The 57,317-nt window shown below is 61.6% G+C and carries 52 protein-coding genes (2 of these 52 only partly in view); 34 read left to right on the plus strand and 18 right to left on the minus strand.

Annotated elements, in window-relative coordinates; all coding sequences use genetic code 11:
* The 4 genes from dtd to galE form a co-directional block, all read left to right on the plus strand.
* Positions 1-182, plus strand: the end of a protein-coding gene (gene dtd, locus CGLAU_RS07190) for a D-aminoacyl-tRNA deacylase (RefSeq protein ID WP_095660096.1). The gene continues 253 nt to the left of window position 1, outside the view; the window shows 182 of its 435 coding nt (coding positions 254-435); the start codon falls outside the window, past its left edge; it ends in the stop codon at positions 180-182.
* Between the two features lie 168 nt (positions 183-350).
* Entirely contained in the window at positions 351-1,343 is a 993-nt protein-coding gene (locus CGLAU_RS07195) for a sigma-70 family RNA polymerase sigma factor (RefSeq protein WP_095660097.1), read from the plus strand.
* A gap of 109 nt (positions 1,344-1,452) precedes the next feature.
* Complete coding sequence (locus CGLAU_RS07200; protein ID WP_095660098.1) at positions 1,453-2,142, plus strand: metal-dependent transcriptional regulator; 690 nt, start codon at positions 1,453-1,455, stop codon at positions 2,140-2,142.
* Positions 2,143-2,148: 6 nt separating this feature from the next.
* Positions 2,149-3,129, plus strand: coding sequence for a UDP-glucose 4-epimerase GalE (gene galE / locus CGLAU_RS07205; protein ID WP_095660099.1), 981 nt, complete (start codon positions 2,149-2,151; stop codon positions 3,127-3,129).
* Here galE and CGLAU_RS07210 read toward each other — a convergent pair.
* Entirely contained in the window at positions 3,126-4,262 is a 1,137-nt protein-coding gene (locus CGLAU_RS07210; protein ID WP_157731285.1) for a DUF4192 domain-containing protein, read from the minus strand. The two genes, galE and CGLAU_RS07210, sit on opposite strands and share 4 nt — an antisense overlap.
* A 262-nt stretch (positions 4,263-4,524) precedes the next feature.
* On the opposite strand from CGLAU_RS07210, the gene CGLAU_RS07215 reads away from it, so the two are divergent.
* The 6 genes from CGLAU_RS07215 to CGLAU_RS07240 all read left to right on the plus strand — a co-directional run bounded on the left by CGLAU_RS07215 (position 4,525) and on the right by CGLAU_RS07240 (position 15,705).
* Positions 4,525-5,610 carry a PAC2 family protein gene (locus CGLAU_RS07215; RefSeq protein WP_095660101.1) on the plus strand — a complete coding sequence of 362 codons (1,086 nt, stop codon included), beginning with the start codon at positions 4,525-4,527 and terminating at the stop codon, positions 5,608-5,610.
* An 18-nt stretch (positions 5,611-5,628) separates the two neighbouring features.
* On the plus strand, positions 5,629-8,172 hold the full coding sequence (locus CGLAU_RS07220) for a DEAD/DEAH box helicase (RefSeq protein WP_095660102.1): 2,544 nt from the start codon (positions 5,629-5,631) through the stop codon (positions 8,170-8,172).
* A 53-nt stretch (positions 8,173-8,225) separates the two neighbouring features.
* Positions 8,226-9,494 carry an NAD(P)/FAD-dependent oxidoreductase gene (locus CGLAU_RS07225; protein WP_095660103.1) on the plus strand — a complete coding sequence of 423 codons (1,269 nt, stop codon included), beginning with the start codon at positions 8,226-8,228 and terminating at the stop codon, positions 9,492-9,494.
* A 148-nt stretch (positions 9,495-9,642) separates the two neighbouring features.
* Positions 9,643-13,074, plus strand: coding sequence for a bifunctional proline dehydrogenase/L-glutamate gamma-semialdehyde dehydrogenase (locus CGLAU_RS07230; protein ID WP_095660104.1), 3,432 nt, complete (start codon positions 9,643-9,645; stop codon positions 13,072-13,074).
* Between the two features lie 35 nt (positions 13,075-13,109).
* Entirely contained in the window at positions 13,110-14,624 is a 1,515-nt protein-coding gene (locus CGLAU_RS07235; protein ID WP_095660105.1) for an amino acid permease, read from the plus strand.
* 52 nt (positions 14,625-14,676) lie between these two features.
* Positions 14,677-15,705 carry an ornithine cyclodeaminase gene (locus tag CGLAU_RS07240; protein WP_095660106.1) on the plus strand — a complete coding sequence of 343 codons (1,029 nt, stop codon included), beginning with the start codon at positions 14,677-14,679 and terminating at the stop codon, positions 15,703-15,705.
* 87 nt (positions 15,706-15,792) lie between these two features.
* Here CGLAU_RS07240 and CGLAU_RS07245 read toward each other — a convergent pair whose 3' ends face one another.
* Both CGLAU_RS07245 and CGLAU_RS07250 read right to left on the minus strand, forming a co-directional pair.
* Complete coding sequence (locus CGLAU_RS07245; protein ID WP_095660107.1) at positions 15,793-16,317, minus strand: carboxymuconolactone decarboxylase family protein; 525 nt, start codon at positions 16,315-16,317, stop codon at positions 15,793-15,795.
* A 90-nt stretch (positions 16,318-16,407) separates the two neighbouring features.
* The gene (locus CGLAU_RS07250; RefSeq protein WP_095660108.1) at positions 16,408-17,004 is read right to left on the minus strand and encodes a peroxiredoxin; all 597 of its coding nucleotides are present in this window, start codon (positions 17,002-17,004) and stop codon (positions 16,408-16,410) included.
* A gap of 134 nt (positions 17,005-17,138) precedes the next feature.
* On the opposite strand from CGLAU_RS07250, the gene CGLAU_RS07255 reads away from it, so the two are divergent.
* A complete protein-coding gene (locus CGLAU_RS07255) occupies positions 17,139-18,119 on the plus strand; it encodes a hydrogen peroxide-inducible genes activator (RefSeq protein ID WP_095660109.1) in 981 nt (326 codons plus the stop codon).
* Positions 18,120-18,135: 16 nt separating this feature from the next.
* Positions 18,136-22,050, plus strand: a complete 3,915-nt coding sequence (hrpA, locus tag CGLAU_RS07260; protein ID WP_095660110.1) for an ATP-dependent RNA helicase HrpA — start codon at positions 18,136-18,138, stop codon at positions 22,048-22,050.
* On the opposite strand, the gene nrdR is transcribed toward hrpA, so the two are convergent.
* Both nrdR and CGLAU_RS07270 read right to left on the minus strand, forming a co-directional pair.
* Positions 22,047-22,505, minus strand: coding sequence for a transcriptional regulator NrdR (nrdR, locus tag CGLAU_RS07265; protein ID WP_095660111.1), 459 nt, complete (start codon positions 22,503-22,505; stop codon positions 22,047-22,049). The two genes, hrpA and nrdR, sit on opposite strands and share 4 nt — an antisense overlap.
* A 91-nt stretch (positions 22,506-22,596) precedes the next feature.
* On the minus strand, positions 22,597-22,962 hold the full coding sequence (locus CGLAU_RS07270) for a hypothetical protein (protein WP_095660112.1): 366 nt from the start codon (positions 22,960-22,962) through the stop codon (positions 22,597-22,599).
* A 206-nt stretch (positions 22,963-23,168) separates the two neighbouring features.
* Between CGLAU_RS07270 and lexA the strand changes: the two genes are divergently transcribed.
* The 5 genes from lexA to CGLAU_RS07295 all read left to right on the plus strand — a co-directional run bounded on the left by lexA (position 23,169) and on the right by CGLAU_RS07295 (position 28,390).
* Positions 23,169-23,861 carry a transcriptional repressor LexA gene (lexA, locus tag CGLAU_RS07275; protein ID WP_095660113.1) on the plus strand — a complete coding sequence of 231 codons (693 nt, stop codon included), beginning with the start codon at positions 23,169-23,171 and terminating at the stop codon, positions 23,859-23,861.
* 145 nt (positions 23,862-24,006) lie between these two features.
* Entirely contained in the window at positions 24,007-24,798 is a 792-nt protein-coding gene (locus CGLAU_RS07280) for a DeoR/GlpR family DNA-binding transcription regulator (protein WP_095660114.1), read from the plus strand.
* Between the two features lie 140 nt (positions 24,799-24,938).
* Positions 24,939-25,913, plus strand: coding sequence for a 1-phosphofructokinase family hexose kinase (locus CGLAU_RS07285; RefSeq protein ID WP_332461809.1), 975 nt, complete (start codon positions 24,939-24,941; stop codon positions 25,911-25,913).
* 31 nt (positions 25,914-25,944) lie between these two features.
* The gene (locus CGLAU_RS07290) at positions 25,945-28,065 is read left to right on the plus strand and encodes a PTS fructose transporter subunit IIABC (protein ID WP_095660115.1); all 2,121 of its coding nucleotides are present in this window, start codon (positions 25,945-25,947) and stop codon (positions 28,063-28,065) included.
* A gap of 55 nt (positions 28,066-28,120) precedes the next feature.
* On the plus strand, positions 28,121-28,390 hold the full coding sequence (locus tag CGLAU_RS07295) for an HPr family phosphocarrier protein (RefSeq protein WP_095660116.1): 270 nt from the start codon (positions 28,121-28,123) through the stop codon (positions 28,388-28,390).
* Positions 28,391-28,494: 104 nt separating this feature from the next.
* On the opposite strand, the gene CGLAU_RS07300 is transcribed toward CGLAU_RS07295, so the two are convergent.
* Entirely contained in the window at positions 28,495-29,814 is a 1,320-nt protein-coding gene (locus CGLAU_RS07300; protein ID WP_232507073.1) for a uracil-xanthine permease family protein, read from the minus strand.
* A gap of 62 nt (positions 29,815-29,876) precedes the next feature.
* Here CGLAU_RS07300 and nagB point away from each other — a divergent pair, with 62 nt between their 5' ends.
* The gene (gene nagB / locus CGLAU_RS07305) at positions 29,877-30,617 is read left to right on the plus strand and encodes a glucosamine-6-phosphate deaminase (protein ID WP_095660117.1); all 741 of its coding nucleotides are present in this window, start codon (positions 29,877-29,879) and stop codon (positions 30,615-30,617) included.
* Positions 30,618-30,621: 4 nt separating this feature from the next.
* Here nagB and hflX read toward each other — a convergent pair whose 3' ends face one another.
* Positions 30,622-32,127, minus strand: coding sequence for a GTPase HflX (gene hflX / locus CGLAU_RS07310; RefSeq protein ID WP_095660118.1), 1,506 nt, complete (start codon positions 32,125-32,127; stop codon positions 30,622-30,624).
* A 129-nt stretch (positions 32,128-32,256) separates the two neighbouring features.
* Here hflX and CGLAU_RS07315 point away from each other — a divergent pair, with 129 nt between their 5' ends.
* Together CGLAU_RS07315 and CGLAU_RS07320 are read left to right on the plus strand one after the other, a co-directional pair.
* A complete protein-coding gene (locus CGLAU_RS07315; RefSeq protein ID WP_095661109.1) occupies positions 32,257-32,997 on the plus strand; it encodes a hypothetical protein in 741 nt (246 codons plus the stop codon).
* 55 nt (positions 32,998-33,052) lie between these two features.
* Entirely contained in the window at positions 33,053-33,568 is a 516-nt protein-coding gene (locus CGLAU_RS07320) for a hypothetical protein (RefSeq protein ID WP_095660119.1), read from the plus strand.
* On the opposite strand, the gene CGLAU_RS07325 is transcribed toward CGLAU_RS07320, so the two are convergent.
* From CGLAU_RS07325 to CGLAU_RS07345, 5 genes are read right to left on the minus strand one after another with little or no spacing between them, the layout of a single operon-like run.
* Positions 33,565-34,329 carry a DUF6882 domain-containing protein gene (locus CGLAU_RS07325; protein WP_095660120.1) on the minus strand — a complete coding sequence of 255 codons (765 nt, stop codon included), beginning with the start codon at positions 34,327-34,329 and terminating at the stop codon, positions 33,565-33,567. The genes CGLAU_RS07320 and CGLAU_RS07325 overlap by 4 nt on opposite strands.
* 10 nt (positions 34,330-34,339) lie before the next feature.
* A complete protein-coding gene (locus tag CGLAU_RS07330; protein WP_095660121.1) occupies positions 34,340-35,107 on the minus strand; it encodes a DUF6882 domain-containing protein in 768 nt (255 codons plus the stop codon).
* 21 nt (positions 35,108-35,128) lie between these two features.
* Positions 35,129-35,965, minus strand: coding sequence for a diaminopimelate epimerase (dapF, locus tag CGLAU_RS07335; protein ID WP_095661110.1), 837 nt, complete (start codon positions 35,963-35,965; stop codon positions 35,129-35,131).
* A gap of 2 nt (positions 35,966-35,967) precedes the next feature.
* Positions 35,968-36,879: a tRNA (adenosine(37)-N6)-dimethylallyltransferase MiaA gene (gene miaA / locus CGLAU_RS07340; protein WP_095661111.1), complete on the minus strand. Its 912-nt coding sequence runs from the start codon at positions 36,877-36,879 to the stop codon at positions 35,968-35,970.
* A complete protein-coding gene (locus tag CGLAU_RS07345) occupies positions 36,873-37,469 on the minus strand; it encodes a hypothetical protein (protein ID WP_095660122.1) in 597 nt (198 codons plus the stop codon). Before CGLAU_RS07345 ends, miaA begins: the two co-directional genes overlap by 7 nt.
* A 140-nt stretch (positions 37,470-37,609) precedes the next feature.
* Between CGLAU_RS07345 and CGLAU_RS07350 the strand changes: the two genes are divergently transcribed.
* Both CGLAU_RS07350 and CGLAU_RS07355 read left to right on the plus strand, forming a co-directional pair.
* The gene (locus tag CGLAU_RS07350) at positions 37,610-38,983 is read left to right on the plus strand and encodes a DUF349 domain-containing protein (RefSeq protein WP_095660123.1); all 1,374 of its coding nucleotides are present in this window, start codon (positions 37,610-37,612) and stop codon (positions 38,981-38,983) included.
* Between the two features lie 27 nt (positions 38,984-39,010).
* On the plus strand, positions 39,011-40,123 hold the full coding sequence (locus CGLAU_RS07355; RefSeq protein ID WP_095660124.1) for a GNAT family N-acetyltransferase: 1,113 nt from the start codon (positions 39,011-39,013) through the stop codon (positions 40,121-40,123).
* Here the strand turns inward: CGLAU_RS07355 and CGLAU_RS07360 are convergent.
* From CGLAU_RS07360 to CGLAU_RS07375, 4 genes are all read right to left on the minus strand, one after another.
* Positions 40,120-40,497, minus strand: coding sequence for a hypothetical protein (locus CGLAU_RS07360; RefSeq protein ID WP_095660125.1), 378 nt, complete (start codon positions 40,495-40,497; stop codon positions 40,120-40,122). The genes CGLAU_RS07355 and CGLAU_RS07360 overlap by 4 nt on opposite strands.
* Positions 40,498-40,732: 235 nt before the next feature.
* On the minus strand, positions 40,733-42,304 hold the full coding sequence (locus CGLAU_RS07365) for a tripartite tricarboxylate transporter permease (protein ID WP_095660126.1): 1,572 nt from the start codon (positions 42,302-42,304) through the stop codon (positions 40,733-40,735).
* A complete protein-coding gene (locus CGLAU_RS07370; protein ID WP_095660127.1) occupies positions 42,304-42,903 on the minus strand; it encodes a tripartite tricarboxylate transporter TctB family protein in 600 nt (199 codons plus the stop codon). Before CGLAU_RS07370 ends, CGLAU_RS07365 begins: the two co-directional genes overlap by 1 nt.
* Positions 42,904-42,905: 2 nt before the next feature.
* Positions 42,906-43,892 carry a Bug family tripartite tricarboxylate transporter substrate binding protein gene (locus tag CGLAU_RS07375; protein WP_095660128.1) on the minus strand — a complete coding sequence of 329 codons (987 nt, stop codon included), beginning with the start codon at positions 43,890-43,892 and terminating at the stop codon, positions 42,906-42,908.
* A gap of 553 nt (positions 43,893-44,445) precedes the next feature.
* Here CGLAU_RS07375 and CGLAU_RS07380 point away from each other — a divergent pair.
* The 8 genes from CGLAU_RS07380 to CGLAU_RS07415 are packed head-to-tail and all read left to right on the plus strand — an operon-like array spanning position 44,446 to position 52,122.
* The gene (locus CGLAU_RS07380; protein ID WP_095660129.1) at positions 44,446-45,969 is read left to right on the plus strand and encodes an ABC transporter substrate-binding protein; all 1,524 of its coding nucleotides are present in this window, start codon (positions 44,446-44,448) and stop codon (positions 45,967-45,969) included.
* A 3-nt stretch (positions 45,970-45,972) separates the two neighbouring features.
* Complete coding sequence (locus tag CGLAU_RS07385) at positions 45,973-46,992, plus strand: ABC transporter permease (protein WP_157731286.1); 1,020 nt, start codon at positions 45,973-45,975, stop codon at positions 46,990-46,992.
* Positions 46,992-47,840 (plus strand): ABC transporter permease, encoded by an 849-nt coding sequence (locus CGLAU_RS07390; RefSeq protein WP_095660131.1) that lies wholly within the window; start codon positions 46,992-46,994, stop codon positions 47,838-47,840. Before CGLAU_RS07385 ends, CGLAU_RS07390 begins: the two co-directional genes overlap by 1 nt.
* Complete coding sequence (locus tag CGLAU_RS07395) at positions 47,837-48,634, plus strand: ABC transporter ATP-binding protein (RefSeq protein WP_095660132.1); 798 nt, start codon at positions 47,837-47,839, stop codon at positions 48,632-48,634. The genes CGLAU_RS07390 and CGLAU_RS07395 overlap by 4 nt, the downstream gene beginning before the upstream one ends.
* Complete coding sequence (locus tag CGLAU_RS07400) at positions 48,631-49,395, plus strand: ABC transporter ATP-binding protein (protein ID WP_095660133.1); 765 nt, start codon at positions 48,631-48,633, stop codon at positions 49,393-49,395. Before CGLAU_RS07395 ends, CGLAU_RS07400 begins: the two co-directional genes overlap by 4 nt.
* The gene (locus tag CGLAU_RS07405) at positions 49,395-50,090 is read left to right on the plus strand and encodes a tyrosine-protein phosphatase (protein WP_095660134.1); all 696 of its coding nucleotides are present in this window, start codon (positions 49,395-49,397) and stop codon (positions 50,088-50,090) included. Before CGLAU_RS07400 ends, CGLAU_RS07405 begins: the two co-directional genes overlap by 1 nt.
* Positions 50,087-50,959 carry a metallophosphoesterase gene (locus tag CGLAU_RS07410; RefSeq protein ID WP_095660135.1) on the plus strand — a complete coding sequence of 291 codons (873 nt, stop codon included), beginning with the start codon at positions 50,087-50,089 and terminating at the stop codon, positions 50,957-50,959. Before CGLAU_RS07405 ends, CGLAU_RS07410 begins: the two co-directional genes overlap by 4 nt.
* A 2-nt stretch (positions 50,960-50,961) precedes the next feature.
* A complete protein-coding gene (locus CGLAU_RS07415) occupies positions 50,962-52,122 on the plus strand; it encodes a MalY/PatB family protein (protein WP_095660136.1) in 1,161 nt (386 codons plus the stop codon).
* A 27-nt stretch (positions 52,123-52,149) separates the two neighbouring features.
* Here CGLAU_RS07415 and CGLAU_RS07420 read toward each other — a convergent pair whose 3' ends face one another.
* Both CGLAU_RS07420 and miaB read right to left on the minus strand, forming a co-directional pair.
* Positions 52,150-52,785, minus strand: coding sequence for an Rv2732c family membrane protein (locus CGLAU_RS07420; protein ID WP_232507074.1), 636 nt, complete (start codon positions 52,783-52,785; stop codon positions 52,150-52,152).
* A gap of 22 nt (positions 52,786-52,807) precedes the next feature.
* Positions 52,808-54,349, minus strand: coding sequence for a tRNA (N6-isopentenyl adenosine(37)-C2)-methylthiotransferase MiaB (gene miaB, locus CGLAU_RS07425; protein WP_095660137.1), 1,542 nt, complete (start codon positions 54,347-54,349; stop codon positions 52,808-52,810).
* Between the two features lie 153 nt (positions 54,350-54,502).
* Here miaB and gluA point away from each other — a divergent pair, with 153 nt between their 5' ends.
* The 4 genes in view from gluA to CGLAU_RS07445 are tightly spaced (at most 57 nt apart) and all read left to right on the plus strand, a layout consistent with a single transcriptional unit that may run on beyond the window.
* Complete coding sequence (gene gluA / locus CGLAU_RS07430; protein ID WP_095661113.1) at positions 54,503-55,252, plus strand: glutamate ABC transporter ATP-binding protein GluA; 750 nt, start codon at positions 54,503-54,505, stop codon at positions 55,250-55,252.
* A 57-nt stretch (positions 55,253-55,309) separates the two neighbouring features.
* Positions 55,310-56,203 (plus strand): glutamate ABC transporter substrate-binding protein, encoded by an 894-nt coding sequence (locus CGLAU_RS07435; protein ID WP_095661114.1) that lies wholly within the window; start codon positions 55,310-55,312, stop codon positions 56,201-56,203.
* Between the two features lie 55 nt (positions 56,204-56,258).
* Positions 56,259-56,945, plus strand: a complete 687-nt coding sequence (locus CGLAU_RS07440; RefSeq protein WP_095660138.1) for an amino acid ABC transporter permease — start codon at positions 56,259-56,261, stop codon at positions 56,943-56,945.
* Positions 56,946-57,317: the 5' portion of an amino acid ABC transporter permease gene (locus CGLAU_RS07445; RefSeq protein WP_095660139.1), read on the plus strand. The gene runs 585 nt beyond the window's last position; 372 of the gene's 957 nt are visible here — the first part of the coding sequence; its start codon is at positions 56,946-56,948; its stop codon lies off the right edge, out of view.

The following is a 57,317-nucleotide window of genomic DNA, read 5'->3' on the forward strand; positions in this document are numbered from 1 at the left end:
CGAAGGGCCGGCGACCATCGTGGGCAGATGCCGCAGCCGGCGAGGTAGCCGAACCCGTGATAGCAAAGATCGCAGAGGAGCTCCGCTCTCGTGGTATCCATATCGAGGAAGGGCGGTTTGGAGCCAAGATGAAGGTGGAAAGCGTGAATGAGGGTCCCTTTACCGTCGTCGTTGAATCGTGATTAAGCTCACATTTCGCCTCTAGCAGGACTTATATCAGAACGGGTGCGAATCTGAACGCACAACTCACCCGGGGATGTAACACCGGGAACAAATTCGGGACGCAGGGCGTTTATTGGGTGGATTCAAAAACTCAGTGATCAATTCAGTGATCGAGGAGGCAACGCCACATGACTCAACCGGATCATGCCAACGCCACGGAGACCGAAGAGGTCGACCGCGGCAGTCGCCGAAATCAGACGAACGACAACCCATCTGCGGATCTGGTTCGTGTCTATCTGAACGGTATTGGCAAAACTGCGCTTCTCGATGCTGAGGAAGAGGTTGAGCTCGCCCAGCAGATCGAGGTCGGCCTGTACGCCCAGCACTTATTGGATGATCCGGACGTGGAGCTCACCCGCGCCATGAAGCGCGATTTGAAGATCCTGGCGAAGGAAGGACGCAAAGCTCGCGCTCACCTCCTCGAAGCCAACCTCCGTCTCGTTGTCTCTCTTGCGAAGCGCTACACCGGCCGTGGGATGCCGCTGCTGGATCTCATCCAAGAAGGCAACTTGGGCTTGATCCGCGCCATGGAGAAGTTCGACTATTCGAAGGGCTTCAAGTTTTCCACCTACGCCACGTGGTGGATCCGCCAGGCGATTACCCGTGGCATGGCTGACCAGTCCCGCACGATCCGTCTCCCAGTCCACCTTGTGGAGCAGGTCAATAAACTCTCCCGCATCCGTCGCGAGATGTACCAGTCCCTGGGCCGCGAGCCGACGAACGAGGAACTCGCAGAGGAGTCTGGCATCCCCGAGTCCAAGATCGAGATGCTGCTCCGCCAATCCCGCGACCCGGTGAGCTTGGACATGCCGGTTGGTGCGGACGAGGAAGCACCCCTCGGCGACTTTATCGAGGATGCCGAGGCAACTGACGCTGAAGACGCTGTGGTCTCCACCCTGCGCCACGACGATATCGAGGACATCATCAACGGGCTCGAACAGCGCGAGCAGGATGTGATCCGTTTGCGGTACGGACTGACCGATGGCGTGCCCCGCACGCTTGATCAGATCGGCCGACAGTATGGTCTCTCGCGCGAGCGAGTCCGTCAGATCGAGCGCGAGGTGATGGCCAAGCTTCGCGTTGGTGATCGCGCCGACCGATTGCGCGATTACGCGCTCTAAGCACAAGCAGTCCTGACCCGGTGGCCCCACCGGGTCTTTTGACGTTCGCAGCGCCCCACCCTGCACTACAGTGGACGCTGTTATTCAAGCCACGGGAAGGAACACTCTCATGCGTGATCTCGTCGACACCACAGAGATGTATCTGCGCACGGTGTATGAGTTGGAAGAAGAGGGCATCACTCCCCTTCGCGCCCGCATCGCGGAGCGGCTCGAACAGTCCGGCCCAACCGTTTCTCAGACGGTCGCGCGCATGGAACGCGACGGGTTGATCGTCGTGGAGCGTGATCGCTCACTTTCGCTGACTTCCGAGGGCCGAGCACTGGCAACTTCGGTGATGCGCAAGCACCGTCTCGCTGAACGCCTGCTCACCGACATCCTCAAGCTCGACATCGATCAGGTGCACGACGAAGCGTGCCGCTGGGAACACGTTATGAGCGACGCGGTGGAGCGTCGAGTCATCGATGTTCTCGCGGATGCGAGCCGCTCCCCATTTGGCAACCCGATCCCCTCGATCGAAGACACACTGGGGTCATCTAGTGCGCATTCCCAAGCTGGTACCCGAGTCATCGACTTGCGGCTGGACGCCCCAACCAAGGTCGTCGTAAAGCAAATTAACGAGATCCTCCAACAGGGAACCAACGTGCAGGATCCGTTAGTCCGTCTCGGCGATCTGGTAGGTGAAGAGGTCACCATCACCCCCACAAACGACGGCGGCGTGGTCGTGACCACTGTTGACGACGAAACCGTCGAGATAGCCCCAGAATTCGCCCACGCACTGCGCGTCGAGATCACGGACTAGGACGATATGAAGCTTGTAGTTACTGGTGGCGCCGGGTACGTCGGTAGCGTCTGCGCCGATGCACTCTTGGAAGCGGGCCACAAAGTGGTCATTATCGACGACTTCAGCACCGGAAACCCAGATGCTGTGCCCTCTGGTGCCGAGCTCGTCGCCGGCACCATCGACGATGTGATCGATGAGGTCTTAGCTGCTGGTGATGTGGATGGGGTGTTGCACTTCGCAGCTCGTTCACTTGTCGGCGAGTCGATGGAAGATCCTGCCGAATATTGGCACTACAACCTTGGGGTGTCGCTGACGCTCCTCGACGCGATGCGGCGCCACGACGTGAAGTCTCTGGTGTTCTCCTCGACCGCCGCAACCTACGGGGAGCCGGACCAAGTCCCCATCGAAGAGACTGCACCCACGCACCCGACGAATCCGTATGGTGCCACGAAACTCGCCATCGACTACGCGATCACCTCCTACTGCAACGCATATGGTCTCGCGGCGACCAGCCTGCGGTACTTCAACGTCGCTGGCGCCCATGGCTCCATTGGTGAGAACCACAAGACTGAAACCCACCTCATCCCTCTGGTCCTGCAGGTTGCAATGGGCTACCGGGACAAGATTTTCGTCTTTGGCGATGATTGGCCGACACAAGACGGCACCTGCATCCGCGACTACATTCATATCCGCGATCTCGCCGACGCCCACATCCTGGCACTGGAATCTAACGTTGCGGGCGAACACCGCATCTTCAATCTTGGCTCGGGTGATGGATACTCTGTGCTTGAAGTGATTGAGATGTGCCGAGAGGTCACCGGCCACTCGATCCCCGCCGAAGTCGCCCCCCGCCGCGCAGGCGACCCTGCGGTTTTGGTGGCATCTTCGGAAAAGATCAAGCGCGAGCTTGGCTGGGACCCGTCCCGAACGGAGCTGCGTCGTATCGTCGAGGATGCGTGGGCATTCACACAGGAGCTCGGTGACAAGTCGCACGCAGCGCGTTAGCTCCGGTTCACCCCTTCCAGCTCCTCCCACATAGCTGCGCATCCGAGCTCCGCCGAGTGCAGGAGGCTGGTGTGCTCGCCATGCCGAAGCAGCTCCAGGAGTACCTCCGACAACGAGTGGCCCGGGACTTCTTCCTGTGCACACATCAGGGCAACGCTCGCCCACGATGCGAGCTTGAGTTGCACCGCTGCAATGGCCCACAAGCTCAATGCATTGGCCCGGATCACTCCCCGGTATCCACGTGCCACGGCAAGGAGGCCGGCACCTGCCCGGTGTGGGTGTTCAAGCGCAGTGGCCACTAAGCAGTCTCTCAACCTGCGGTCCGCCAACGCGGCAGCAGTAATCTCCGCCTCTACCGCGATGGGGAAAGCCTCACGCATACCAAGTTTGGTGTCAGCGGCAAGGAAACCGATATCAGGAACCGTCGTCAATGCCTTGCATGCCCGCGCGATCTCCTCGAGTGCTGCTCGGGGGTCGGTCTCAAGCCTGTCTCGTAGACGCCGGCTCCGGGCGTACGCCCGCCGCGTCAGTGCCACGGCATCGGTTTCTTCTCCACCCGTAGCTGCTGGTTCGAAGAATGCGCGGGTGTCTTCCCGGTCAAGTTCCGGCAGTGCGCCTTGCGCCAGCAGTGGTGCCATTGTGGGTTGGGAGACCACGGACGCAATGATGCCTGTCAACCAATCTTCACCCAGACCCGCCTCAAGTAGCTCTGCAGGGGCCGGACCGAACATGAGGCAATACGGAGTCCCGGACGCAATCTCAGAGACGTGCCAGCACGCGTGGATCAACGCTCGCCCATCCGGGTCCGCCAAGGCATACAACTCCTCCGTGGCGTCGCGAACAAGTTGTGAGTTCGGAACCCGGCTCACGACGATAGCGAGAAAACTCATGACTCCATCGAGCGGGGTGGCTTTGATTGTGTCGCCGATTCTCGACGCGTGGCAGAGATCAGCCCGCATGACGGGCCCGAGGTAGGCGGGGCCGTCAAGATCGTCTTGCAAAAGACACACGACGATCGCGGATTCCTGAGGGTAGTAGCCGAGAATGCCAGGAAGCGCGGCGATGAAGTCTGCAGGCCCAAACAGGGCGCCGGTGGAGCGGTTTTCCGATGAGTACTGAGGTGTCTGAGTCATGTGTATTCGACGCCAATCCGCTTGACCGGGTTCCTCTGAGACAGAGCACCACCCCGTGTTCATCCCCAGACCACGTCACCAAAAGTCATCTTTTTCAGATTGCTGTGGAGAACGCGCCCACCCACGGTGGCGCCCACTTCGTTCGCTAGGGCACAATGAGGAACTTGCTCAATGGGAATGGTTCGTCGGCTTACACCGTTGTCATGAGAGAATGTACCGGCACCACCGGCACGCCCACGATTAACTTTCCAGGAGGAATACCATGTCGGACGAGCACCGCATGTACGAGCTTGAGTATCCTTCGCCTGCTGTCGGCGAGGGAGCACCCGCCGGCCCCACCCTCATCATTGCGATGCAGGGCTACGCCGATGCCGGGCACGCGGTGGAAGGCTCCGCACAGCATCTGAAGGCTGCGCTTGAATCCCGAACCGTCGCTACGTTCAACAACGACGAGTTGATTGATTACCGCTCGCGTCGTCCAGTCGTCACGCTGCACCAGCACGAAATCTCCAATATCGATGATCTTGAACTGGATATGCGCGTCCTCCGCGACACTGAGGGGAAGCCGTTCCTTCTGCTTTCCGGCCCCGAGCCGGATCTGCGTTGGGAGGCTTTTAGTGAGGCGGTGGCGGATCTGGTGGAGCGCTTCGATGTCGCCGAAACCATTTGCCTCTACGCTGCCCCGATGGGTGCCCCGCACACCCGGCCACTTGTGGTGTCGGCACACGGCAACGCCCGCAACCTCGTCGGTTCGATGTTCACCTTCGACGGCATGGTCTCCATCCCCGGTTCTGCGGCGATTCTCATCGAGCGCGAACTGCACAAACGTGGTCGATCCGTGGCCGGGTACACCGCGCACGTGCCACACTATGTGGCGGCATCACCGTACCCACATGCCATGTTCCAACTTCTTCAGTCCGTTGAAGATTCTGCGAAGCTGAAGTTCCCGCTGCGCTCGCTCGAGCAAGACATGGCAAAGGTGTCACGCCAACTTGCTGAGCAGACTGCGGAGTCTGAGGAGATCGCCCAGGTCGTCCAGGCGCTCGAGGAGCATTACGATTCCGAGATGGAGGAATACCGCCAGCGCAACCCGGAGGCGATGATGCCTGGTGAAGCGCAGGTACCTACCGGAGACGAGATCAGCGAGGCGTTCGAAAACTTCCTCGCTGCGATTGAGGACCGCGACCGCGACCGGGTGGGCACCCAGGAGCTTCCACTTGCCAGCGACGAGCGCCAGCGTCTCTCCGATCACTATTTCATCGACCCGCTCAAAGGCACCGACATCGACGAGACGGGCGTCGAGGACACCGACGATCCCGATAACAGCCTCGATGATGACGACGAGTAGTGAGCTAGTTTGGAACGTGTGACTCTCGCTGCCGCACTCCCCGATCTTGCCGACGTTCCCGAATCACTCTTCGAAGACGCGGTGTGGGAGTCGTTCCAACAATGGACTGCGTCACGAGGCATTAGCCTCTACCCCGCCCAGGAGGAAGCGTCACTAGCCCTGTTAGCTGGCGACAACGTCATCCTTGCCACCCCAACCGGCTCGGGCAAGTCGATGGTGGCAAACGCGGCGCATTTCATCGCAATGGCGCGCGGACAACGAAGTTTCTACACCGCTCCAATCAAGGCGCTGGTGAGCGAAAAATTCTTCGCTCTATGCGAAATCTTTGGCCCGGAAAACGTCGGCATGATGACAGGAGATGCCACTGTTAACGGCAACGCTCCAATCATCGCAGCCACCGCTGAAATCGTCGCTAACATCGCACTGCGCGAAGGCAAACACGCGCGCATCGACCAGGTGGTCATGGACGAGTTCCACTATTACTCCGAGCCGGAGCGCGGCTGGGCATGGCAAGTGCCGCTCCTCGAGCTCCCGCATGCGCAGTTCTTACTCATGTCCGCAACCCTGGGCGACACGCAGTGGCTGCAAGACGACCTCACCGAACGAACCGGCCGCACAACCACCTTCGTCGGCGGCTCACAGCGCCCGGTGCCTCTTGACTTTCATTACGTCTTCACTCCCGTCCACGAGACCATCCAGCAACTGCTCGAGGACGGCAAGGCCCCGATCTACGTCGTCCACTTCTCGCAACGCGAAGCCACCGAACGGGCGCAAGCGCTCACGAGCATGAACATCGTCACAGCCGAAGAAAAGGCTCGGATCGCCGAAGAGATCGGGGATTTCCGTTTCACAACGACGTTCGGCAAAACCCTCTCGAAGCTGCTGCGTCGCGGCATCGGCATCCACCACGCGGGAATGCTGCCAAAGTATCGACGCCTCGTTGAGCGGCTTTCCCAAACCGGGCTGCTCAAGGTGATTTGCGGCACCGACACGCTCGGCGTCGGCATTAACGTTCCGATCCGCACCGTGCTGATGACGGGCTTGGCCAAGTACGACGGCACCCGCAGCCGCTTACTCAAGTCCCGCGAGTTCCACCAGATTGCGGGGCGCGCGGGACGCGCCGGGTTCGACACGGAAGGCACTGTGGTCGTTGAAGCGCCGGAGCACGAGATTGAAAACGTCAAGCTGCGTCGCAAGGCAGGCGACGACCCGAAAAAGCTGAAGAAGATCCGCAAAAAGTCCGCGCGAGATGGTGAGGTCTCCTGGTCGGAGAAAACCTTCCAGCGGCTCACCACGGCAGAACCGGAGGAGCTCACCAGCCAGTTCTCGGTGTCGAACTCGATGCTGCTGAACGTCGTCGCCCGCCCGGGCGACGGCTACGAGCACATGCGCCACCTCTTGCGCACCAACCACGACGCACGCGCAAAGCAAAACCGCGACATCTTGACCGCCATTGAGCTCTTCCGCGGCCTGGTCAACGCGGACATTGTGGAGCGCACACCGGATTCACCCGCGTTTCGTCCATACACGCTCACCCGAGAGCTTGACCGCGACTTCGCCCTCAACCAGCCCCTTTCCCCTTTCGCTCTCGCGTTCTTGACGCTGCTTGATCCGGAGTCGGAGACGTACACATTCGACGTGATCTCGACTTTCGAGGCGATCCTTGAAGATCCGCGCCAGCTCCTGCAGGCCCAACAAAAGGCGGCACGCGGCGAAGAGATCGCAGCACTCAAGGCCGAGGGAGTGGATTTCGCCGACCGCATGGCAATTATTGAGGAGGTGACTTATCCCAAGCCGCTCGAGGACGAGCTTGAAGACGCATTCGAGACGTTCACCGAGGGCAATCCGTGGGCCAAGGAATTCGAACTTAAGCCGAAGTCGGTGGTGCGCGACATGATCGAGCACGCCATGACGTTTTCCGACCTCATCGCCACCTACGGGCTCGCGCGCTCAGAAGGCGTAGTGTTGCGCTACCTCACCGATGCGTGGCGCACGCTGAGCCATTCAATCCCCGATGCGTACATGAACGAAGAGCTCGAGGACATCGTGGTGTGGCTCGGGGAGCTCATCCGTCAAGTCGACTCTTCGCTTATCGACGAATGGGCGCACATGACCGACGATGACGCCCCGATTTCCCAGGAGACGCTCGACCGTGAACTGGCCTTTGGGGTGGAAGACCCCACGGCGCTCACCGCGAACCGCCGCGCGTTCACCATCATGGTTCGCAACTACTTCTTCCGGTTGACCGAGTTGTTCGCGCTGGAGAAGGAAGACGACTTGGCAGAGATGCTGGATTACCTCGATCCCGCCGACACCGTGGACTGGCCGGCGGCGATGGACGACTACTTTGACGAGTACACGGACATGGACACCGGCCCGGACGCTCGCGGCCCCGAGTACTTCCGTCTTTCAGATCAATCTGGACGCAAGTGGTCCGTGGTCCAAATCTTCAAGGATCCGGACGAGGATAACGCGTTCCAGCTCCACGGTGTGGTGGACCTCGACGCATCGGATGCGGCCGGCGAGGTGCGCCTCGCTCACCTGAAACTTAAGCAGGTGTAAACACGCCACATTGGTGAGCCTAGACGGGTACATTCAGCCTCACATCGTCGGCTATGTCTTCGAGGAGGTTCACTGTGACCAAAGCGCTCATCGTCGGTGCGGGTATGACAGGACTTGCCACCGCGTGGCACCTGCAGGAATACGGGTACGAGGTCGAGGTCGTCGACCGCATCGGCGTCGCCGCCGGCTCATCGTGGGGCAATGCCGGATGGCTCGCACCGGGTAAGACCATACCCCTGTCGAACTCGAGCCTGTGGGCGTACGGTCCGACCGCACTGTTTGATAAGCACGCCGCGCTCGATGTGCCGGTGCGCTTCGACCCGAAGCTGTGGCGCTTCTGCGCCAACTTCATGGCGCACGCCACCGGGCGCGCCTGGGACAAGACCATGGCGGGCCTGACCAAGGCGGACCTCGGAGCTCTGGCCGCCTTCGACGAGCTCGAGGCCGGCGGCGTGAAGGCCACCACGCACGAGAGCCCGTTCATCATCGGTTTCGAAAACGAGCAGAAGGCCGGTGGTTTCCTCAAGGAGGTCGAGGGCGCTCAGCGCCACGGCCAGGAGATCCCGTTCGAGCAGATCACGCTTGACGACGCCCGCGTGCACGCCCCGATGCTCACCGACAAGGTGGGCGCGACCTACCGCATGGGCGGCCAGCGCTTCATCGAGCCAGGCCCGTACTGCCAGGCAATCGCGGACTCCATCGTGGAGCGCGGCGGCAAGGTCACTACTGGTGTGGAGGTCGTGAAGGTTAGCTCCACCCGCAAACCGGCCGTAAAGCTGGCCACCGGCGAGTGGCTGCACGCTGACAACGTCGTGCTGGCCACAGGCGCGTGGCTACCGAAGCTGGCTAAGGACATCGGCGTAACCACGCTGATTCAGGCGGGACGCGGCTACTCCTTCTCAGTGGAGACGGACCAGCCGGCAACCTGCCCGGTATACCTGCCGGACCCGAAAATCGCCTGCACCCCGTACCAGGGCCGCTTCCGTATTGCCGGCACGATGGAGTTCCGCGGCCCGGATGAGCCGTTCCAGCCGGGCCGTATCGCGTCCATGATCCACACCACCAAGCCGTTCTTCCGCGGCATCGATTGGGAAGACCGCCAGGACGAGTGGGTCGGTTCCCGCCCGGTGACCCCGGACGGCCTGCCGCTGGTGGGCGCGACCAAGGTGCCCAACGTGTACACCAACGGCGGCCACGGCATGTGGGGCATCATCCTCGGCCCGCTGTGCGGCAAGATGCTGGCCAAGCAGATCGAGACCGGTGAAGTCGACGAGACCATCGCGCCGTTCGACCCGCTGCGAGGCCCCTTTGGCGGCCTATAATCCCCGTCTCCCCTAACCCCGGAAACCAGTGTTTTCCGGGGCTTTTTCTTGTGCGCGGAGAATCTTCCGCAAATCAGTGGTCTATCGCAGAGTTTTCGGTTAGCTTGATTGCTGTCACATAGGACTGTCTTAGTGGTAAGGAACACATATGCCAAACTTGCTCACCAACCAGCTCCCGCCGGAAACTACCGCTGACCTCGACCATGTCGTCGATGAAGCTGTGGCCCGCGCGTACCGCTGGATGGAAGCGACCGCTGACGCGGACGCGGACGATGCCCAGACGCAGCAGCTTGCCGAGATGCTTCGCGACGATAACGGCATCCGCTTCACCATGGACTTCGTTGACCGCGTCATGCGGCCTGAGGACAACCGCGTGGCAGCCAATGCGCTACGCGCGATCACCAGGGGCGTCGACGCGTCCTTCCTCGGCCGCATCAACGCCCTGCTCGTTGGTGCCGGTGCCTTTGTGGGTCCGTTCTTGCCCTTCGTGGTGGTCCCGGCGGCGCGCATGCGCCTGCGCCAACTGGTGGGCCACCTCGTGCTGGACGCGGAGTCCGACGCGCTGAACAACCTGCTCGACAACGCAGAGAAGCGCGGCGAGGAGCTCAATCTCAACCTGCTGGGCGAGGCTGTGCTCGGCGAGAAAGAAGCGACGGACCGCGCGGAGCGCACCCTGAACCTAATCAAGAACCCGAGGGTGACCTACGTGTCCGTCAAGGCGTCTTCCATGGTCTCCCAGCTCAACCATTGGGACTACGACGAGTGCGTGCGCCTGGTCAAAGACCGCATCCGTCCGCTGTACCGCGCGGCGCGCGACCGCAGCCCCCAGGTGTTCATCAACATGGATATGGAGGAATACCACGACCTCCACCTCACGCTCGACGTGTTCACCCAGCTACTCAGCGAGGAAGAGTTCAAGGACTACCAGGGCGGCATCGTGCTGCAGGCGTACCTACCCGACACCCTCGGCGCGCTGGAGTACCTCGCCGACTTTGCAAAGAAGCGCGTGGCCGACGGCGGCTCGAAGATCAAGATCCGCCTGGTCAAAGGCGCGAACCTGTCTATGGAACGCCACCACGCTGAGGTCAAGGGCTGGGCACAGGCGCCGTACCTGACCAAGGACGAAGTGGACGCGAACTACTACCGCCTGCTCGACTTCATCGTGCGCCCGGAGTACGCCGACAGCGTCGCTATCGGCATCGCCTCCCATAACCTGTTCACCTCCGCGCTCGCTTACGAGCTGGCGCAGCGCCGCGGCGTCACCAGCATGCTCGATTCGGAGATGCTGCAGGGCATGTCACCGGCGCAGCAGGAGATCGTGCGCGAAGCCTACGGCCGCCAGATCCTCTACACCCCCGTCGTGCGCAAAGAGGACTTCGATGTGGCGGTGAGCTACCTCGTGCGCCGTCTTGAGGAGAACGCGGCGCCGCAGAACTTCCTGCATGCCCTGTTCGCGCCCAAGACCGAGAAGCGCGACCCGATTAAGGAGCAGGAGGACGTCTTCCGCTGGGCGGTGGACAACCGCTGGGGCGTGCACAACGGCCCGAACCGCGAACAGGACCGCACTAACGAGACCGGACGCCAGGTCGGCGCAGAATCCAGCACCACCGGCCGCTTCTTCAACGAGCCGGACACCGACCCGGCGCTGGAAGCCAACCGCGCATGGGCAATCGAGCACCTCAAGAACCCGCCTGCCGTGGACACCGGCGAGGAGATCACGGATCCGTCCGTGATCGTCGACCACATCGCCCGCGCCCAAGAAGCGCAGCAGGCCTGGGGCGGGCTATCCGCCAGCGAGCGTGCCGACGTCCTCGACGCGATCGGCGACGAGATTGCGCGCCGCCGCGGCGACTTCATCGCCGTCGCCGCGCACGAGGCGGGCAAGACGGTCGACCAGTCCGACCCGGAGATCTCGGAGGCTATCGATTTTTGCACCTACTACGCCGACAGTGCCCGCCACCTCGACGACATTGCCGCGGACTTCGAACCGAACAAGCTCACGGTGGTTGTCCCGCCGTGGAATTTCCCGGTGGCCATCCCCACCGGTGGCGTGATGGCGGCGCTGGCGGCCGGCTCCGCGGTGATTCTCAAGCCGGCGCCGCAGGTGACGCAGTGCGCCAAGCTCATTGCGGATTGCATCCAGGCGGCCTTTGCCGAGAAGGGCATCAACGCCGACACCGTGCAGTACGTGCGCGCCGACGAAGGCGAGGCCGGCAAGGCGCTGCTTACCGACGACGCCGTGGACGCCATCATCCTCACCGGCGCCTCCGAGACCGCCCAACTGTTCAAGTCCTGGAACCCGAAGCTCAACGTCATGGCGGAAACTTCCGGCAAGAACGCCATCATCATCACCCCGTCCGCTGACCCGGACCTCGCGGTCAACGACCTGTACCTGTCCGCCTTCGGCCACTCGGGCCAGAAGTGCTCCGCGGCCTCGTTGGCCATCCTCGTCGGCTCCGCCGGCGAGTCTGAGAGGTTGAAGAACCAGCTTCTCGATGCCGCCTCCACCCTGGTGGTCGGCCCGGGCACCGACCTGTCCACCACGATGAACGGCCTGATCGAAGCCCCGGGCGAGAAGCTCGAGCGCGGCCTGACCACGCTGGATCCGGGCGAGTCGTGGCTGCTCAAGCCCCGCAGGCTCGACGACGAGGGCAAGTTTTGGTCCCCCGGCATCCGCGACGGCGTGAAGCCCGGTTCCTGGTACCACCAGAACGAGTGCTTCGGCCCGGTGCTGGGCATCATGCACGCCAAGGACCTCGACGAGGCGATCGAGTGGCAAAACTCCACCGGCTACGGACTGACCGCCGGTATCCACACGCTCGATGGCGAGGAGATCACCACGTGGCTCGACCGAGTCGAGGCCGGCAACGTCTACGTCAACCGCGGCATCACCGGCGCAATCGTGCAGCGACAGCCGTTCGGCGGCTGGAAGAAGTCGTCCGTGGGCCCCGGCGCGAAGGCGGGTGGACCGAACTACGTCGCGCAGATGGGCACCTGGAGGGAGCGGGCGGAGCTGGCGCCGTCGCTAGGCGTGAGCATCTCGGCGCAGGTGCAGGAGCTTCTCGACGCCTTCCGCGCGAACGTTCACGACGAGGACTACGGCTGGCTTTCCCGCGCCGCCGAGTACGACCAGCGCGCTTGGGACAAGGAGTTCGGCCGCGGGCACGACCACTCCGGTCTGCGCTCGGAGGCGAACATCTTCCGTTACCGCAGCACCTTGGAGCCGGTGGTGGTCTATGTCGGCGAGGGCTACCAGCTGCGCGAGGTGTACCGCCAGCTGCTCGCCGCTTCGATCACCGGCACCCAGGTACGTGTGGTCGCGCCGGATGCGATCGCCCGTGAGCTTGAGGCAGCCGGTGTCACCGTTGACGCGCACGCCGTCACGGGCTCGCCTGACCGTATCCGCGTCGTGGGCGACGCGCCCGAGGAGCTCTACGGCGACGTCGCCACCGCGGTGTTTGACGGGCCAGTGCTTATCGACGGCCGCCGCGAGCTTTTGCCCTACCTGCTGGAGCAGGCCGTGTCTGCGACGCTGCACCGCTTCGGCGTGATCCACGATCCGGCCAACATCCGGAACTAATACCCCGTCCACCTCACTACACAGGGAGCGCCCTGATGACTACCGCCCCACCACCGCATTCGGACGCGCCGGCACGCCCGAAGGCCGGCGTCGTGCCCGACGAAGACGCGGGTCTGCAGAAAGGCCTGTCTACGCGCCAGATCAACATGATCGCCATCGGCTCGGCGATCGGCACCGGCCTGTTCTTGGGCGCTGGATCGCGCCTTCAGGCGGCCGGCCCATCGCTGGCCTTTATGTACCTGCTATGCGGGTTCATCGGCTATCTCATCTTGCGCAGCTTGGGCGAGCTGATCGCCCACCGCCCGACCTCCGGGTCGTTCGTGTCCTACACGCGCGAGTTCTACGGGGAAAAGGCTGCCTACGTTTCCGGCTGGTTGTACTGGTTCAACTGGGCCGCCACCGCAGTGGCGGACGCGACCGCACTGGCCATCTACATCCGCTGGTTCGGCCAGTACTACGGCTGGATCAACGATGTTCCGCAGTGGGTCTACGCCCTGGTCATCATCGCGCTGGTCACCGGCATGAACCTGGTGTCGGTGAAGTTCTTCGGCGAGATGGAGTTCTGGTTCTCCCTGATCAAGGTGCTGTTCCTGCTCACCTTCCTCGCCGTGGGCATCTTCATGGTGATCTTCGACAACCCGAGCGGGGACCTGACTGGTCTCACGCTGATCACGGACAACGGCGGCTGGTTCCCCAACGGCGTGTTGCCAGCGCTGATTGTGATCCAGGGTGTCGTGTTCGCGTACGCCGGCATTGAGCTGCTCGGCACCACTTCCGGCGAGACAAAGAACCCGAAGAAGGAAATTCCGCGCGCCATCAACGCGGTCGTCTTCCGCCTGCTGGTGTTCTACTTCGGCTCCGTGCTGCTGCTGTGCCTGCTCTTGCCGTACACCGAGTACTCGGGCGACGAGTCCCCGTTTGTGACCTTCTTCGACTCGATCGGCGTTCCGTACGCGGGTGCCATCACCCAGCTGGTGGTCATCACCGCGGCACTGTCCTCGCTCAACGCGGGTCTGTACTCCACCGGCCGCATCATGTACTCGCTGTCCAAGGCTGGCTCCGCCCCGCAGTGGGCGGGCAAGGTGACTAAGGGCGGCGTGCCCTACGGCGGCATTTTGCTCACCACCGGTGTCGCGCTGTTCGGTGTGGTGCTCAACTACTTCGTGCCGGAGGCCGCATTCGAAGTAGTGCTGAACATCGCCGCGCTGGGCACGATGGCGTCGTGGGCGGCGATCTCGCTGTCCCACATGCGGTTTGTCCGGCTGGCTCGACAGGGCAAATACACCCGCCCCGACTACCGCGCCCGGTTCTCCCCGTTCACGGACATTGTTTCGCTGCTGTTCCTGGTGCTCGTAGTCATCCTCATGGCGTTCGACTACCCCATCGGTACGTGGACACTTGTGGTGTCGCTGCTAATGTGGCCGGCGCTTGCGTGGGGCTGGTTCAAGGTGCGCGACCGAGTCGAGTTCATTTCTCGGTCTCACGTGAACTACGAAAAGATCACCGGCGAGCAAGCCCCCGACATTGACCCGCGGCTACGCAACCCGTAGCGCTGCTATACAGGTAATCGCACACACCCCAACCAAACCCGAAAGGAACCAAATGCCTCAGCTCGTAGACGTTCAGAACATGTGCCGTTGGATCAACCACCACGGCGTGGAGAAGCTCATCGCCGGCATCCAGAGCTACATCGAGGAAGATTTCGTGCGCTGGGAGAGCTTCGACAAGATCCCGCGTGTGGCCAGCCACACCCCCATCGGCGTGATTGAACTCATGCCCACTTCCGATTCCAACGAGTACGCGTTCAAGTACGTCAACGGCCACCCCTCCAACCCGACCCGCGGCTACCAGACCGTCACCGCGTTCGGTGTGCTCGCGGACGTGGACAACGGCTACCCCACCTTCGAGGCGGAGATGACGCTGCTCACGGCGCTGCGCACCGCCGCCACCTCGGCGATGGCCGCGAAGTACCTCGCACGCAAGGAATCCGAGGTCATGGCGATGATCGGCGCCGGCTCACAGTCCGAGTTCCAGGCGCTGGGCTTCCGCGCGGCACTGGGTATTGAGCGTGTGCGCATCTTCGACATCGACCCGGATGCGATGGAGAAGTTCCGCCGCAATATCGAGCCGCTAGGCATCGAGGTCTACATGGCCGCAAGCGTCGAGGACGCGGTCGAAGGTGCTGACATCATCACCACCTGCACCGCCGATAAGGCGCAGAACACCATCCTGGATTACTCCCTGATCCGCCCCGGCGTGCACCTCAACGGCGTCGGTGGTGACTGCCCCGGCAAAACCGAGCTGGATGCTCGCATCCTCGACGACGCCACCGTGTTTGTGGAGTTCCCGCCGCAGACCCGCATCGAGGGCGAGATCCAGAACAAGGACGACGACTTCGAGGTCGTGGAGCTGTGGAAGGTCATCGCCGGCAAGCACGAGGGCCGAACCAGCGACGAGGAGATTACCCTGTTCGACTCCGTCGGCTTCGCCATCGAGGACTTCTCCGCGCTGCGCTACCTGCGCGATTCTGTGGCGGGCACCGAGTTCCAGGAGTTCATCGACTTAGTCGCGGATCCGGAGGATCCGAAGGACCTGTTCTCGCTGACCACCAACGTGCTCACCCCGCTGTAAAACACCCCGCTTCACGACGAAACCTCCGGCAGTCTCCCGCTCAGTGCGAGATCCTGCCGGAGGTCGTGCCGTCATAAAGCTAAATGCTTAGCGGGCATCTTCGATGGTGACGGCCTGGGCAACAGCCTGGACAACACCGGCGACCTTGACTGCCTCCCAGACCTGCTCCTTGGTCAGGCCCTCCTCGCGCACGACGTTCGCGTGGGCGACGGCGCAGTGCTCGCAGCCGTTGATAGTGGAAACGGCGAGCGACCAGAGCTCGAAGTCCGACTTTTCCACACCCGGCTTGGAGATGATGTTCATGCGCAGGCCGAACTTGACCTGGGAGTAGTCGTCACCCAGCCAGCCCTTGGCGCGGTAAGCAACGTTGTTCATCGCCATGACGGTGGCTGCGCCGTAAGCGGCTTCGACAGCCTCCTCGGAGAGGTGCTCCTTCGCCTCGTCGGCGATTTCGGAGATGACGGTGGAGTTGCGGGTCGCCGCGGCAGATGCGAGCAGGGTTCCCCACAGCTGCTGCTCGTTCAGCTCAGAAGAGCGGGTAAGCGAACCGAGGTTGAGCTTCTGGTCCTTGGCGTACTCCGGCAGGGCGTTGCGCAGATTTTCAATAGACAAAGTCTTTCGCCTTCCTTGTGGGTGATAAGTTTTTCCGAATTCGGTGGGCTGGAAAAACCCCGCGGTGCGCGGGGTTTCTCATTTCGGGTCCTACTTCAGGGACTCCTGAACCACAGCCATCTTGTCGATGTTCTTGGTCGGGTCGTTCTTCTGCCAGTCGCAGGCGCAGACTTCCTCGGACTGCAGTGCATCGAGCACACGCAGCACCTCGTCGACGTTACGGCCAACAGCATCCGGGGTGACGGACACAAACTGGATCACACCGTCCGGGTCAATGATGAAGGTGGCGCGGTCTGCGACACCGTCAGCGTTCTCGACACCCAGTGCACGGATCAGGTCGTGGCGCACGTCAGCGAACATCGGGAACGGCACCTCGAGCAGATCCTCGTGGGTCGCGCGCCAGTTGAAGTGGGAGTACTCGTTGTCGGTGGAGCCACCGAGCACCTGGGTGTCGCGGTCCTCGAACTCCTCATTGAGCTTGCCAAAAGCAGCGATCTCGGTCGGACAAACGAAGGTGAAGTCCTTCGGGTAGAAGAAGACGATCTTCCACTTGCCCTCGTACTTGTCCAGGGACACGCGCTCGAAGTAGTCATCCGGGCTGGAGGCCTGGGCTTCCTTCAGGTTGCCACCCTTGAGGGCAACAAGATCGAACTCCGGGAAACGCTCTCCAACAGTCATGATCGGCATAATGATCCTCCAATAAGATTTCGCTCACGCGACTGGTTTGTTTGTGCGCCATCCGCGCACCTAGTCACAATTGTGCCACAACAAACCCACTCTTTCAACGAGAAAACTTATCGGCTTCGTGTAGTGTCATAGGCATGTCCAATAAGGAGTACAAGCCCACCCTGTCTCAGCTTCGGACGTTTGTCACCATTGCGGAGAACAAGCATTTCGGCACCGCAGCGACCAAGTTGAACATTTCGCAACCGTCGCTGTCTCAGGCGCTAGTGGCGTTGGAAACCGGGCTGGGAATCCAGCTCATCGAGCGCTCCACCCGCAAGGTCATCGTGACCCCGAAGGGCGAAACGCTGTTGCCGTACGCCAAGGCTGCGCTCGATGCCGCAGACACGTTCGTCCTGCATTCCCGCGGCACAGAAGGCACGCTCGCCGGGCCCATCACTATCGGCGTAATCCCCACCGTCGCTCCGTACCTCCTACCCCATCTGTTGCGCGAGCTGCAGCAAAACTTCCCGGAGGCGGAGCCGCGCATCGTAGAAGAGCAAACCAACCACTTGCTCAATAGCTTGCGCGAGGGTCAGATCGATGTCGCAGTACTTGCGCTGCCGACCGAGACCCCCGGGCTGCAGGAAGTTGAGCTCTACACAGAGTCGTTCGTCGCAGTCACCCCTGAAGGTCACCCGCTGGCAGGCCACTGCGACCTCACCCTCAGTGACCTGGAGCGCTTGGAGCTTCTTTTGCTTGACGACGGCCACTGTCTTCGGGATCAGATCGTGGACCTGTGCAAGCTGGCGAATGTCCAGCAATCGCCCGCTTCGCAGTCCGTGACCCGCGCCGCGTCTCTGACCACCATCGTGCAGCTCGTAGTAGCCGGCCTTGGTTCAACGCTTGTTCCGCTGTCGGCAGTGGAGACCGAGTGCTCACGGCCTGGGCTTTCGGTTGCGGCATTTGATGGCGACTCAGGTGCAGAGCGCAGCGTTGGCCTTGCGTATCGCGCGTCCGCTGCCCGCGAGGACGACTTCGCAGCATTGGGCGAGCTGGTGAAGCAGGCGTACGAGTCTTCGATTGAACGCGTCGCCACGGTCGTCCCAGGGTTACCGGCAACGCCGGAGGCGGGCTAGACTTCATAGCCCGGATATGAATGCAATCTCCAAACCCGACCTTTACACCGCGCTCGACGGCGTCACCCTCGCTGACGAGCGCCGTTTTCGCCGACGCCTAAAGAAGGCCCACTCGCCCGAGGCCCTCGAAGCGATTGCGAAAGACATCGAGACTGCGCGCAGGGTCGTTGACGCTCGCGACCAGGCAATTGGCGAGATCACCTACCCGGAGAATCTGCCGGTGTCTGCTCGCCGCGACGACATCATGGAGCTCATTCGGGACAACCAAGTGGTCATCATCGCTGGTGAGACCGGCTCCGGAAAAACCACGCAGATCCCCAAGATGCTGCTTGAGCTCGGCCGCGGCCGGCGCGGGATGATCGGGCACACCCAGCCGCGCAGGCTTGCAGCGCGCACGGTGGCAGAGCGCATTGCTGACGAGCTTGGCCAGGAGATTGGTGAATCTGTCGGCTACGCGATCCGCTTTGATGACCGGGTCTCCCCCTCTACGGCCGTCAAGCTCATGACAGACGGCATCTTGCTCGCGGAAATGCAACGGGACCGCTTCTTCAACACCTACGACACCATCATCATCGACGAGGCCCACGAGCGAAGCCTGAATATCGACTTCTTGCTGGGCTACCTGAAGCGCCTACTGCCGAAGCGACCGGATCTCAAGGTCATTGTCACCTCGGCAACCATCGATCCGGAGCGCTTCGCCGAGCACTTCGCGGACGCGCACGGCAACCCCGCTCCGATTATCGAAGTATCAGGCCGCACCTACCCCGTCGAAATCCGCTACCGCCCCCTTATCGAACAGGTGCAGACCAAAGACGGCGTGAAAGAAGTCGATACCGACATGATCGACGGGGTCGTCGACGCATGCCAAGAACTGATGCGCGAAGGCGACGGCGACATCCTGTGCTTCTTCGCTTCCGAACGCGACATCCGCGACACCATGGAAGCGATCGAGAAGCAACATTGGCGTGGTGTCGAGGTGGTGCCGCTCTTCGGCCGCTTGTCCAACGCCGAGCAGCACAGGGTGTTTGCGCCGCATTCTGGCCGTCGCATCGTGCTGTCCACCAACATTGCGGAGACTTCGCTGACCGTGCCGGGAATCCATTACGTCGTGGATACTGGGCTCGCACGTATCTCGCGCTATTCCACCCGCACGAAAGTTCAGCGCCTCCCTATCGAGGAGATCTCGCAGGCGAGTGCGAACCAGCGCTCGGGACGCTCAGGCCGTGTCGCCGACGGCATCGCGATCCGCCTCTACTCCGAGGAGAACTTCGAGAACCGCGACGAGTTCACCGACCCAGAGATTCTGCGCACCAACCTCGCGTCCGTCATCTTGCAGATGATCTCGCTGCGCCTCGGCGATGTCGCGGAGTTCCCGTTCATCCAGCCGCCGGATCAGAAGTCCGTGCGCGACGGCCTGATGATCCTCCACGAACTCGGCGCGATCTCTAATGAGGAGAAGCACGACGCACCGGTGCTCACCGCGATCGGTCGGGACATCGCGCGCATTCCGGTTGACCCGAAGATGGCCCGCATGTTGGTCGAAGCGAACCGGTTAGGCGTGCTTGATGACGTCACCGTGATCGTGGCGAACATGACCATCCAAGATGTGCGCGAGCGGCCGCTCGAGTTTCAGGCACAGGCCGACCAGGCCCACGCCCGGTTCAAGGACAAGCAGTCGGACTTCCTCTCCGCGCTTAAACTCTGGGATTACATTAACGACTCGCGTGACGAGCTCACCGGCAACGCATTCCGCAAGCGCATGAAGCGTGAGTTCCTGCACTACATGCGTATTCGCGAGTGGTACGACTTGGTGCGCCAACTGCGCGACGTAGAGCGCGGGCTCGGTTGGTCCCGGGCGGAGAATGTGGCCAACGAGCGCGATGCTGACGCCATCCACAAGTCGCTCCTGACCGGGTTGTTGTCCAACATCGGCGCCCGCGACGGCAATTCCAAGGAATTTCATGGGGCTCGTGGGACAAGGTTCATGATCTTCCCCGGGTCGTCGTTAAGCAAAAAGCCCCCGGAATTTGTGATGGCCGCAGAGCTTGTGGAGACCTCCCGCCTGTGGGCGCGCGATGTGGCGAAGATCGAGCCGACCTGGGTGGAGCAAGCCGCCGGAGACTTGCTGCGACGCAGCTACTCGGAGCCGGTGTGGTCGCGGAAACGTTCCGCCGCGATGGTGCATGAGAAGACGATGCTCTACGGCGTGTCGATTGTTCGCGATCGACTCGTGCCCTATCACCGGGTTGATCCGGACGGGGCACGCAACATGTTCATCCGGCACGCGCTGATCGGCGGGGACTGGAACCGCCACCACCTGTTCATCGACCACAATGACGCTCTCATGGCCGAGGCTGCGCTGGTGGAAGAGAAAGTGCGCCGCCGCGGTCTTGTGGTGGACGAGGACGCGCTGTTCGACTTCTACGATTCCAAGTTGCCCGCCACGGTTACCACCGCACGGCATTTCGATTCGTGGTGGAAGAAGCAGCGCCGCGAGGACGCTCACTACCTCGACTTCGACCCCGCTGCGCTGGTGCAAGACGATGGGCTGGACACCTCCGACGCCGCGTTCCCGCCAAACTGGCGCCAGGGCACGATCACCTACGACCTGCGCTACAAGTTCGAGCCGAACGACCCGTTCGACGGTGTCACGGTCGAGGTGCCGGTGCCGCTGCTCGCAGGACTGGAGCCGGCCGGGTTCGACTGGCTCGTGCCGGGGCTGCGCCTTGAGCTGGTTACCGAACTGCTGCGCACCTTGCCCAAGACGCTACGCCGCAGCGTAGTGCCGGCACCCGACTTCGCCGCACGGGCCCTGCCGCTCATCAACGACGAACACAAGCAGGAACAATTGCTTGTCGACGCCCTGGCCAACGCCCTCAAGGACCTCGGTGTCCGCGGCATTGACGGCGCGGATTTCACGCCTTCCTCCCTGCCGGCGCACCTGAAGATGACGTTTGCAGCGATTGATCGTCGTGGCGAGATCATCGACAACGACACCGACCTGGCCGCGCTCAAGAGCCGTCAAGCTGGCAAGATCGCATCCTCAGTGTCGCAGGCTGGGCGCGCATCTGAATCGGATGCGGTGCGTAAATGGACAGCGGAGACGCTTGGAGAGGTGCCGGAAACTGTCACCACCACCATCGACGGCAACGAGGTCGACGCGTACCCGGCACTTGAAGCAACGCCAGACGGTGTGAAAGTGACGGTGCACCCGACGAAGGCGGCGGCAGACGCGTCGATGACCACCGCAACGCTCACTTTGCTGCTACGGGAGATTTCCGTAAGCACCCAGCAGATGACGAAAGGACTTCCGCTGCGGCACAAAGTTGCTGTGGACCACTACCCGCACGGCGGAGCGGACGGGTTAGTTGAAGACGCCCGGGTTGCGGTGATCCGAGACCTGATGATCGCCCACGGCGGGGCGGTGCGTTCACCCGCAGAGTTCGATGCTCTGGTACAAGAGATCAAGCCGAATGTGGCTGGTGAGGTGCGCCGAATCGTGGTCGGGCTTGCGCCTGCGCTGGTTGAATACGCCAACATCGCGCGTGAGCTCGACCAGTGGGAGGGCCCCGCGATCGACGACATGCGAGGCCAGCTCGCTTTCTTCCTGCCCCGTCACGCGATCACCATTCACGGCGCGCAGCATCTGCAGCACCTTCCCCGCTACATCGAAGCGATGCGCATCCGCCTGGGCGATCTACGTCTTGATCCTGACCGCGATGCCGACAGGCAGTCTGCAGTCGACGACGCAAAGCGCTACCTGGAGGCGAAGGCAGCCAAGCTACCGGCGAATCGGAGGAAGTCGCGTGCTTACAAAGATATTCTCTGGCGAATCGAGGAGTTGCGGGTCAGCCTTTTCGCGCAGCGCCTGGGCACCCCCCAACCCGTAAGTCAGCGGCGCATCGAAAAGATGGTGGACAAGCTCGCTTAGAAGTCTTCGCGGTCGCGGCGGCGCATTAGCCTGATTTCGGATTCGAAGTCGTCCGCGCTCTCGAAGGACTTGTAAACCGAGGCGAAGCGGAGATACGCGACCTCGTCGAGAGCCCGCAGCGGTTCTAGCACCGCAAGACCGATTTGGTTTGCTGGCACCTGCGAACTGCCTTGCGCACGCACGGCTTCTTCGACCTGTTGCGCGAGACGTTTCAGCGCGTCATCAGACACGTCGCGTCCCTGACACGCTCGCCGCACACCGACGATGAGCTTATCTCGATCGAACGGCTCGCTCACTCCGTTGCGCTTCACGACGGTCAACACCGCTTTTTCTACCGTGGTGAAACGGCCACCACATTCGGTGCACTCTCGCCTGCGACGAATTGCAGAACCCGCATCCACAGTGCGGGAGTCGGTGACCCGGGATTGCTCATGGTGGCAGAACGGACAGAACACGGTTCACACATCCCATATGTTGCGGCGGTCATGGTTCTGGCGTCAGCTTACTGCAGCGACACCACGATCCGGGCTAGCGAGCCTGTGCAACCTACACATCCGCTGCGATCCGGGCGCTCTGAGCCGGGTCCACTGAGGTCGGCTCCTCCGCGTTGAAGACGCCGCCGAAAATCGATCCCACGGCCAAAGCCGCGGTCATCATGATGCCTAGCAAGAGGTTGTCCCGACGCTCTTGCGCCAGTTCGAAACGTTGTGCAGACGTGTCCGAGGCTACCAAATGCTCCCCTGGATTACGTCCGGGTGTTCGATACGACCTGACGAGCGGCCTTGCGCAATGCCGCCCAGCGAGTGAGCTGTCGTAGTTGGCAACATCCCAAACCTCCGCCGTGCGTCCCAGGGTGCAAACGCCGCTATCGATGGTGTTGTTGCTGTTAACGGGGCGGGTGACGATAGTCATGGTGTAGTCCTTTCCTTGGTGTGGAGCTCACTGTATTGGTCGCCCCCAACACACTCTGCCCGAATGCGATAGTGTGTTCGAACGATTGCATGTTCGATATATAGCACCCGTCGTTGACGCTGTCCACTCCCTCTTGAAAAATATCGAACATATTTGCTCACTGTGCTACTTTTGACCCGAAGCACATCGCCAGCAAGGAAGGTGCCATGGCACGCAAGAAGACCGACCCGAACAACCTGGACATGAGCGCACTCTCGGACCGCCAGCGCCGCATTCTGCAGGTAATCCAGGACGCTGTGGTGCTTCGCGGTTACCCGCCGAGCATCCGTGAGATCGGAGATGCCGCAGGCCTACAGTCGACATCTTCAGTGGCCTACCAACTCAAGGAGCTGGAGAAGAAGGGGTTTCTCCGCCGCGATCCGAACAAGCCGCGCGCCGTCGACCTTCGCCACCTCCCCGAGACCGCACCTAAGTCGGGAACCCGCAAAGCCTCAAAGCCGCAGGATGCCCCTGATGAGGCATCGACTCCACGATTCATTCCGGTGGTGGGCCAGATTGCCGCCGGTGCCCCAATTCTCGCCGAAGAGAATGTGGAGACGTACTACCCGATGCCCGAAGAGCTGCTTGGCGACGGCGATTTGTTCATGCTGAAAGTCGTGGGCGACTCCATGGTTGATGCGGCGATTCTGGACGGCGACTGGCTTGTGGTTCGCTCCCAGCCGGTTGCAGAGGAGGGTCAGATCGTCGCGGCACTTATCGACGGCGAGGCGACGGCCAAGGTGTTCCACAAAGACTCGACCGGCGTTTGGCTACTGCCGCGCAACGATGCATTCTCGCCGATTAAGGGCGATGACGCAGAGATCATGGGGCTCGTCATCTCCGTCTTCAGGTCGCTGTAGCCGCCCGCTCACAGCCGCTGAATTCCCTCTTTCGGGGGAAACGGATATAAACCCATGCGAACGGGCACCCCGTGTCTGGGATGATGTGAGGAATGACCACTTCCGGTCAGAACAACTCCCACACCCACATCTGGAGGTGCCCGTTTTGTATGCCGAGGAACGGCGTCGTCAGATTGCCTCCCAGACTGCAGTCGAAGGCCGCGTCAACGTCACGGAGCTCGCATCGAAGTTTGACGTCACTGCCGAGACAATCCGCCGCGACCTCGCGGCGCTGGACAACGATGGCGTAGTGCAGCGGGTGCACGGCGGCGCGGTAGCGAACCAGGCGTTTTTGACTACCGAGTTCCCGCTCGATGCCCGCTACCGCTCCTCAACCGACGCCAAGCAGGCGATCGCACGCGCAGCACTGCAGTTTCTCCCGGATCAGCCGGGTGGTGGAATTTTCCTCGATTCCGGCACCTCAATCAACGCTCTTGCCAATCTCGCAGCTACGCAGCCAAATGCCAAAACCTGGTCGATCGTGACCAACTCACTGCCTACGGCCCTCGATCTTTCCACCGCCGGCCTAGATAGCGTGCAGCTGCTCGGCGGTACTGTACGAGCGATCACACAAGCCGTAGTTGGAGATACCGCACTTCGAACACTCGCCCTCATGCGGGCGGATGTCGCCTTTATCGGCACCAACGCGCTGACGGTCGATCATGGTCTCTCTACTGCGGACGCCCAAGAAGCCGCAGTCAAGTCTTCGATGGTCACCAACGCAAGGAGGGTCGTGGTGTTATGCGATTCGACAAAGCTCGGCAATGACTACCTCGTGAGCTTCGCACCACTGGATGCCATCGATGTAGTAGTCACCGATGCCTCTGCCCCGACCTCCTTCGTAGCAGAACTTGGCGAGCGAGGAATCGAAGTAGTTCTAGCTAAAGAAGTGGACTAAACCACACATACCCAAACAGCGGCATGTGAGACCCTGTTTGAATCATGCTTGAACCTTGCCAAAACGGGCACACTCGGACATACTGGGTGGTGAAGGCAACACCGGCGCGAAGTTTGTGATGCAGGGGTTGCCAAGGGCTAATGAAGTACGGAGCGCAGATGATTCTCACGCTGACCCCCAATCCGAGTATCGATGCCACCCTGGACATCGGCCAGTTAGAACGCGGGGCGGTGGTTCGAGCCACCAGTGCACGCAGAGAAGCCGGGGGCAAAGGCATCAATGTCGCCCACTGTGTGCACAAAGTCGGCCACCCGACCCTTGCGATCGCCCCGTGTGGCGCTGACGATCCTTTTGAGCTCGCGGTGCGTGGCATCGGAGTTGCCTTTACCCCGGTCCGTATCGACGGGCAGGTTCGCACCAACACCGCACTCACTGAACCGGACGGCACCACGACCAAAGTCAACGAGCGCGGGCCGGAGTTGGCAGCAGCCGATCTAGACGCAATCGTCGCCACGCTCGAAGCAAACGCTCGAGATGCTCAAGCGATTGTGCTCGCCGGATCCCTTCCACCAGGCGCTCCGGACGACTTCTACGTCCAGCTGGTTCGGGCTGCCCGCGCAGCCACGGGTGGCACCATTGCGGTCGACACTTCCGACGCACCGCTAGTTGCCCTAGGCGCACACCTCGGTGAGGGTGCTCCGGACGTGATGAAACCGAATGCTTTTGAGCTTGCACAGCTCACCAACACCGACGGTGAGACCCTCGAAAACTCCGCGCTTTCCGGTGACTTCAGCGGCGTTGTTGGGGCGGCGCGCGAATTGATCGCGCGTGGAGCGCAGGAACTCTTGGTCACGCTCGGTGGCGCGGGAGCATGCTTGGTCACTGCCGACGGAGCGTGGGGGGCGACTCCCCCGCCTATCGAGGTCCGCTCCACTGTGGGTGCCGGAGACAGCTCGCTTGCCGGATACGTGATGGCCCGCGTTGAAGGTCTCGATCCGGCGGAGCGTCTACGCCGTGCGGTCGCCTACGGGTCTGCTGCCGCAGCCTTGCCCGGAACAGGTCTTCCGGCGCCGGACGCACTCGACCTCGACCACACAGAAGTTTTTCCCATTTGATCTACTACCCCCTTATCTGAAGTAGGACACGATGCAGCCACAATTAATTACCCCGGAGCTCGTCGCACTCGACGTTGATTTCGGGAAGACACCACGCGAGGTCATCGAACACCTTGCAGCGCTAATCGTCGATGCGGGCCGCACATCCGAGGCCAGCACACTGGTCGAGGCAGCGTCCGCCCGCGAGGAAAAGGCAGGCACGGGAGTCAACGGCCGCGTTGCCATCCCCCACTGCCGCACCTCGGCAGTGGAAGCCCCGACTCTTGCGTTTGCTCGCCTGTCGTCGCCCGTTGACTTCTCCGGACCCGACGGCGACGCGGAACTGGTGTTCCTTATCGCCGCGCCAGAGGGAGGCGGCAAGGAGCACCTGAAGATCCTTTCCAAGCTCGCGCGAGCCCTTGTAAAGGGCGACTTCGTAGAGACGCTGCGCAATGCGCAGTCCGACCAGGAGATCGTGGACGCGGTTCTCGCGGTAGTCAACGCTGAGCCCAAGAAGAAGGCTGCGAAAGCTGCCGGCGCGGCGGGAGCCGGCTCGACAGCTGTTGCGGCTGGAGAAGGATCGGCGGCAACCCAGGCGTCGACAAGCGAAAGCCCTAAGCTCCGAATTGCTGCGGTGACTTCATGCGCAACCGGCATCGCACACACCTATATGGCTGCTGATGCGCTGACCCAAGCCGCGGAGAAACGCGGCGATGTTGAGCTCATCGTTGAACCGCAGGGATCCTCGGGCGGGGATCGCCTGGAGCAGAGCTTCATTGACTCTGCAGACGCCGTGATCTTCGCGCACGATGTGGCGGTTCGCGACAAGGGGCGCTTCGCCGGAAAGCCGGTGGTGGATAGCCCGGTGAAGCGCGGCGTGAACGAGCCGGATGCGATGATCGATGAGGCGATTGCGGCGGCCAAGAATCCAAATGCGCCGCGAGTCGCAGCCGCAAGCACAACCGGCGGGGAGGAATCCACCTCTGCTTCCGGCGAAAGCTGGCCGAAGCGGCTGCAGCAAGCCATCATGACCGGTGTTTCGTACATGGTCCCGTTTGTTGCCGCAGGTGGTTTGCTGCTGGCGCTTGGGTTCCTTATCGGCGGATACGACATGGCCAACGGTTGGGAGGCGCTGGTCACCCAGTTCTCGCCGACCCAGCTGCCGGGTCATGAGGTAATGATCGACGGCGAAACGATGACGTTCCGGCGCTCAGGTTGGGCCCTGTATCTCGGTGCAGTGCTGTTTGCCACGGGGCAGATGGGTATGGGCTTTGTCGTGGCGGCGCTATCCGGTTACATCGGCTACGGGCTTGCAGGACGTCCCGGTATTGCCCCGGGCTTCATCGGCGGCGCGATCTCCGTCATGGTTGGCGCGGGCTTCCTCGGCGGCTTGGTCACCGGTATCCTCGCGGGCCTTATCGCTTACTGGATCCAGACCTGGCAGGTGCCGCGCTGGCTCGGTTCGCTGATGCCGGTGGTGATCATTCCGCTGCTGACCTCGTTGGCCGTTGGTTTGGTCATGTTCCTCCTGCTCGGTCGTCCGCTCGCTGCGCTGATGGAAGGCCTGCAGGGCTGGCTGGAATCTATGTCCGGGTCCTCCGCGGTGCTGCTCGGTGTGATCATCGGCCTGATGATGTGCTTCGACCTCGGCGGGCCGGTGAACAAGGCGGCATACCTGTTCGGTACCGCGGGTCTGTCGGCGGGCACGGAGGCGAGCTTCCAGATCATGGCAGCTGTCATGATCGCGGGCATGGTTCCGCCAATTGCACTGTCGATTGCAACCTTCCTGCGCAAGAACCTCTTCACGCCTGCCGAGCAGGAGAACGGTAAGTCGGCTTGGCTGCTCGGCCTGAGCTTCGTGTCCGAGGGCGCCATCCCGTTCGCTGCGGCTGACCCGTTCCGCGTCATCCCCGCCATGATGCTGGGTGGTGCAACTGCCGGCGCTGTCTCCATGGCGCTCGGGGTGGGTTGCCAGGCACCGCACGGCGGCGTCTTCGTGATCTTCGCCTACGAACCGTGGTGGGGCATGTTTGTCGCCCTTGCAGCTGGTGTCGTGGTTGCTGCGGCAGCGGTGATCGCGATCAAGCGGTTCTGGCCTAACAAAGAAATTGAAAAGGCGGCAGCGGAATCCGTCGAAAACCAGGCGGCACCTGAACCGGCTGTGGCAGCCTAGCCCCGAACACACCTACACTGGCAAGACAAACACATTCGAGGAAAGGACATACCTTATGGCTTCCAAGACCGTGAAGGTCGGCTCCACCGTGGGCCTGCACGCACGCCCGGCGACCATCATTGCTGACGCTGCGGATGAGTTCGATGACGAAATCATCCTGACCCTCGTTGGCGGCGATGACGATGATGAGACTGACGCTGCTTCCTCACTGATGATCATGGCAATGGGTGCCGAGTTCGGCGACGAGGTCACCGTCACCTCCGACAACGCCGAGGCAGTTGAGAAGATCGCAGGACTCATCGAGTCGAACCTCGACGAGGAGTAGACACGGAGTAGACGCAGAAGGGGTGTCCTTCTGCGTTGAACGCGTTTAAAGCGCCCACTCTCGGACGTTTGGCCGGGCGGGCGCTTTTTGTTATTCGGGTCTGCTTATCCCAGAGTGTGGTGGGAGTTGTACTGCCCCTCTCCGATGGTGTCGAATGCCCAACGCATAATCGGGTAAATGACGATGATGCCCACCGACCCCAGGGCGATGCCTTCCAGCGTGACCGGTCCGACGTTCAGCGTGAGGTTGCCAATTCCGACAATCAGCGCCACTGCTGCGGCAGTCAGGTTTGCGGGGTCGGTGAAATCAACTTTGTTGTCCTGCCAGATACGCACACCGAGCATGCCGATGAGGCCATAAAGCACAAGGCACGCGCCGCCCAGCACGCCTGCGGGGATGGTGAAGATGACCGCGCCAAATTTGGGGATGAACGCCAGGATCATGGCAAAGATTGCTGCGACCCAGTAAGCGGCAGTCGAGTACACCTTGGTCGCCGCCATCACGCCGATGTTTTCAGCGTAGGTTGTCGTACCGGAGCCACCGAAGGCGCCAGCCAGGGTGGTCGCGATACCGTCGCCGATCAGCGCGCGGCCTTGCATGTGGTCGAGATTGCGGTGTGTCATTTCGGACACAGCTTTGACGTGGCCCACATTCTCGGCGATGAGCACAACGAGCACAGGCAGGGTCACCAAGATCGCGGAGAGGTGGAATTCCGGGGTGTGGAACTGCGGCAAACCGATCCACGGAGCATTGCCGATAGTGTCCAGCGCATCCTCAGCAAGCCCGCCGGAGATGGCCGCGTAAATCCACCCCGCAAACACACCGAGGAGAATGCTCAGACGAGAAATCATGCCGCGGGTGGCGACCGTAATGACCACGATGGTCACCAACGTCACGCCAGCGACATCGACCTGGGACTCCACATTGGCGACCGCCGTCGGCGCCAAGTTGAACCCGATCAGCGCCACAATCGCGCCCGTGACCACTGGAGGCATGACCGCATCAATCACGCGCTTGCCCGCGACATGCACAAGCACACCGACTGCGATGAGCGCGAGGCCGGTCACCAATACCCCACCAAGCTGGGCGCCCACCCCATACTGCTGGGAGGCGGTCAGTGGCGCGATAAATGCGAACGAGGAGCCGAGGTAGCTCGGCAGCTTGTTTCGAGTGATCAGCAAAAAGATGATGGTGCCCAGGCCCGAGAACAGCAGCGTAGTGTTCACCGGAAAGCCGGTCAGGGTGGGCACCAGCAAGGTTGCGCCGAACATGGCCACCACGTGCTGCATGCCAATACTGATGGTGCGCGGCCAGCTCAGCCGCTCATCCGGTGCCACCACCGCTCCGGGCTGCACGCGACGCCCGTCGCCATGCAAATGCCAACCAAAGGTCTCGTTCGTTTTCTGGCTCACCGATTCACTCACGAGGTTCCATTATCGCTCGTAACAATTGCGAGCTCCTAATCGACGGGCGTAGTTTTGTCTCTATGGAAATTCTTGTTCGCCGCACTCCTGAAGAAGTCGGTGTCGCAGCTGCAGACATCCTCCAACCATTCATTGAAAACAACGGCGTGCTCGGGCTTGCCACGGGATCTACCCCAACCCCGACCTACCAGGAACTCATCCGCCGCCATAACGAAGACGGCCTGAGCTTTGCTGGGTGCAGCGCCTACCTCCTCGACGAGTACAACGGGCTGGCCAAGGAGCACGAGCAGTCGTACTACTCCACCATCCGCCGCGAGCTCACCCACCACATCGACATCGACGACGCCAAGGTGCACTCCCTCGACGGCACCGCGGATAACGCGGACCAAGCTGCTGCTGACTACGACCAGGCGATCAAGGACGCCGGCGGGGTGGACGTCCAGATTCTCGGGATTGGCAGCAACGGCCACATTGCCTTCAACGAGCCAGGCAGCCCGCATGATTCACGCACTCGCGTCATCGACCTGCACCCGCGGACCATCGCGGATAACGCGCGCTTCTTCGACAACGAGTCCGAAGTTCCCCGCCAGGCACTCAGCCAGGGCATCGGCACCGTCCTGGAAGCCCGCAACCTCGTCCTCATCGCCACCGGCGAGAACAAAGCCGACGCAGTGAAGGCCATGGTCGAGGGGGAAGTCAGCACAGACAACCCCGCCAGTGCACTGAAGTCCCACCCGAACGTCACCGTCATCCTCGACGAGGCCGCAGCCTCCAAGCTCGAGGGCGATTACTCCGCAAGTTAAAAAGCTAAACGACGAACTCGCGGTGCTGCTCGGCGATAACCCGGGGCAAGCGCACGTCGATAAGCGTGCCCTGCTCCTGGTACTCCTCCGAGCGCACCGTGCCCTGTTCGTGCAAGAGTGAGACCACATCGCCGCGCGTGAACGGCACGAGCATGGTGACGTGCTCATCGAGGGTGTTGAGGAACATCTCGATCTTGGACTCGAGCTCGGCGATCCCCTCACCGGTCAGTGCGGAGACGAACACCACGTCGCGGCCGGCATGGTCGAACGCGTGGCGCAGCTCAGCAAGCACCACCGGATCGGCCTGATCGATCTTGTTCACTACCACAATCTCCGGCGGAAGCGTCTCGCCGGATTCGCGCGTGATTTCCTCGAGCACCTCGTTAACCGCCTCGATCTGCTTCAGCGGGAAAGCATCAGAACCGTCCACTACATGCAGCAGCAGGTCGGCGTTCGAGACTTCCTCTAGCGTCGATTTGAACGCCTCCACGAGCTGGGTCGGCAGGTGGCGGACGAAGCCGACGGTGTCAGTGAGCACCACAGAGCGGCCGTCGGCAAGCTGAGCTTTGCGTGTCGACGGATCGAGGGTGGCGAATAGGGCATCCTCCACGAGCACCCCGGCATCCGTCATCGCGTTGATAAGCGACGATTTGCCCGCGTTGGTGTAACCCGCGATCGCGATCTTCGGCGTGGTGGAACGGTTGCGCTGGGCACGCTTGACCTCGCGGGCCGTCTTCATGTCGCGCAGCTGATGGCGCAGCTTGGCCATCTCCGTACGCAAGCGTCGACGGTCCGCCTCGATACGAGTTTCACCCGGGCCACGCAGACCCACACCGCCGTTGGAGCCGGCGCGACCGCCCGCCTGACGCGACAGCTGGCCACCCCAACCACGAGTACGGGTGTACAGGTATTCCATCTGCGCGAGGCTGACCTGCGCTTTACCTTCCTTGCTCTTCGCGTGCTGCGCGAAGATGTCGAGGATAAGCATGGTGCGGTCAATCACCTTCACACCGAGCGCTTCCTCGAGCGCAACCATCTGGCCGGGGGAAAGCTCACCGTCAAACACGACGGTGTCAGCACCCGTGGCTTGGACGATCGCCCCCAGTTCCTTGACCTTGCCCGAGCCGATGTAAGTACCCGGGTCTGGCTTGTCGCGCTTTTGATAAAACATGTCTATCACCTGCGCGCCGGCGGTTTCCGCGAGCGCGGCGAGCTCGAACATGTTCGCCTCCATCTCAGCCGTGGAGCCTTCGGTCCAGGCACCGACCAAGATGACCTCTTCGAGGCGGAGCTTTCGATACTCGACCTCGTAGCCGTCTTCCTGCTCCTCAGCGCGCAGCTCCGTTTCGCGGGAGATGCGACGCAGCGCGTTTCTATCTTCCAGGTCGAGCGCGCCGGTGGTGGGATCCCCTACCGTTTGTCCATCGACCCCGGGCTGCGGAGCGTTGTGGCGAAACGCTCGCGCCAGCAGGTCGTCGTGAAGCTCTTGCTGCGGGTCGAGTTGAGTCATGCAGTCCTTTGTCCGTACACCGTGTTGGTCACCGTGTTGGTTTTCTTAATACCCCATTTAACGCCCACACGCCCGCCTTTCTTCCCGGCGTAGGCGCTGGGAGTAGGCTTTGGGCCCATGAGCGAAACCATCAGCACTGATCTTTCCGCCATCGGGCTCGGGTTTACAAGGTGGCAGGACGCCGTCGAAGCTGCCATCGCAACGAACCAGCTCGCCGTTACCGGCGAGGTGCGCGGCGGGCAGCTAATTCAGTACTTCGACGCTTCCGGCGCCCAGCTGAACATCCTCGCGGTCGAGCCGTTCGCCACCTTTGCCGGCTTCGACTCCACCACCCGCGCCTATGCGCACATCACCCCGCTTAACGACGTGGTGTCCTTGGCCGAAATCGTAGACCCGCACGGTAACGCGATGGCGAGCGTCACCGTCAACCTCGCCCAGGGCCCGCTGATTGCCGACGACCCTGTCCTTCAGTGGCAGGAACTCGGTGTCACCGCGCTGGCCCTCACCCACGAGCGCTACGAGTCCATCGAGGCGTTCCACGCTGCCAACCCGGGCCAAGTGCTTGGCACGGTGGATTCGCAAGGTGCCGAAGCAGTGGCTGCCGGCGCTCCAGTGGCACCGGATGCGTCGGCTACCTTCTCTGCCCGGGTACTCAGCGCGGAGCACCGTACCTCGCAACTCACCGGGCAGCGTTTCATTCACGTGTCCGTCGATGCGGCATTTCCCTTCGATGTGTGTTTGCCGGACGGTGACCTGCCAGAGCGCGATTCTGTCATCGCCGGCACTGCGGTGATGGCCGGATCTATCCCGGCGCCGAGCGGTGGCGGCTGCGGGGGATGCGGCGGTTCCTGCGGCTGCGGCGGCCACTAAACTTTCAGGGACGACCGCGTACTAAGACGCGCGTCCAGAACAAAAGGGGGGCGAGATGAGCACACCCGATAGGGACCTGTCGCGAGCGCTCATCGGCGCGCTTACCCTTGCCGCAGCAGTCATGCTGGTCGTGCTGCTGCGCTTGCCGGGGTTGATCCTCTCGATCTTCCTCATCGCGCTCGTATTGCTCGTCAGCCGCCACTACCAGTCCAATCCGGAAAATGCGGCCATCCAGTCGTCGTTAAGCTATGCCCGCGACGATATTTGCGAGGTCCTGGATGCCTACGACCAGCTGCAAAACGGCGCCTCCGCGGCGGATATCGCGGACCGTACCCTACACTTCCCTGCTCTTGCCAACCCGGACATGTCGGTGCCGGAGATCAACGAGTTTTTGCTGCGGGCAAGTTCTGCGCGGCGCTTTGTAGCGCGCATCGACGGCTATCTCGCCTCTCCCACCGTTGACCGTGCGCAGCTCGAACGCCTTTTGACCGTCGCGGATCAGCGCGCGTTTGAGCTGCAGTCGGCGTGGGACGATGCGCGGCGCGTGGCTAAGGAGATTGGGCCGGCTTAATTGGCGTCGTGCAGTCCCTCTACCCGGACGTACTCCGGCTGGCCGAATTGATTGCGATCGACGAGCAGTGTGAGACTCTTGCGCTGATCATCGAACACGCGGAAAACTTCCTGCCGCTGGTGTTGAGCTGGAAGCTTTTCTAGGCGCCATCCCGGCATCATCTCCACCAGTCCGCCGAGAGACCATTCGAGGTCGTCGATGTAGTCGACGTAGCGAGACAACCGCACGTAGACATCCAGAAGGGTGAGCGGCGGGACGCGGTGCGTGAGCTCTGAGACAAGCAGCACTACGTGGCTCCCCGTTTGATGGTTGGGAAACGTTACGTAGTCGTACTCAGGCCCACAGGCGTAAACGCCCACCGCACCGATGTCGTGAGCGAGGATGAGGAACTCGTTGAACTGCTCTGGCCCTTCGGGAATGCCGTGCGGCACTTCCTCGCGTGAGAGCTCATCGAGGTTGTTCCAAGCCCCGAAAGTTCGAATGCGCTGAGCCTGGTCCCGACCATGACCCTGCTGAAAGAAAGGCGCAAATCCCCAAAGCACGGTCGCAGGTTCGATCGCAATGGATGCGATCAGCTCGGCACGGCCGCGTAGCCGGCCGTCGCAGAAAGAAATCTCTCCGGTTTCGAAATCGACATTGAAGTTGTTGGGCGCACCCTCGATCGTGTGCTCATCCATGAGTTGACGCATCAATTCCATGCGGATACGGGAGTAGAGGATGGCCCGCTGCGCGACGCGCCTAACCTGTGAAAGTTCGTGCATGTAGACCTCGCTAGTTCTCGTACTTACGAACACCGTCAGCGAGGACATTAATCGGGCGACCAGACTCGTCACGCGCAACGAGAAGAGTCAGTACTTTGCCCTGCTCGTCGAAGATGCGGAAGACCTGTTGCTGGAGGCGGTCAACCGGCCGTGTCTCAAGCCGCCAGCCTGGCATCATTTCAACGAGCCCACCCAGAGACCACTCCATGTCATCGATGAAGTCGACATAGCGAGAGATGTGCTCGAGAACATCAAGGAGCGTTACTGGTGGAACGGGAGAACTCAGATCGGAAACGAGGGTGACAAGCTCGTTTCCCGCAAGTTCATTCGTAATCGAGAGAAATATGTAATCCCCGCCGAAGATATACATTGCCATTGCGCCGATCTCGTACCCGAGGATCTTCATCTCATTTGCCTCATCAGGCCCGTTCGGAATCCCGTGTGGCACCTGCCCGCAGGTCAGTTGACCCAGGTTGTGCCGCTCACCGTACAGCTTGATCAGTTCCTCCTCCTGCAGTTTCCTGCCATCGGCGAACGGTGGAGCGTATCCCCACAGCACAGTGGCGGGTTTCATGGCGATGGAAGCAACTGTCTGGATGCGCCCTCGTAGACGACCTTGCCAAATGTAGATCTCCCCATCCCGGAAGTTCATGGAGTACTTGTCAGTTGGCTTCCCAAACTCGTGTGCGTCAATGAGTCGGTGCATGAGGTCGAGGCGCAGGCGAGCGTAGATGTATGCTCGCTGGCCGATGCGCCTGACTTGCTGCAGTTGGTGCATACCCCGCAAGCGTAGAGCTAGCTAAGCCAGCGCGCCCGCCAGCTGGCCGCGGGCCACGATTGTCGACGGCCCGGTCATCGTCGCCTCACCGCCTGCTAGCTGCACTCGTACCGCACCGCCAGGCACGTTGACCGTGACTTCGCCGTCCTCAATGCCGGCGTCTGCAAGCGCAGCCTGCGCGGCGGCGACGGTGCCGGTGCCGCAGGAGCGGGTCTCGCCCACGCCGCGCTCCCAGACGCGCATATGCACTTCCCCGCCCGTGTCGCCAGTTGCGCCCGAGAGCTCGGTAAGCACCTCGACGTTGACGCCCTCGGGGAAGAACTCGTGGTCGAACTCAGGCTGGCTGAACTCCATTCCCTCTAGCTCCTCTGCGCTCAACCCCGGGATCACACACGCGAGGTGCGGGTTGCCCACGTCCACACCGATGCCTGCGAACTGCTGCTCACCCATGCGCGCGGTGGACACGCCGGTCACCGCGACCGGGCCCATCCCCACCGACACCGTTGCTTGCGTGCCGTCGGCATCCAACACACGGATCGTCTTCACCCCGGCACGGGTATCCACTTCGAACTCGCGGGACGCTTCCAGCTCTTCCGCCACCAGCACGTGGGCGAACGCGCGGATACCGTTGCCGCACATCTCCGCAATCGAGCCGTCGGCGTTGCGGTAGTCCATAAACCACCGGCCGGTCTCACCGGAGCGCACCACGCGCAGCAGACCATCGCCGCCGATGCCGGCACGCCGGTTGCACAGGTAAGCGACCTGCCCAGCGTCCAGGTCCAGCTCGTCGTTCACGTCGACGATGACCACGAAGTCGTTCTCGGTGGCGTGGGCTTTGATGAACGGAAGTTGCGCGATACTCACGCGGGCAAGTCTAACGCGGCCAGCGCGGCACCCGGTACGTCGTCGCCGGTAGCATCCAGCCACACAATTCGGGGATCGCGGTTGAACCACGACCGCTGACGGCGCACGTACCGCCTGGTACCGGTGACGGTTTGCTCGTAAGCGTCGTCAAGCGAAAGCTCCCCTTCGAGCATGGCGAGCACCTGCGCGTACCCGATCGCGCGCCCTGCGGTGGATTCCCTGATCAGACCTGCGTCCTGCAGCCCGCGCACCTCGTCGACAAGCCCGTGCTCGAACATCAGCCTGGTGCGCTCCGCGATCCGCGGGTTCAGCCACTCCGGCATCGTGCGCAGCCCAAGCACGCGCGTGCCCCAGCGCGGGGGCGCGTCCTTCGGCGGCTGCGACGCCTGGAACGGCTTGCCGGTCAGCTCGATCACCTCGAGCGCGCGCACGGTGCGGCGCGGGTCTTTGTCCTCGATCACGCGCGCTGCCTCCGGGTCGACCTCGGCCAGCTCTGCATGCAGGGCGTCAACGCCGATCGCTGCAAGTCGCGACTCGTACTTCGCGCGCACGGCTGGGTCGGTGGGCGGAAACTGCCAATCATCGAGCAGCGATTGCACGTAGAGCATCGACCCGCCGACCAGAACCGGCACCTTCCCGCGTGCGGCGATCTCCTCCACCGCAGCCACCGCCAGCTGCTGGTATTCGGCCACGGACGCAGTCTTAGTCACGTCCCAGATATCCAGCAGGTGGTGCGGGATGCCGCCGCGTTCCTCAGGCGCAAGCTTCGCCGTGCCAATGTCCATTCCGCGGTAGAGCTGCATCGAGTCGACGTTGACCACCTCGCCGCCGAGCTCCTGCGCCAAGGCGATGCCGAGCGCGGATTTGCCGGAGGCAGTCGGTCCCACCACAGCGATCGGAGCTACCACCGCCACACCCCCACGTAGCGCCCCACACCCAACGTCGCATCGACATCCAGCAAGGTTGCGGTTCGCGGCTCAAGTTCGGCGAGTTCGATCCAGAGCTCAGGCTTGACGACGCCCCCCTGTTCCAGCCGATCAGCATCCAGCCCGGGCTGCGGCGCGGCACCCGTTGCAACAAGTTCGGTGAGCGCCTCGTGGACCGACGGTGCTTCCTCGATGAACGCGAGCGGGGCGCGCGGGGTGAGCCCCGCCGGGCCGTCAACGACCACGACGGTGAGTGCCTTGGGGTCGAGTGGCGCGATGCGGTCGCGTGCCGGGCGGTAATCCCGCTCCCCCAGTAGATAACGCACGACCAGCTCGCCGAGGTGGTTGCCGCCGCCGACGTCGGTTTGCGGCGCACCCCACGCCGCAAACGTTCCCGTGCGGGCGGTATAGCTGCCCTCGCCCAAATCGCACACGATGTCCACCGGCCGATCATCCCCCGCTGCTGCCCCGCGAATGGCGGTTGCCAGGCGGCGCGAGGGGGCATCGGCAAGCGAAAGCTCTGATACCAGCGCGGGCGAGCCGGGGACGATGAGGAGGGTGGGGTCGTGCACCCTGCCTACCCTACGTGGGCAGCACAACTGCGTGCGAAAACGCGACACGTTGCGCTACGTGCGCGGTAGAGTTAGGGGGCACTTACGGCAGCCGCGTCGCGCGGCACACGGTTCTTGACCAAGGAAGGATCCGCGAAACCATGACCACCCCCAACCAGCCTGCCCGTCCCTCTCCCGCCGCGATGCCAAACCGCGCGCCGAAGCCGGGCCCGCGCCCGGGTTCCGCGGACCAGCAGCAGACGACGCCCTCGCCGGTGCCCGCCGCTGCACCGGCAGCGAAGGTGAAGTCGCAGGCCACGGATCCTTCCCAGTTCGGCCGCATCGATGACAACGGCACGGTATACGTCACCCGCGGCGGCGCCGAGCGTGAGATCGGTTCCTGGCAGGCCGGCACCCGGGAAGAGGGCCTGGCGCACTACGGGCAGCGTTTCGACGACATCGTGACCGAGGTCGAGCTGCTTGAGACCCGCCTGGCTGCGCACCCGGACGAGGCGACCAACCTGCGCACCAACGCCGAGGCGATCAAGGCGACCCTGGCGGAGGCAGTCGCCATTGGCGATTTCGACGCGCTAGAAGCCCGTTTGGACAAGGTCATCGCCGACACCGAGGAGGCAGGTGAGCGCGCAAAGGAAGCGAAAGCTGCACGCCGCGCGGAGGCCATCGCCCGCAAGGAAACGCTCGCTGCCGAAGCCGAGGATCTGGCAGAGAACTCCACCGAGTGGAAGGTCGCGGGTGACCGCATCCGCGAGATTCTGGACGAGTGGCGCACCATCCGCGGCATTGACCGCAAGACCGATGACGCGCTGTGGAAGCGCTACTCCCGTGCCCGCGACAGCTTCAACCGCCGCCGCGGCTCGCACTTCGCGGAATTGGATCGCGGTCGCGCCGCCGCGAAGAAGGTCAAGGAAGACCTGGTTGCCCGCGCCGAGGCAATGAAGGATTCGACCGAGTGGAGCGACACCGCGCGCGCCTACCGCGACCTGATGAAGGAGTGGAAGGCCGCCGGCCGCGCCCCGCGCGAGGTGGATGACAAGCTCTGGGAGCAGTTTCGCGCAGCGCAGGACCACTTCTTCGACGCCCGCAACGCGGTTAACGCCGAGCGCGACAAGGAGTTCGAGGCCAACGCCGAGGCCAAGGACGCGCTGATCGCGGAGTACGACTCCCTCATCGATCCCGCTAAGGGCCTGGGTGCAGCAAAGGCGAAGCTGCGCGAGCTGCAGGACAAGTGGGAGGAGATCGGCTACGTCCCGCGCGGCAAGGTCCGCGAGTACGAGGACAAGATCGGCGCGATTGAAAAGCGCGTCGCCGATGCCGAGGATTCCCGCTGGCGCCAGTCGGATCCGGCTGCGCAGGACAAGGTCAACCAGTTCCAGTCCCGCGCGGACGACCTTGCCGCACAGGCCGATGCCGCCGAGGCGAAGGGCAACGCGAAGAAGGCTGCCGAGCTTCGCGAGCAGGCGAAGCAGTGGCAGGAGTTCGCTGACGTCGCGGCGAAGGCGGCAAGCGAGCGCTAGCGCTTCCCCGCCCTTCCCGCCTCACCCATGCTTACCGCACTGCAGTATGTGCCCCGGCCAGGCGCAACCCCGGACAATCCGGACGCCGCCGTCGGGGCCTACGCATTCTCGGCCACCCTGGCCATCCAAGACATCACTGGGCTTGCAACCTCGGGGATCACGACCGCGCACGTCGCCAAGCGACTCGAAAACTCCACCGAATCGCGCGCGTACCTCTTCGCGCTCACCTCTCGCACAGCCCCGCGCCCGGTCACCGAGCTCGGCTTTCCCGAACTTACCGACGATGACCTCCTCGACATCGACGCCTGGGTCTTCATCTCGCTACCGCTGCTCGAAGACCTCCAGGTCATCGAAGCCAACGTCACCCTCGACGCCTCCATCGCCCCACTGCCCGGAGAGGAGGTTCCGCGAGCGCCGTGGTTCGGGGCTTTTTCGCTTATCGACGCCCTGTCCAACGCCCTTTCTCGCCCCATCCGCCACCTCTGGGTGACGCATCCAGAGGGCGAGTTCACCCCGCCCGGCGCGGTCGAAGCCGGCTACGCCCCGGCATTCCGCGAAGACCAGGCCGTCTTCGAAGCCGCTGCCGTCGAGACCTTGGCCGGTGGTTCCGGAGACGGCCTGTCTATCCAGGTGGTGGAGGGTCCCGGTTTCGCGGGATTCACAGCAGGTGTCGGCTCGGCGAGCGCGGATGCAGAGCAGTTCGCTGCACTGCTCACCGCCGCGTCGCGCGACTACCCGCGCGGTGAACTTGCGCTTGAACCCATCGTGTGGGACTTGCAGCGCATCACCGACGCCGGTGCGCGCCTCCAAGACCGCGGCGGCAACCAGCTCACCGGCATCTGCCGCGCCAGCCTTCCAGGCCAAAATGACCGCATTGTGGGGATCTGCGAGGCGGTCCACTACACCTCCGACTCCGACGCCGTGTGTGAACTCGGACTGATCTACGTACTGCCCGAGTTTCGCGGCCGGGGCATCGGCGAAGCGCTGATCCGCGAAACGGTTTCCGCGGCGCGGAAAATCTGGGAAGACCTCGAGACGGTCTACTGCTCCTACCCCGCTGGTTCCGCCCCCGCAGAATCGATCATGCGCGCACTCAATGCTGCCGTCGTCTCATCGACGACGGCGTGGCAGCGTTGCTAACCCGCGGCGAGCGCAGCCGCACGCTGGTACGAAACACCCAGCAACGTTCCCATTTCGCGGACCGTGAACCCATGAGCCTTCATCTGCTCCACGAATTTTCTGCTCGCCGCGGATGCGCGATCTGCCGCCTCAGCAGCCTCACGTTTTGAAGCCATTGCTTCGCTGCGCAGTACCTCAAGCTCCGCACCGAGCACGGGCTCGATTGCGATTTCGAACTCGGACTCATCAAGCCCGGACATGTACGCAATCGCTTCGCTGACCTCGTCTCTTGCCCGATCCAGCCGCCGGGTCTGCGACACAACGCCAAGTTCTTTGCACTCCAGCACCCAAACCGGTCCACGTCCGCGCTCCGCGGTCACTGTGAAAATCCTCATTACCGCCACCAACCCTTTCCCAATTCGTCAGTTACTACCGCAGACCTTTTCACCCCGTCAACCCCCCACCCAAGCTTTAGTCAACCTCCGTGGACTTACAGCTTCTTTTGAGTACGTATGGGGATTAGACGCGGCTAGAGTCGGGCGGGTTCCGGTACGGAAGTCTTGCTTGGGTCCGAGCCCGGTCTAGCGGTGGTTCGAACGACCACCGTACGGGACCACCGAAGGTCCGTCGTTAAGCTCGATGCTCTTCAGTCAGCTCTGCCTCCTCGAAGGCGGCATCTACCGCTGCCTCTTTGCCTTCGTTGTTTCGCCGGATGTTTCGCAGGTGCTGCACCACAGAGATCGCGATCGCTGCGAACAGCATGAGGTAGATGCCAATGGTGATTGGCGATGAGTAGAGAGCGCCGATGTCGCCCTCCGACACAGCCAGCGCGCGGCGCAACTCGGTTTCAGCAAGCGGCCCGAGAATCACACCGATCAGAAGCGGTGCGAGCGGGACCTCGTAGCGTCGCATGAGGAAACCGAGGAAGCCGAGCACCAGCAGGATGATCAGGTCTGTCTGTGACGCTGAAATGGCGTAAATACCCAGTGCAGCAACCACGGTGATTCCTGCGTACAAGTAGTGCTGGGGGATGTAGAGCAGTCGCGCCCAAAGCGGAGCCAGAAATAGGTTCAGCGCGAGCAGCACTACAAGTGCGATGAACAGCGACGCGAGCAACGTCCAGACCAGCTCACCGGAGCGCTCGAAAAGCAACGGGCCGGGCTGCATGCCGTATTGCTGGAAGGCGGCCAGCATGATTGCCGCAGTTGCCGAGGTGGGCAATCCGAGTGCGAGCAGCGTACCCATGGCAGTACCGGCGGTTGCGTTGCCGGCAGCTTCCGGGGCCGCCAAACCTTTGATGGAGCCGGTGGTGCCAAATTCCGGATCCCCGTTTCGCTTGGCCAAAGACTTCTCCGTACCGTAGGCTAGGAAAGTCGGCACCTCCGCACCACCTGCCGGAATCATGCCGAAAGGAGCTCCAAATGCGGTGCCGCGCAACCAGGCCGGCAGTGCCTTTTTGAAGTCAGCCCAAGAAAGCCGAGCGATGCCGTTCGAGGAGAGCTTCAAAGCGTCTGGGTCACGCTTGATGCGTGAAGCGATATGGAACACTTCCCCGATCGCAAGGATGCCGACGGTGATGACCACAAGATCGATGCCGTCAAAGAGCTGCGGGACGCCGAATGTGTATCGAGGAGTTCCGGAAGGCGCATCGATACCGACGAACGACAGAGACAGGCCGATTGCAAGCGCCGCGAGGCCGCGGATGATCGAATCCGCGACGACCGAAGAGATTGCCGCAAACGCAAACAGCGCGAGGGCGAAGTATTCTGCGGGGCCGAACTGGGTCGCCAGCTTGACCATGTAGGGAGCGAAGAATACAACCAGCGTCATTGAGATAAGGCCACCGATAAAGGCACCGATAGCGGCTGTGGCCAGAGCTTTCGCCGCCTGCCCGTTGCGCGCCATCCGGTGGCCTTCAAACGTTGACGCGATTGCAGAACCCTGTCCAGGGGTATTCAACAAGATTCCAGCGGTGGAGTCGCCAAACAGCCCGCCGAAGTAGATCCCGGCGAACATAATGAACGCTGCTGTCGGATCGAGGGCGAAGGTGATCGGAAGCAGCAGCGCCACCGCCATCGACGATCCGAGGCCCGGGAGCACGCCCACTGCGGTGCCAAGCACGGCACCAATGAGGACGAAGAGCAAGTTGTATGGAGTGATCGCAGCTGCGAACCCCTCCATCAGTTGCGTGATTTGATCCATCACAGGCCTCCAAAGATCCCAGCGGGAAGGTTCAGCCCAAGCACACCGCCGAAAATGAGCTGCACCGAAGACGAGACGATGAGCGCGATCCAGATGTCGAATACCGGCCGCGTCGAACCGAGGAAATACGCAATCGCCCAAAACAGCGCTGCAGCCGAGATAACCCACCCCGCGTACGGGAGAATGAGCACAAAGGCAAGGAACGAGAACACGACCGGCAGCAATGTCTTCCAGTCAGAATGGAACTGCTCGCTTGTCGACGATGTGGCGGACGCTTCTTCATACCTACTGAGGTCGTGCAACATGTCCACAGACAGTTCTGTTGCAGACTCAGGGACGGTCGGCTGGATCGCGATCGGTTTGCGGAAGATGTCGATCGCGTACGCCACGGCAATGACCACCAGTGCTCCGGCGACGATGAACGGGACGAATTTCGGACCCGGCCGAGCCGTGGAGGCCACCTCCCAGGTTGAGGCATCAAAGATAAGCACCGCGGCGAGGATAAGGAGCAGTCCCACCATGACCAGCTCACTGCGACCGTGCAATGCTCCACGTCGTACGGTGTTGGCGGGAGTAGAAGAATTCACAACAGTTGACATCGCTACAGCCCCAACTCCTTGACCAGATCACGTGTGCGCAACGACTCGGAGTCGATGAAATCCTCGAGCTCGTCACCCGCCATGTACGTCCCAAACCACCCGTTTCGTTGCACTGCGTCCTGCCACTCCTCCGACTGTTCCATTTCGGTCAGAATGTCGACGAGTTCTCGCTTTTCCTCGTCCGAGATACCGGGAGGCGCGAGGAAGCCTCGCCAGTTCGCCATCTCGACTGGTACACCCAACTCGGTCAAGGTCGGGATGTCGGGAGCAACTTCGAGACGCTCGGGAGAGGAGATGGCGAGTGCCCGCATCGTCCCGGACTCGAGTTGGTCCGCAAAGTCGTTGTAACCGGTCACGCCGATTTCGGTGGTTCTCGATAGCAAGGCTGACAAGACTTCACCGCCGCCGGAGTACGCGACAAAGTTCACGTCGCGTGGTTCGATGCCTTGGGTTCTGCCGACTTCAGAAATCGCGAGATGTTCGACCGAGCCGAGTGAACCGCCCGCGATCGCAAACCCCTTCGGGTTTTCTTTCCAGGCAGCCAACACGTCATCGAACGTCTTGTACGGGGAGTCAGCGGGGACGACAACGATGATGTAATCGTCTGCGAGTCTCACGAGTGGAGTCGCATCCTGGATACTGACGGCAGAACGGTTGATCTCAACGCCACCGACCATTGCCGCACCGGTTGCCATGATGGTCGAGGAGTCGCCTTGCATCTGGACGAGCTGCCTGAGTCCAATCGTTCCTCCAGCGCCTGGGATGTTAACCACCTTGGCGTTGTTCACGAGGTTTTCACCACGCATCGCTGCTTGCGATTCACGCGAGAATCCATCCCATCCTCCGCCGACTGCGGCTGGAGCAATGATCGTGAGGTTCGAACGAGCAAGTCCTGTCTCGCTCGATTGCGCGGCCTGTGCAAGCGCACCGCCAGTGAGCGCTATGGCGACGATCGCCGCCCCCACCTGAGCGAACTTTCCCAAGTTCATCCTCCCTGTATCTAGCACAGCACTAGACCACTCGGCAGAGTGTGTCCTTCGCCACTAATCGGAATCGATGTGGGAGACAATACTGGATGGGTGGTGATCGACGTAACAGATCCCCCGAATAAACTTTCCCGCTTTCGTGGCGCTTGTGTCGCTCCGCTGCACGGTCCCGACGATCGTCGATGCGCAGCGGCTTCAGCTTCTGGACATCTGATCACTCGGCGCCGACCCAACGTCAAGCTCTGCAAACTTGAGATGCCAGAGAAGTCGGCCCCCGTTCCGCAGGCACGGTGAGATTTCTGCTGATCTGGCCTCGCCCTACCCAGTGCGGAAAGCTTTAACCAGCCGACGCCCGCGGCGGTTCTCACCAACAGTTCTTTTCAACGTCCAACGCCGTCCATAAGTAATTCCTTAGCCGCTAATCCATATTTACCCGCAATTTAAGGGTTCATTAACCGAGTATTCCCTGAGATTTCTTAATTCGCGCTTAATCTGCGGTTCGTTGCACGTTGCCAACGCCCTCCCTACTCAACGCCACAGATTGGACTAATTACCGATGAAGAAGAAGTTCGCGGCTATTGCCGCGTTCGCGCTCGTGCTCAGCGGTTGCAGCCCCCAGGAGCCCACCCAGAATGCCAACCAAGGAGACTCCGATCCGGCAACTGGTGTCGCTAACCCGGATGCGGTTGTGAACCTTGGTTTCCTTCTGGAGCCCTCGGGCATTGATCCGACTACCGTCTCAGGCGCTGCACTGGATCAACTTGTGGACGACAACGTGTACGAGGGCTTGGTGCGACGCATGCCCTCTGGTGACCTTGAACCCACCCTCGCTGAATCCTGGGATGTTTCCGACGACGGTTTGACCTACACCTTCAGCCTGCGCCAGGGAGTGCAGTTCCACGATGGGTCTGATTTTGACGCAGCAGATGTCGTCGCAACCCTTGAGGCTTCCTCCGCCGAGGATTCCAAGAACCCGGATGCAAAACTCATGCACGCCTTTGAGTCCGCAACTGAGATCGACGAGAAGACGGTTGAGGTTCGTCTGAAGGAGAAAGACATTAACTTCCTCGAGGCGATGGGCAGCAAGGCTGCAATGATGGTCCCCTCCGACAACGAGGTTGACCTCACGACGGAGTCGAATGGCACCGGACCTTTCCGAATTGGTGAGTGGCAGACCGGCAACTTCATCAGCCTCGAGCGAAACGATGACTACTGGGGCGAGCAAGCCGGCGTCAAGGAAGCTGTCTTTAACTACTACGATGACATCTCCGCAGCTGCTAACGCGCTGACTTCTGGCCAGATCGATATTCTGACCTCTTCGGACGCTGACACCCGTTCCCGCTTTGAGGGCGACTCCTCTATCCAGACGGTCGAGGGCGACGACACCGCCTACATGACACTCGCCTTCAACCACGAAAACGAAGCGCTCCAGAATAAGGATGTCCGCAGCGCGATCCGCATGGGAATCGATAAGAACGGTCTGATCGACGCGCTCGGTACGAATGCGACCCGAATCGGCTCGATGGTTTCTCCAGCGCAAGCTTGGTGGGATGAATCCTTGAACGAAATCGACTCGTACGATCCTGAGGCTGCTCGTGCTCTGCTGCAAAACGCTGGATTCGAAGACCTGAGCCTCAACCTGCGTGTGGCCAACCAGTACGACCCAGCTGTCAGCGAGTACATCGCTTCTCAGCTGGGCCAGATCGGCATCAATGTGGACATCCAGCCCATGGAGTTCTCTGCTTGGCTCGACCAGGTGTACCAGAAGAAAGAGTACGACATGACCATGGTGCTTCAGGTCGATCCTTGGACGCTGACGTACTACGGCAACCCGAAGTACTACTGGAACTACGACAATGCTGAGGCTCAGCAGCTCACCGACGAAGCGCTGAGCGCTTCCAGCTTCGACGAGCGTGACGAAAAGCTTGGCGAGCTCGCCCGTTTCGTCTCGGAGGATGCTGCAACGGAGTGGCTTTACAGCCCAAAGGCTACCCAGCACGTGCGTCAGGGGGTCTCCGGCTTCCCTACGGACCGCATCGGCTCTCGTTACTACGTCGCCGATATCACTGTCGAGGATTAATCGGTGACCAATCCTGTGGCCGCTGATGCGAGCACTCGGGCAGAGAAAGAACAGACACTCAAGCCTAAACGTTCCAGCGGATTGCGAATCATCGCTGGTACCGTGGCCTGGGCCGTGTTCGCCATCCTGATTGCGTCGGTGGTGATCTTCTTCGCGCTCAATACCCTCCCCGGGGACCCGGCTGTCATCCTAGGTGGTTTGGATGCGTCCCCCGAGCAACTGCAGTTGATTCGGCAGGAGAATGGCTGGGATCGGCCAATCATCGTCCAGTACTTCGATTGGTTCACTGGGGTTCTCACCGGCGACTTCGGTACGTCACCATTCACCGGCATGTCCGTCACAGATCAACTGGTGAGTAAATTGCAGGTGACACTTCCCCTCGCAATCGCTTCCCTGGCCCTCGCGCTTGTGATCGCGCTGGTTCTTGGTATTTACGCGGGTGCCCGAGCCGAGTTCGCGGGCGGGAAGGTCGTGTCGTGGGTATCTCAGATTGGTATCGCTGTCCCGAGCTTTATTGTGGGCATGCTCCTGGTCATGTATGTCGCTGCGCCGCTGAATCTCCCGGCCACGGGCTTTCCAAGGCAGGGTTGGGATCAACCAGGGCAGGCGATTCGTTCTCTCATCCTTCCAACGGTGACGCTGGCAATTCCCCAAGCCGCCGCGCTCACCCGCTATGTCAGATCCACCATCATTGAACAGCGTGCGCAGGATTACCCCCGGACCGCCCGAGCTCAGGGCTTGAGCCGGTTTCAAACCCTGATGACCCACGTGCTGCGAAACTCTTGGCTCCCTTTGCTCGGCGTCCTCGCGCTTGATGCTGCCGCCCTGCTGATGGGCACGGTGGTTGTAGAGCAAGTCTTCGCTCTTCCTGGCGTAGGGCGCCACCTAGTCAGCAGTGTGACGAACCGCGATATCACCACTGTCCAAGGATTCCTCATGGTGCTCTCTAGCACGGTGATCGTGCTCATGATGATTTCAAACCTGCTGGCCCGTCTCCTTGATCCCCGAGTGAGGGTTCGCTGATGAACTACCAGACAGTTGCTGGACGGCTCGCCGAACTCATCCGTAACCCCGCGGGTCTCTTTGGACTCGTGGTGGTCGCGATCATCCTTTTGGGTTTCGCCGTCTCGTTCATTTGGGTTCCCTACGATCCAGCCGCAGTGAACCCGAGTGCCACATGGGCTCCGCCCTCAGGAGACCACTGGCTCGGAACTGATCAACTGGGCCGTGACATCTTCTCGATGATGCTGGTTGGTACTCGCGTGACCGTTCTCACCAGTCTCGGTGGCGCGTTAATCGCCCTCATCGCGGGGCTGCTGCTGACCTTCCTCATCACTTACGCTCCGCGGTGGCTGTCCCAGCTCACCGAGCGCATCACAGACATCTGGGTGGCATTCCCTACCTTGATCATCGCCCTTATCCTCGCCACAGCGTTCCAGGGTTCGGCAGTCACCTCGGCAGTTGCGATTGGCCTAGGATCAGCGCCATCCGTCACCCGCACTATCCTGCCCGAGGTACGTCGGGTCAGTGTATCCGATTATGTCCTACTGGCTACAGCAGCTGGAGCGCGCGGACCTTGGCTGTTGCACCACCATATTTTTCCGAACGTCGCTCCCACACTGATCGTCCGCACAACGCAGATTATGGGCACCGCAGCTCTCGCAGAGGCCGGACTTTCTTACCTCGGAGTAGGAACGCCACCGCCTACGCCTAGCTGGGGGCGGATGCTTTCCACGTACCAGTCGTTTATGTACTCCCACCCAAGCGTGATTCTCATTCCCGCTACCGCGATCGTCGTGACGATTATCGGTTTCAACCTGCTCGGTGACGGTCTTCGCGACGTTTACGATCCCCGGAAGGCGAAAGCATGAGTCTTCTCAAAGTTACCGCTCTCTCGATCTCTTTCGGCGACAGCAGAATCGTGAAGGACGTGTCTTTCGAGATCAGCGACGGTGAGCGTGTCTGCCTGATCGGTGAGTCTGGATCGGGTAAATCCCTGACAGCCACCGCCATCAACGGGTTATTGCCCAGGAACGCGACCGTTGAAGGCTCGATCCTGTTCAAAGGACAAGAGCTTATCGGCATGCCAGAGAAGCATTTGCGCTCCATCCGGGGCCGTGAGATCGGCTTCGTGTTCCAGGAGCCGCAGACCGCTCTGAATCCCGTGATCAAGATCCGGCAGCAATTGCTCACCGCCAGTCGAGTGCACAACCAGTTGGGAGATGGAAGTTCGAAACAACGCGCTGCCGAGCTCGCCAGGAGCGTGAATCTTCCCAACCCTGAAGAGATCATTGAGCGTTATCCGCACGAGCTATCCGGTGGCCAACGACAGCGCATCATTATTGCAATGGCGATGAGTCTCTCCCCCGCTTTGCTCATTGCTGACGAACCCACGACTGCTCTTGACGCCACTGTGCAGAAACACATTCTCGAGCTGATGGATGATGCAACCCAGCGAATGAACACGGCACTCTTGATGATCACTCATGACATGGCGGTTGCATACGAGATCGCAGATCGCCTTCTCGTAATGCGACACGGATCCATCGTTGAGTCAGGAAGTTCAGCTGATGTGCTGACAAAACCTCAGCACGAATACACCAAGCAACTTGTAGACGCAGCTCGGTCTACCAGTCTCCATGTCGGTGAAAGGAGCGGAGGATGACGGCCAAGGAAGAATTATTCACGGTGTCCAACGTGTCAAAGGAATTCGGGGAAAACGTTGCGGTCCGTCCCCTGTCGTTTGCCATTAGGCCTGGCGAGTCGCTCGGCATTATCGGCGAATCTGGATCCGGTAAGACCACGCTGACCCGGATGATGCTTGGCCTGCTCGAACCGACCTCCGGCGAGATTCTGTACCGAGGTGAGCCGGTGCGGGCCGGCAAGCTCGGTATGACCAACTTGCGCCGGGAAGTACAGCTGGTTCTGCAAGATCCCTTCGCTTCGCTCAATCCGCGCATGACAATTGGGCAGATAATTAGCGAGCCGCTGCGTCTCCGCGGCACGCGGAAGACCCGAGACCACGTGCGAGAAGCGTTGGAGGCAGTCGATCTGAATCCCGACTGGCATGGGCGCTATCCACACGAACTTTCTGGAGGCCAACGTCAGCGAGTAGCGATCGCCCGCGCCGTCGCTGCCCGCCCACAGGTCATCATCGCGGATGAGCCGGTATCGGCGCTTGATGTTTCAGTTCGAGTCACAATCCTCGAGCTACTCGAGCGCCTCAGCGAAGAATTCGATCTGACGTACGTACTGATCTCCCATGACCTCGGAGTGGTCCAACGGATCTGCTGTTCAACGCTGGTTTTGTTCAACGGGGAAATGGTCGAACACCGCCCCACCCACGAGCTCCTTACGAAGCCACAACACCCAGCAACGATCGAACTGTTGCAAGCGGTGCCTCACCTTCCCGAGGGGGCCGCGTAGTGGCCCTTCACAACTTTCGTTCGCTGGCCGGCGTTCCAGTGACTGGCGGAGTTATTGCTGACAACGCACTCTACCGATCTGCTGCACCGTTTTCCGTGATCGAGGATCTCGCTGGGGCCAGCCGGCGGACCGGCATTACAGGAGTGGTTGATCTGCGTGACCAAACCGAGCGCGATGCAACCCCAGCGTTCGACACCGCCCACGTCGAGGTTGCAAGCGTGCCTGTTTTTGGTGGAGCTCTCGAGCAATTGGAGTGGGAAACGCTCGACGAGCTGTACTCAATCATGGCCCGTAACCACGGTCGAGAACTCGCCGCAGCCGTCCGAGCTACCGCTGGACTTTCGTCTAAAGGCGGTGTGCTGATTCACTGCACGGCGGGAAAAGACAGAACAGGCATGGTTGTCGCCCTAATTCTCGGAGCACTAGGCGCTCCCGATTCCGCGATCCTCGACGAATACTTGCTGACATCCGGTCTTCTGGGGCAGAACTACTTGGACGATTTGCTTCGCCTTTCAGGTGCTTCTGAGATACCGGGTGATGCAGCTCACCGAGCAACCCACGTGTCTGCCGACATGATTCGGGCTGGGTGGGACGTCGTCACGCTTGCTGGTGGCCCGGCAAGGTATCTGGAACAGCATGGACTTGATTCAGGGACGCTGCAGCTTCTCCGCCGCAATCTAGTGAGGCCCGTATGACTCGTATCTGCCACTTCACCGACACCCACCTACTGGCGGATCGAGGTTTACACTACGACCGCGTAGACACCAGCGCGCTATTTGAAGCTGCAATCGAGGTTGCCGCCCAGCAAGAACGGTGTGACGCGATCGTACTTTCCGGCGACATCTCTGAGGACGGTTCTTCGCAGTCGTATCAGTTCGCCAAGTCGCTCGTAGATTCGCTCGCGGAAAGATGGAAAGCTGCGCCAGTATATGCATGTGGCAACCACGACAATCGCGACTCTTTGCGCGAGGCCCTCGGAGTTGGAGATCCGCTAGCTGCCCACTCGGTGGTGGAGTTGCCGGATCTGCGGGTTCTATCTGCCGACACTTCGGTTCCACGAGCAGGATATGGAGAGCTGGGCTTCGAGATTGAGTGGATTTCGCGGCACATTCCGGAAAGCAAACCCTGGGTTCTCGTGCTGCACCATCCCCCTGCTGAAGCCCCCACCGTGCTGCATGACGCGCTGCGGCTCTCTGATACCGACAAGCTTTCCGAAACACTTCGACTGCACGAGAATCTTCCAACAGCAATTCTTTCGGGCCACTACCATCTCCCCGCACAGCACACTCTGGGCAGCATTCCTGTTCTGGTAGGACCTGCGATCGCGAATGAAACCGTAGTCGGATCACCGCTCTCGGAAAAAGCTCGGGAGATCTCCGAGTTCCAAATCGTCGAGATCGGGAAAAGCGTTGAGGTGACTCGTGTTCAAGTTGGCGGATCGGGTGAAACCATTTTCCAATACGAACCCGAATTGGTGCGCACTATCGCCGCCGGCGCGGGTCGACCTGGCTGGACGTATCCGGGCAAGTTCGCTGCACATCTCTCACGTTCAGCTGGTGATTAGCGATGCCGTCTTTTGCTGACCTGGATTCTATAACTCTGGACGACCTGCGACGCAGTGGATCCATGTCGTGGTCGAATCCAGGTCTCATTGGCGCCTTCGTGGCTGAAATGGCGTTTGGCGTACCGGCCCAAGTAAAAGAGCGTCTGAGCTCGCAAGTGCTCAGACAGCCTTTGGGGTATTCAACCATCGAAGATCTCCGCGAGCTGCAGTACGCAACCGCCGGTTTCCTCCATCAGAATTTCGATTGGGAAGTTCATCCGGACGCAATCCAAGCCACCGCAGATGTCATCGCGATTTACGTGTTCGTTCTTGAACACCTCGTTGACCCGGACCGGCCAGTCGTGATTCCCACTCCGGCTTACATGCCATTTCGCGAAGTCCTCGAAGCGTTGGATCGCTCATACATCGAGGTTCCTATGAAGCTCGATGACGGACGGTACACCAACGACACCGAAGGCATCCGAGCGGCGTTTGAGGCAGGAGCACAACTGCTGGTGCTATGCAATCCCCATAATCCGACTGGTCGCTCGTTCGCTGCATCGGAGCTTCGTGCAGTAAGTGATCTTGTCGCAGACTACGATGGCCTGGTTTTCGCCGATGAGATTTGGTCCCCACTCACCCGTCGCGGGACGCACACACCATTCGCATCGTTAAGTGCGCAAGCCGCAGCCCAGAGCATCACAGCGATATCCGCCACGAAAGCATTCAACATGGCAGGGGCGAAATGTGCCCAGGTGATCCTCACCAATGAGAACCACGCAGAAATATGGCGCAAGAAGGGCTGGATTCCGCTAAAGGCAGTCTCGACTCTTGGCGCCGCAGCGAGTTCCACCGCTTACTCAGCAGGCGCTGTATGGCTCGACGAGATTCGGCGCTACCTCGAACGGAATCGCGACGAATTGGTGAATTTCGTAGCTCACCAGATGCCCGGGGTCCGCATCCACACCCCAGACACCACGTACATCGCATGGTTAGATTGCTCGGAACTGGGCGTCAGCGATCCTCGGTCCTTCTTCCTCGAGCGGGCCGGAGTTGAGATGACGGAGGGGTCTCGCTGCGGAGCGGGTTTTGAAAACCATCTACGTTTTACTTTCCCCATGCCGAACCCGATCATGCACCTCGCACTCACCCGCATGCGATCAGCCGCACTTTCTATCCCATGACGCTGGGTGCAGTCGAGTAATAACCGTCTAGTCCGCCTGGCGCTTGTGCCGTTCGGCAGCTCGGGCCCGGCGATCGTCGATGAGCAGCGGGTTCTGCGCCTGGTCGTGAGCGTGCGCCTGCTCAGTGGCGGAGCGTTGCAGACGCGCGACGTCGTCAGTCCCCTGCGCTGCGGCGCGCTGCCGAGCGATCTCTAGCTGCTGTTCACCGCGGCGGCCAAGGGCGGGAATGTAGGCAGCGATGGCGATAAGCACTGCGGCGATCGCCACGTAGATGCCCGCTCCGTGGTCGAGGCCGAGCCACATTGCGAGGAGCCAGCACACCGATGAAATGCCGGTGACCATCCACCCGGCGACCGCGGCGGCGAAGCGCCGAGTCAGTACCGCGATGGGCGTAAGTACGCCAAGCCCGATGAAGGCCACCCAGGTGAAGAGGTACTCGGTCACGGCCGTCTCGGTGTCCCGAGTCGCTTCGGTGGCACCGAGGAGCTGCCATCCAGAGGCTGCACCCGCGAACGGAAGGAACAGCGCAACGAGGTACGCAGCCGTACATGCGAGAAGTACCCAGCGCGCGGGACCGTCGGCGAGCCTACCGCTCACCTTGCGCTCGGTTCTGGCCAGCGCATCCGGGTCGTTCATCGATGCAGGCTGCATTGCTTCGGCCACCGGGGGCTCCTCCTTGTAAGTGTTAGTGCGTTGCGCAACAGGTGCCGGACGCGTCCGCGTTTCCGGATGGGGTTTGCGCGGGCGCACCGATCGTCGGCAAGCCTAGGCCCACTCCGACTGGAGCGGTTGTGGGCAACTGGCCGACCTCCGAGTTATCTCCAGCCTTGGTGCGACGGTGCGCGGTGATGCCGGAGTCGGCGATGAGAAAGTGCGGCTTTGCGTCGGTGACGGTGACGTGGACGATGTCGCCCGGGCGGACCTCGCGGTCAATTGCGCCGTCGACGGCCTCGGCGAGGGCGAAGTGGACAAGGCGACCGTCGCGCGCACGGCCGGACATGCGCTGGGTGCGGTCGTTCTTGCGACCGCCCTCGGCCTGGACCAGCAGCTCCACCTCTGTGCCGATCAGCTTCGCGTTTTCCTCCGCGCTGATCCGGTCCTGCAGCGCGACGAGGCGTTCGAAGCGTTCCTGCACCACGTGCTTCGGTACCTGCCCCTCCATCTTCGCGGCCGGGGTACCCGGGCGCGGGGAGTACTGGAAGGTGTAGGCGGAAGTAAACCGGGACTGCTCAACAACGTCGAGCGTGGCCTGGAAATCCTCCTCGGTCTCGCCCGGGAAGCCGACGATGATGTCCGTAGTGATGGATGCGTGCGGCAGTTTCCCGCGCACCTCGTCCAAAATCCCTAAGAACTTCTTCGAGCGGTACGACCGGCGCATGTCCTTGAGCACCTTGTCGGAACCGGACTGCAGCGGCATGTGCAGCTGCGGGCAGATGTTCGGGGTCTCCGCCATCGCGTCAATGACGTCGGAGGTGAACTCCGCCGGGTGCGGGGAGGTGAAGCGCACGCGCTCCAGGCCCTCGATCTCGCCGCAGGCGCGCAGCAGCTTGGAAAACGCCGATGGGTCGCGCTCCATGTCAGGGTCTGCGAAGTGCACGCCGTATGCGTTGACGTTTTGGCCGAGCAGGGTGATTTCGGAAACGCCTTCGTCGACAAGCGCTTGCACCTCGGCGAGGATGTCGCCTGGGTGGCGGTCGATCTCCTTGCCGCGCAAACTCGGCACGATGCAGAACGTGCACGTGTTGTTGCAGCCCACCGACACGCTCACCCACCCGGCGTAGGTGGATTCGCGCTTGGCGGGCAGAACCGAGGGGAACACCTCGAGCGCCTCGGCGATTTCGACTTGGGCAGCGTCCTCGACACGGGCGCGCTCGAGCAGCGTCGGCAGCGCGGAGAGGTTGTGGGTGCCAAACACCGCATCGACCCAGGGCGCCTTCTCAAGCACCGTGTCCTTATCCTTCTGCGCGAGGCAGCCGCCCACGGCGATCTGCATGCCGGGGTGCTGCTGCTTCGTGTGCTTGAGCTGGCCGAGGGTGCCGTAGAGACGCTTGTCGGCGTTTTCACGCACTGCACAGGTGTTGAACACCACGAGATCCGGGGTCTCATTCTCGTTTGCCGCGACATACCCCGCGTCTTCGAGCATGCCTGAGAGGCGCTCGGAGTCGTGAACGTTCATCTGGCAGCCGAAAGTACGCACCTCGTAGGTGCGCTCCGGGTTTTTGCGCATCGCCGTACTCACGGCGCCCAAGTTTAACGCTGCAGGCTACGAGGGCCTAAACGGGAGTTTCGAGGCGGGTCGAAGGGGCCGTCGATAAGCATTTGAGTAAATTTTTGGCGAAAATGTATTCTCCGTCACGTTAATCGGGTAAATGTAATGCGCATGACACAGGCGACTGCTGAACCGATGATTCTGATTCAGGATGTGGACAAGCACTTCGGCGACTTCCATGCGCTGAAAAACATCAACCTCGAGGTCCCCCGCGGCCAAGTGATTGTGGTGTTGGGACCGTCCGGCTCAGGCAAGTCGACGCTGTGTCGCACGATCAACCGGCTCGAAACCATCGATTCCGGCACGATCGAGATCGACGGGAAGGCGCTGCCCGAGGAAGGCAAGGAGCTGGCAAAGCTGCGTGCCGATGTAGGCATGGTGTTCCAGCAGTTCAACCTGTTTCCGCACCTGACCATCCGCGACAACGTCACCCTCGGCCCCACCAAGGTGCACAAATCGAAGAAAGCCGACGCCAACAAGCGTGCCGACGAACTGCTGACCCGCGTTGGCATTGGCAACCAAGCCGACAAGTACCCCGCCCAGCTCTCCGGCGGGCAGCAGCAGCGCGTCGCCATCGCCCGAGCGCTGGCTATGGACCCGAAGGTCATGCTTTTCGACGAACCCACCTCCGCGCTCGACCCAGAAATGGTCGGTGAGGTGCTCGACGTCATGGGCGAGCTCGCGGCCACCGGTATGACCATGCTCGTGGTCACCCACGAGATGGGATTTGCCCGCAAGGTCGCCGACCGCGTCATCTTCATGGCGGACGGCGAGATCGTCGAAGACACCGACCCGGAGTCCTTCTTTACCAACCCGCAGACCGATCGCGCCAAGGACTTCCTAGGCAAGATTCTGCACTAGCGCACCCCGACTGCAAAACATTTGCACCTCCACAAATCTGATTCGAAGGAGTTCACCATGAACCGTGCAACCCGCATCATGGCAGCCACTGCGGCAGCCGCTCTGAGCCTGTCCATCGCTGCCTGCGGTGGGTCCGATTCCAGCTCCTCCGGCGGCGACGGCGGCGCATCCGGCGAAGGCCTGCTCTCTCACATTGAAGCCGGCAACGTCACCCTGGGCACCAAATACGACCAGCCAGGTCTTGGTCTGCGTGAACCGGACGGCTCGATGAGCGGCCTGGACGTTGACATTGCGACGTACGTGGTCAACTCGATTGCGAAGGACAACGGCTGGAACGAGCCGACCATCACCTGGCGCGAGACCCCGTCTGCGCAGCGTGAAACGCTAATCCAGAACGGCGAGGTCGACATGATCACCGCGACCTACTCCGTCAACAAATCGCGTTCTGAGACGGTGAACTTTGGTGGCCCGTACCTGCTCACCCACCAAGCTCTGCTGGTGCAGGATGCCAACACCGACATCAACGGCCTGGAGGACCTCGACGGCAAGATCCTTTGCTCCGTCACCGGCTCCACCCCGGCACAGAAGGTCAAGGACACCCTGCCGGGCGTGCAACTGCAGGAGTATGACACCTACTCCTCCTGCGTTGAGGCACTGCGCCAAGGCAACGTCGATGCCCTGACTACCGACGCGACCATCCTTGGCGGCTACGCAGCACAGTCGCCCGGCACCTTCAAGCTGGTCGACCTGGAAAAGGACGGCAAGCCGTTCACTAACGAGCACTACGGCATCGGCCTGAAGAAAGACGACACGGCCGCCACCGAAGCAATCAACAAGGCGCTGCAGGCGATGTACGACGACGGCTCCTTCGACAAGTTTGTCGACGAAAACATCGACGGCGGCCAAGGCGTGGAGAAGGCGAAGCCGGGCGACCTATCCTTCCTGAACTAACACCCCGTCCCTCTCCTCCCTTCCCCGCATCGCGCAACCACAAGGAGTTACACGCATGGATGCTTTATGGGCAGATTTGTTGCCCAAGCTCTTGCCAGCTTTTTGGACCACGATCAAACTGACGGTGTATTCCGCCATCGGTTCGCTCATTTTGGGCACGATCTTGACCGCGATGCGGGTCTCCCCCGTCGGGATCTTGCGCTCCATCTCGGCGTTTTACATCAACACGGTGCGCAACACCCCGCTGACCCTGGTGATCCTGTTCTGCTCCTTCGGGCTGTATCAAAACCTTGGTCTGCAACTTGCCAGCCGCGACTCCAGCACGTTTCTGATGGATCAGAACTTCCGGCTCGCGGTGCTCGGCTTCATTCTTTACACCTCGTGCTTTGTGGCTGAGTCGCTGCGAAGCGGCATCAATACCGTGCACTTCGGCCAGGCCGAGGCGGCGCGATCGCTTGGCTTGAGCTTCGGACAGACGTTCACGCAGATCGTCTTCCCCCAAGCCTGGCGCGCGGCGTTGGTGCCACTGGGCAACACGCTCATCGCGTTGACGAAGAACACCACGATCGCCTCCGCGATCGGCGTGGCCGAGGCGTCTTTGCTGATGAAGTCCACCATCGAGTTCCACGCGAGCCAGCTGTTCATCATTTTCGGTGTGTTCGCGCTCGGCTTCGTCATCCTAACCCTGCCCATGGGCCTAATCGTTGGCCGCCTTGCTGACCGAATGGCGGTGAAGAAGTAAATGGCACAAGAAGTGCGCGCCACAGTTCTCTACGATGCGCCCGGCCCCAAGGGCATCATGCGCAACCGCATCTACACGGTGATCACCCTCGTCGTGCTTGCGCTGGCAGCCTGGTGGGTCTTGTCCACCCTCGGCGACAAAGGCCAGCTCGACGCGGCAAAGTGGACCCCGTTCCTTGAAGCCAACACCTGGAAGACCTACATCCTGCCCGGCTTATGGGGCACCATCAAGGCCGCGCTCACCAGCATTGTGTTCGCGGTCATCTTCGGCGTCATTTTCGGCCCCGGCCGACTCTCCGAGTCACGCCTCGTGCGCGGGTTCTGCGCGGTGATCGTGGAGTTCTTCCGCGCAATCCCAGTGCTTTTGCTGATG

It is taken from the genome of Corynebacterium glaucum, assembly GCF_002287505.1.
Taxonomy (GTDB): domain Bacteria; phylum Actinomycetota; class Actinomycetes; order Mycobacteriales; family Mycobacteriaceae; genus Corynebacterium; species Corynebacterium glaucum.

What these genes read in the sequence shown, in the direction of transcription:
- CGLAU_RS07415 (WP_095660136.1), top strand. Translation starts at nt 50,962, where the DNA reads ATGCCGTCTTTTGCTGACCTGGATTCTATAACTCTGGACGACCTGCGA.
- CGLAU_RS07270 (WP_095660112.1), bottom strand. Translation starts at nt 22,962, where the DNA reads ATGACTATCGTCACCCGCCCCGTTAACAGCAACAACACCATCGATAGC.
- CGLAU_RS07295 (WP_095660116.1), top strand. Translation starts at nt 28,121, where the DNA reads ATGGCTTCCAAGACCGTGAAGGTCGGCTCCACCGTGGGCCTGCACGCA.
- CGLAU_RS07360 (WP_095660125.1), bottom strand. Translation starts at nt 40,497, where the DNA reads ATGAGGATTTTCACAGTGACCGCGGAGCGCGGACGTGGACCGGTTTGG.
- CGLAU_RS07395 (WP_095660132.1), top strand. Translation starts at nt 47,837, where the DNA reads ATGAGTCTTCTCAAAGTTACCGCTCTCTCGATCTCTTTCGGCGACAGC.
- CGLAU_RS07410 (WP_095660135.1), top strand. Translation starts at nt 50,087, where the DNA reads ATGACTCGTATCTGCCACTTCACCGACACCCACCTACTGGCGGATCGA.
- CGLAU_RS07325 (WP_095660120.1), bottom strand. Translation starts at nt 34,329, where the DNA reads ATGCACGAACTTTCACAGGTTAGGCGCGTCGCGCAGCGGGCCATCCTC.
- nagB (WP_095660117.1), top strand. Translation starts at nt 29,877, where the DNA reads ATGGAAATTCTTGTTCGCCGCACTCCTGAAGAAGTCGGTGTCGCAGCT.
- CGLAU_RS07290 (WP_095660115.1), top strand. Translation starts at nt 25,945, where the DNA reads ATGCAGCCACAATTAATTACCCCGGAGCTCGTCGCACTCGACGTTGAT.
- CGLAU_RS07375 (WP_095660128.1), bottom strand. Translation starts at nt 43,892, where the DNA reads ATGAACTTGGGAAAGTTCGCTCAGGTGGGGGCGGCGATCGTCGCCATA.
- CGLAU_RS07250 (WP_095660108.1), bottom strand. Translation starts at nt 17,004, where the DNA reads ATGCCGATCATGACTGTTGGAGAGCGTTTCCCGGAGTTCGATCTTGTT.
- gluA (WP_095661113.1), top strand. Translation starts at nt 54,503, where the DNA reads ATGACACAGGCGACTGCTGAACCGATGATTCTGATTCAGGATGTGGAC.
- CGLAU_RS07210 (WP_157731285.1), bottom strand. Translation starts at nt 4,262, where the DNA reads ATGACTCAGACACCTCAGTACTCATCGGAAAACCGCTCCACCGGCGCC.
- CGLAU_RS07240 (WP_095660106.1), top strand. Translation starts at nt 14,677, where the DNA reads ATGCCTCAGCTCGTAGACGTTCAGAACATGTGCCGTTGGATCAACCAC.
- miaB (WP_095660137.1), bottom strand. Translation starts at nt 54,349, where the DNA reads ATGCGCAAAAACCCGGAGCGCACCTACGAGGTGCGTACTTTCGGCTGC.
- CGLAU_RS07365 (WP_095660126.1), bottom strand. Translation starts at nt 42,304, where the DNA reads ATGGATCAAATCACGCAACTGATGGAGGGGTTCGCAGCTGCGATCACT.
- CGLAU_RS07370 (WP_095660127.1), bottom strand. Translation starts at nt 42,903, where the DNA reads ATGTCAACTGTTGTGAATTCTTCTACTCCCGCCAACACCGTACGACGT.
- CGLAU_RS07390 (WP_095660131.1), top strand. Translation starts at nt 46,992, where the DNA reads ATGAACTACCAGACAGTTGCTGGACGGCTCGCCGAACTCATCCGTAAC.
- CGLAU_RS07255 (WP_095660109.1), top strand. Translation starts at nt 17,139, where the DNA reads ATGTCCAATAAGGAGTACAAGCCCACCCTGTCTCAGCTTCGGACGTTT.
- CGLAU_RS07350 (WP_095660123.1), top strand. Translation starts at nt 37,610, where the DNA reads ATGACCACCCCCAACCAGCCTGCCCGTCCCTCTCCCGCCGCGATGCCA.
- CGLAU_RS07440 (WP_095660138.1), top strand. Translation starts at nt 56,259, where the DNA reads ATGGATGCTTTATGGGCAGATTTGTTGCCCAAGCTCTTGCCAGCTTTT.
- CGLAU_RS07320 (WP_095660119.1), top strand. Translation starts at nt 33,053, where the DNA reads ATGAGCACACCCGATAGGGACCTGTCGCGAGCGCTCATCGGCGCGCTT.
- CGLAU_RS07225 (WP_095660103.1), top strand. Translation starts at nt 8,226, where the DNA reads ATGTCTTCGAGGAGGTTCACTGTGACCAAAGCGCTCATCGTCGGTGCG.
- CGLAU_RS07435 (WP_095661114.1), top strand. Translation starts at nt 55,310, where the DNA reads ATGAACCGTGCAACCCGCATCATGGCAGCCACTGCGGCAGCCGCTCTG.
- CGLAU_RS07355 (WP_095660124.1), top strand. Translation starts at nt 39,011, where the DNA reads ATGCTTACCGCACTGCAGTATGTGCCCCGGCCAGGCGCAACCCCGGAC.
- CGLAU_RS07285 (WP_332461809.1), top strand. Translation starts at nt 24,939, where the DNA reads ATGAAGTACGGAGCGCAGATGATTCTCACGCTGACCCCCAATCCGAGT.
- CGLAU_RS07400 (WP_095660133.1), top strand. Translation starts at nt 48,631, where the DNA reads ATGACGGCCAAGGAAGAATTATTCACGGTGTCCAACGTGTCAAAGGAA.
- galE (WP_095660099.1), top strand. Translation starts at nt 2,149, where the DNA reads ATGAAGCTTGTAGTTACTGGTGGCGCCGGGTACGTCGGTAGCGTCTGC.
- CGLAU_RS07200 (WP_095660098.1), top strand. Translation starts at nt 1,453, where the DNA reads ATGCGTGATCTCGTCGACACCACAGAGATGTATCTGCGCACGGTGTAT.
- CGLAU_RS07330 (WP_095660121.1), bottom strand. Translation starts at nt 35,107, where the DNA reads ATGCACCAACTGCAGCAAGTCAGGCGCATCGGCCAGCGAGCATACATC.
- CGLAU_RS07195 (WP_095660097.1), top strand. Translation starts at nt 351, where the DNA reads ATGACTCAACCGGATCATGCCAACGCCACGGAGACCGAAGAGGTCGAC.
- CGLAU_RS07215 (WP_095660101.1), top strand. Translation starts at nt 4,525, where the DNA reads ATGTCGGACGAGCACCGCATGTACGAGCTTGAGTATCCTTCGCCTGCT.
- CGLAU_RS07230 (WP_095660104.1), top strand. Translation starts at nt 9,643, where the DNA reads ATGCCAAACTTGCTCACCAACCAGCTCCCGCCGGAAACTACCGCTGAC.
- hrpA (WP_095660110.1), top strand. Translation starts at nt 18,136, where the DNA reads ATGAATGCAATCTCCAAACCCGACCTTTACACCGCGCTCGACGGCGTC.
- CGLAU_RS07235 (WP_095660105.1), top strand. Translation starts at nt 13,110, where the DNA reads ATGACTACCGCCCCACCACCGCATTCGGACGCGCCGGCACGCCCGAAG.
- lexA (WP_095660113.1), top strand. Translation starts at nt 23,169, where the DNA reads ATGGCACGCAAGAAGACCGACCCGAACAACCTGGACATGAGCGCACTC.
- hflX (WP_095660118.1), bottom strand. Translation starts at nt 32,127, where the DNA reads ATGACTCAACTCGACCCGCAGCAAGAGCTTCACGACGACCTGCTGGCG.
- CGLAU_RS07380 (WP_095660129.1), top strand. Translation starts at nt 44,446, where the DNA reads ATGAAGAAGAAGTTCGCGGCTATTGCCGCGTTCGCGCTCGTGCTCAGC.